This is a genomic window from Nonomuraea sp. NPDC050383 (genome assembly GCF_044459125.1).
Lineage (GTDB): Bacteria > Actinomycetota > Actinomycetes > Streptosporangiales > Streptosporangiaceae > Nonomuraea.
In genome coordinates this window covers 57,672-108,212 of sequence record NZ_JBITIP010000019.1, presented here as the reverse complement: position 1 = coordinate 108,212, position 50,541 = coordinate 57,672, and the positions used below count along the sequence as shown (strand labels likewise).

Here is a 50,541-nt window from a genome sequence, read left to right as displayed (position 1 = left end):
TCCCTCGGCGCCCGCGGGGTGGAGACCCCCCCGGTCACCCGCCGGACCAGCGCGGGGCGCACCGCCGGGGGGGGCGCGGCCGCGTCGCCGCGCGGCCTCGCCCCGGCACCTCCGCCGCGGTCAGCCGGCTTCGGCGGAGTGGTCCCACGCGAGCTTGGCCGCGCCCGCGAGCGCGGCCCGCACACCCAGCGTGGTCGGCTGCACCTCCACGGCCCTGACGAACGCCAGCCCGGCCACCTCGTCGAGAGCCCGCGCCAGTGGCTCGAACAGCACCGGGCCGGCTCCCGACACGCCGCCGCCGATGACCACCCTGGTCACCTCGGTGGCGGCGGCCGTGGAGGCGATCATGCCGGCCAGCGCCCGCGCGCCCCGCTCGAACGCGGCCACCGCGACCGGCTCGCCCTTCGCGGCGTCCGCGGCGAGCGTCCGCGCGTCGGCCGGCTCGCCCTCCGGGACCTTCCAGCCGTTGGCCAGCGCCCAGCGGGCCAGGTTCGGGCCGCTGGCGTACCGCTCGACGCAGCCGCGCCCGCCGCACTCGCACAGCTCGCCGTACGGGTCGATCGTCATGTGACCCACGTGCCCGGCGTTGCCGGTGGGGCCGAGCAGCGGCACGCCGTCGATCACCAGGCCGCCGCCGATGCCGGTGGACACCACGATGCCCAGCAGCGCTGAGCTGCCACGCCCGGAGCCGAGCCAGTGTTCGCCCAGAGCGAAGCACTGGGCGTCGCCCGCGAGCACGGTGGGCGCCCCGGTGAGCCGTCGCACCTCGTCACGCAGCGGGAAGCCGCGCCAGCTCGGCATGTTCACCGGGCTGACGGTGCCGGCCGCCAGGTCGAGCGGGCCGGCGCAGCCGATGCCGACCGCGAGCGGCACTGGTCCGTCGCCGGCGACCTCGCCGATCAGCGCGGTCAGGGCGGCCATGACGTCCGTACGCGGCGTCGGGCGCGTCGCGGAGCGGGCGGCGGAGCCGTCCCGGTCCACGAGGGCGGCCGCGAGCTTGGTGCCGCCGATGTCGATCGCGAGTACGTGGCCCATCAGTGCTTGTGGTGGTTGTCGGGCCGGCGGGGGTCGCCAGGGTGTTCGAGACCGGGCACGAGTCGGATCCTTTCGGCGCGCTGCTGGTCGAGCCACCGGGCGAACGCCCGGCGCCGCGCCGCCTCGGCGGCGTGGAGTTCTGTTCGGTACGGGAATCGACGAGGGGGCGCGAGGCTGGCGACGTCACACTATGCCGTCCGCCCCGGCGATGACAACGATGTCAACGGGGTCGAGGGTGGGGTGCTCGGGCCTCGGCCGGACGTGGAAGGATGGGCTGACATGAGCGCAGTGAAACTCGACGGCAAGGCCACCGCCGCCCGCATCAAGGCCGACCTCACGACGCGGGTGGCCGCGCTCAAGGAGCGAGGTGTCACACCGGGCCTCGGCACCGTCCTCGTCGGCGACGACCCGGGCAGCCAGATCTACGTGGCGGGCAAGCACCGCGACTGCGCCGAGGTGGGCATCGCCTCCATCCGCGTCGACCTGCCCGACACCGCCACGCAGGCCGACGTCGAGGCCGCCATCGACGAGCTCAACGCCTCGCCCGCCTGCACCGGCTACATCGTCCAGCTCCCGCTGCCCAGGCACCTGGACACGATGGCGCTGCTGGAGCGCATGGACCCGGCCAAGGACGCCGACGGCCTCCACCCGGTCAACCTCGGCCGCCTCGTCCACATGGTCGAGGCCCCGCTGCCCTGCACGCCCCACGGCATCGTGCTGCTCCTCCAGGAGTACGGCGTGCCGATCAAGGGCGCCGAGGTGGCCGTGGTCGGGCGCGGCATCACCGTGGGCCGCTCGCTGGGCCTCCTGCTCACCCGCCGCAGCGAGAACGCCACGGTGACCCTCTGCCACACCGGCACCCAGGACCTGGCCGGCCACGTCCGCCGGGCCGACATCGTGGTCGCGGCGGCGGGCGTGCCCGACCTCATCACCGCCGACATGGTCAAGCCGGGCGCGGCGGTCCTCGACGTGGGCGTCTCCCGCGTGGACGGCAAGATCGCGGGAGACGTGGCGGCGGACGTGGAGGAGGTGGCGGGCTTCCTCACCCCCAACCCGGGCGGAGTCGGCCCCATGACCCGCGCCCTGCTCCTGTCCAACGTGGTCGAGGCCGCCGAGAAGGCCCTTGCCGGGATGTGACGTCCCGGCGCGGTCAGGCCCCGGCGGTCACCAGCCGACAGGGCCGAGGCGGTCGATGAAGGTCCCGGTCGGTCCGTCGGGGGCGATCATCGCGAGTCTCACGATCGAGTCGGTGCCCTCGGTGACCGTCAGCTCGCCGGTGTGGCGGTTCATGTCCGTGGCGGCGAACTTGCGGTTGGCGACCTCTCCGGGGGTGGCGACGTTGAACTTGATGTCCGGGAGCGCCTGGGCGTACCGGACGGTGATCATGTTCAGCGCCGCCTTCGACGAGCTGTAGGCGAGCTCGTGCATCTTCGAGACGGGCTGCTCCGGGTCGGTCACGACCGCGAAGGAGCCGCCACCGCTGGACACCATCACCACCCGCGGATGGTCCGCCGCCCGCAACAGGGGGAGGAACGCGTGCGTGACCCTGATCGGTCCGTACACGTTGGTGTCGTAGACGGAATGGATCTCGCCGGCCGTCGCGTCCGCGGGCGCGACGGCGTGTCCCGGCGCGCCGGCGTTGTTGATCAGCACGTCCAGGCGGTCGGTGTGCTTCCGGACCAGTCGTACGGCGTCGGCCACCGACTCGTCCGAGGTCACGTCCAGCGGGACCAGGACCACGTTCGCGCCGCCGGCCGTCAGCTTGTCGGCGGCGGCCCGTCCGCGGCCTTCGTCGCGCGAGCCGAGAAAGATCGTCCAGCCTTCTTCCCCGAGCCGGCGGGCCGCCTCGAAGCCGAGTCCCTTGTTGCCTCCGGTGATCAGCACCGAGGTGTGTTCCGAGTTCGTCATGCCCTCTGAGACGACGTAGCCCGCTCGGTTGTGACATGGGACGGGCGCGGGCTGGTGACCGGCTCGGCCGGGGGCTGCGCTAGCCTTCCTGGCGTCGGTGCTTCGAGGACGGGCTGGGATGACGCGAGAGCAGGAATTCGAGGAGCTGCGGCCGCTGCTGTTCTCGATCTCCTACCGGATCCTGGGCAGCGTGACCGAGGCAGAGGACGCCGTCCAGGAGACCTGGCTGCGCTACGCGAAGACCTCGACGCAACCGCGTTCCGTCAAGGCGTTCCTCTCGACGACAGTCACCAGGATCTCGATCGACGTGCTGGGCTCGGCCCGGGTTCGCCGGGAGGAGTACGTCGGGCCGTGGTTGCCCGAACCGCTGCTCGCCGACCCCTACCAGGACCCGGAACGCTCCGTGGAGCTGGCCGACTCGGTGTCGATGGCGGCACTCCTGCTGCTGGAGCGCCTGAGCCCGCTCGAACGCGCCGTGTTCGTGCTCCGGGAGGTCTTCGGGTTCGAGTTCGCGGAGGTCGCCTCGGCGGTGGATCGCTCGGAGGCGGCATGCCGCCAGCTGGTGTCACGGGCACGCCGCCACATGCAGGACGGCCGGCCCCGGTTCGAGGCCGACCGGAGGAAGCGCGCGGAACTCGCCGGCCGGTTCTTCGACGCGTTCAGGGAAGGGGACGTCGCCGGGCTGCGCGCGCTCCTCGCCGCCGACGCTCAGCTGGTCAATGACGGCGGCGGCAAGGTCGGGGGGAGGATCCCCGTCCACGGCGTCGACAAGATCGCTCGGGCGCTGGCCGCCACCGCGCCGCCGTTCATCCGGATCGGGGCCGCGCTGGAGATGCGCGAGGTGAACGGTCAGCCCGGCGCGATCCTTCGCGACCGCGACGGCAGGGTCATCAACACCTGGGTGCTCGACATCCTCGACGGCCGCATCCAGACCATCCGTTCGGTGATCAACCCGGACAAGCTCGGGCACCTGGGCCCCGTCGCAGACCTCCACGCGATCATCCGCGAGAAGAACGAAACTCGCCGGCGAGCGACCTGACCCGCGCCCTGACCCGCGCCCTGACCCGCGCGATCTGACCCGCGCGACGACCGCCTTCGCCGGTTGACCTCGACCGCGGCTGAGGTTGCAGGCTTGTCGCCATGGACAGTTTCGAGATCGGCGTCATCCTCCCCGGCGTCGCCGTACAGCAGAGCGACGGCGTCACGCTGGCAGAGGCCGCGCGGCATGCCGAGGACGCCGGACTGGACGGCGTGTGGCACGGCGACCATCTGGCCATCGGCGGGCCGACACTGGACGCGCCGATCGCCCTGGCCACCGCCGCCGCGGCCACGTCCCGGGTCAGGATCGGCTTCAGCGTGTTCGTCCCCGCGATCCGGCCGTTGGCGTGGGCCGCCAAGCAGGTGGCGTCCCTGCAGCACGTGTCCGGTGGCCGCCTCGTGCTGGGAGTCGGTTCGGGGGGCGGTTCCGCGCAGTGGGCCGCTGCCGGAGTGCCGTACGACCGGCGTGGCAACCGTACGGACACGGCTCTGGAGCTGCTGCCCCGGCTGCTGGCGGGCGAGCAGACCAGCCTGCCGGACGAGCCCGGGCAGCCCACGGTCAGACTGTCGCCGGCCGCGGCGATGCCCCCGGTGTGGGTCGGCAACGCGTCTCCGGCGGCGATCCGGCGGGCCGCGCGGCTGGGCGACGGCTGGTTCCCCTCACTGATCTCGCCCCGCGACCTCGCCGAGGGCGGGGCGCGGCTGGCGGACCTGGCCGCGGAGCACGGCCGGCCGGCTCCCGTCATCGCGATCGGCGGGGTCGCCGCCCTGGGAGCCGGACCGGGCGTCCCGTCCCGGACGGAGATCGCGACCGGCATCAGCGGCGCCTACGGCCGCCCGCTGGAGGAGGTCATGCCGATCCCGCTCACCGGGCGGCCGGACGAGGCCGCCGAGAAGCTGAACGCCTGGCGCGAGGCCGGGGCGAGGCATGCGGTCATCGGGATATCGGGCGGTGACTGGCGTGCACAGGTCGACCTGCTGGCGGAGGTACGCGGCCTGCTACGCCGCCAGGGAACCGCGTCCAAGGGTGTCGCCATGCCGTCATGACACGGCCAGGTGGATGCGGTGGTGCCGTGGGGTCTCGGCCTCGTCGAGCAGGGCGAGGGCGAAGTCCGCATAGGAGATGTGCGCCGCCGGGTCGACGTGTTCGCGGATCTCGTAACGGCCGGTGCGCTCCCCCTCATGGTCGAAGTCGCCGGCCGGGCTGACATACACCCAGTCCAGCGTGCCTCCTTCGGTACGAAGAGCCGCGAGACCGTCGGCGTGCGCCAGGCAGAAGGGCCGGTACTCGGCGGGGAAACCGGGCTGGTCCAGCAGGCGGGTCCCGTCGGGGCCGGGCAGGAGCGGCGCGAGCCCGGCCGCGACGAGCCGGTCCACCCCGGCCTGTCCCAGGCCCTTGATGAGGGCGTGTGCGGCGTTGGTGAAGAAGTCGTCCGGCCCGACTTCCGCCGCCGTGTTGATCGCGGCGTCGTGCCCGGCCGCGAGGGCGGCGACGTCCGCCACGTCGGTGACGTCCCCGGCGGCGACCCGTACGCCGTCGTCCGCCAAGCCGCCGTAGCGGGACGGGTCGCGGACCACCGCGGTGACCTGGTGTCCACGCCGGCGCGCTTCAGCGACGGTCTGCCGGCCGGCCCGGCCACCGGCTCCGAAAATCACGAACCTGCTCATCGTCGGAATACCTCCTGTTGACTCGATGCTCCCGAAAGGTAGCCGCGAGAGCGGTTACCTCCTGGATACCGAGACCGATCACCGGTCCCAGCCGACAGGCAGGAGAGAGCATGACGCACCGCGAGCCGCTGCCTCGGGACATGTTCGACGAACTGTGTCCGTCCTCGCTGTTGCCGTTCCGCTTCGGCGACAAGTGGGCGCCTCTGGTCATGTGCTGCCTGGAAGACGGCCCCCGCCGGTTCTCCGAGCTGCGGGTGCCGCTGCACCGCGTCACCCCGAAGGTGCTCACAAAGTCGCTACGTGGCCTGGAGCGAGGGGGACTCGTCTCGCGCACGGTGCGCGCCGATCCGAGACCGGCGGTGGAGTACGCGCTGACGCCGCTGGGCCGCAGCATGTTGGAGCCGCTGTATGCCGCGTGCGCGTGGGCGGCGGAGCACTGGGACGAGCTGCTTGACGCACAGGAGCGCTACACGGCCCGCTCGCCGGCCGGCTCACCGCGGGCGGCCATCACCGGATCTTGATGCACAAGTCTTGGCGAATTGGTCGCCGAAAACCGGACAGGGTCCACACACGCGGGGGGAATCACGGAGAGGAACGCGATCACGTTCGCGCAGATCAAGGGGGCATAGTGCTTCAGGTAGAGAACATCGCCTGTGTCAACAACGCCGGTTTCGTCATGTACTTCAATGTGGAGTTCCTCGACCCGAACACCGGCCAGTTCGCCGAGAGCCCACCCGACACCGGCAACTACCCCATCAACCAGACCCGGACGATCCCGCTCGACTCGACCCAGGTCCCGGTGGGCGCATCGGTGAGGCCGCGGGTCCACGCTGACGGGGGCGAGAACGAGTCCGGCGACACGCTCGTCCAGTACGCCCAGAACGGCCAGACCGCGACCTACGAGGTCCAGGGCACCACGCTGGACTACACCGTCAAGCTCATCAGCTGACAGCGCGGCCCGCTCAACGGGGACCTCTGGGAACGGAACGATCGGCCTGATCTCCCGGAGGTCCCCGTCGCTTTCACCTGCCGGGCCGCCGGCCGGAGTCATCCGCCGATCGGGCCGTGTACCGCGCTGAGGTGGCGGGCGACCTGGGCCGGATGGGTGAGCTGCGGGTAGTGACCGGCGCCGCTGATCTCGTGGGCCGGGAAGCCGGCGCCCATGGCCGGCGGGTCGGCCGAGCCCACGATGATCTCGACGGGGACCCGCACCCGGGCCAGCAGGGCCCGCGACCGCTCGCGGCCGGCGAAGTCCTCGCGCAGGGCCGCGACCACCCGTCGCGCCACCCCGGGACGGCGCAGATCCGCCGCCGCGCTCGCCACCTCGGGCCCCTCCGGGACGCCCAGCGCGCGGGCCAGATGCTCGGCGGAGATCCGGCGCATCGTCGGCACGGCCAGGATCGAGCGGGTGAGACGGGGGCCGGGCGCCTGCAGGAACGCCGGGGAGACGAGGACGAGCCTGCCGACGCGGTCGGGGTACTTGTCGGCGAAGCGGAGGGCGGGCCCGCAGGCCATCGAGTGGGCGACCAGCGTGGGGCGGGTCCGTACCGGGCGCAGCAGGTCGGCCAGCCAGGCGTCCAGCGGCCGGTCGGTGGGGGCCGAGCGGCCCATGCCGGGCAGGTCGGGGGCCAGGACGGGGCCGTCGAGGTGGGCGACGAGCGGCGCCCAGAGGTCGGCGTTCATCGGCAGCCCGTGGAGCAGGACATGGGCCGGTTGGTGGAGCTCTCCCGCCACCCAGGTACGGCTGCCCGCCACGTCGCGGTAGCCGTACGGGCGCAGCCAGGGTGACGCGGCGCCGAAGCGGGAGGCGACCAGGTCGTCGGCCCACGCGCGCAGGGCGTCGGCGGCCGGCGGCATCTCCAGGCCGGCGGACGCGGCCAGGGCGCGGGCGGAGGCGGTCGGGTAGCGGTCGGCCGACAGGAACGACAGCGTCTCGGGGTCGGCGCCGGTGAGCTTGGGCGGCAGGCGCCGCAGCAGGCCGACCGGGACGGTACGGCGCGGCGCGGGCACGCCCACGTGGCCGGCGATCGTGCTGATCAGCTCCGGCAGGAGGGGGGTGGCGTCGTCGAGCACCCAGTGGTGCTCACCGGCGGGCGATGCGGGGATCTCCGCCAGGAACCGCGTGAAGTAGTCGATCGTGACGATCGGCACGAAGACGTCACGCCCGCCGGGGAGCGCGGGCAGTCTGCCGTTCCACAGGTCCTTGACCAGGGCGGCGAGCCCGATGTACTGGCCCGGCCCGATGACGGTGCTCGGGTTGGCGATGGTCAGCGGGACGTCCAGCTCGCGGGCGCGGGCGCGCACCGCGAGATCGCCCTCGACCTTGGACGCCTCGTAGGCGCCCAGCCCGGCGTAGTCCGGCCGGCCGCCGGGCGCGCTCACCCGGTACCCGCTGACGTGCACGACCCTGCGCAGCGCGGGCAGCCCGGCGGCCCAGTCGAGCACGTTGACCGCTCCGGTCACGTTGGTCGCCCGCGCCTCCTCCACGCCGAGGCCGAAGGCGTACCGCGCGGCGGTGTTGTAGACGTCGCGCGCCTCGGGCAGGCCGTCGAGCGGCCGGGTGATGTCGGCGGTGACGACGGTGAGGCGGCCGGTGCCGACGCCTCGGGAGGTCAGCCAGGAGGTGAGGGTGTCGGCTCGCACGGCTGCCGCCACCCGCTGCCCCCGGCCGAGCAGCTCGGCGACGAGGTGACGCCCGACGAAGCCGGTGGCGCCGAACACGATCGCGTCCATGAGACTCCAAAAATAGATCGGTCTACATATTTTGTGGGCCGAAAAAGGCCCGCCGGGGCGGCGGGCCGGGTCAGCGGAGCAGGGCGGTGATCTGGCGGGCGACCCGGCTCAGCGGCTCCCTGCTGCGGTGGGTCCTGGCCAGCAGCAGCGCCCCCTCGATCATGGCCAGGACCGTGACGGCGAGGTCGTCGGCGTCCGGGTGACCGGCCAGCCGGGAGCGCAGGGCCGACTCCCAGGAGGCGTAGACGTCCGAGCAGGCCTCCTGGAGCGGGTCGCTGGTGGCCGCCATCTCCAGTGCCACGGTGGCCACCGGACACCCCTTGCGCCAGCCCGACTCCTCCAGCCGGTCGCCCAGCTGCCGCAGCACGTCGCGGACGAACTCGGCCGGTGACGAGCTGGAGCCGGCCAGCTCCTCCAGGGCGGCGCCGATCGTCTCCCCGGCCCGCCGTACGGACTCGCCGACGAGCTGGTCCTTGCCGTCGGGGAAGTGGAAGTAGAGCGAGCCCCGGGGCGCGCCGCTGGCCGCGATCACCTGGTTGAGCCCCGCGCCGAAGTATCCTCCCGTCTCGACCAGCTCCTGCGTCGCGTCCAGCAGTCGGTCCCGCGTCTCGGCGCCCTTCTGTCCCATGCGTCCAAACTAGACCGGTCTACATATTCTCGCAAGGTCACGGCCGGTGCGCGCCCGGGGTGTGGCCGAAGGCACGGCGGAACACGTCGATGAACGCGCTGGCCGAGGACCAGCCGCACTGGTGCGCCACCGCCGTCACCGGCGTGTTCTCGGCCAGCAGGACCAGGGCGTGGTGGAGGCGGAGCTGCGTGCGCCACTGGGGGAAGCTCATCCCCAGGTCCGCCTTGAACAGCCGCGACAGGGTACGGTCGCTCGCGCCCACCTGCCGGCCCAGGACGGCCAGCGTCCGGTTGTCGGCCGGGTCGGCGCGCAGGAGGTCGCACAGGGCGCGCAGCCGTGGGGTGGTGGGGTTCGGCAGGTGTACGGGCTGTTGCGGCGAGGCCCGGAGCTGGTCGAGCAGGACGGCGCGCAGCCGCCCGCGTTCGGGGCTGTCGTCGTGCGGAGCCCGGGTGTAGGCGAGGATCAGCTCGCGCAGCAGAGGGGCGACGCTCAGCACCGTCGGCCCGTCCAGGCCGAGCGGGTTGTCGGTGGCGGGCAGGCCGACGAAGTGAAGTTCGAGCTCGCCGTGGGCCTGATGGGCGTGGACGGTCCCGGCCGGCACCCAGATGGCGCGGGTGGCCGGGGCGACCCACGAGCCCGCGCCGGTGGTGATGGCCAGGACCCCCCGGGCGGCGTAGACGATCTGGTGGTCGTCATGGCGGTGGGCGTCGATGGCCGCTCCGGACGCCAGCCACTGCGCGCGGGTCGGCGCCGTCGGCTGGTGGCGGATTCTCGTCATCGATTGGCAGGTTATCGGAAGCACGACAAGGAGCCCGGCCGGGAGCATGGGCATGTGCCAAGGAACAGAGCGATCATCCTGCTGTCGGTCGGGCATGCCTGCGTGGACGTCTACCAGGGCGCCGTGGCGGCGCTCGTGCCCTTCTTCGTCGCCGAGCGCGCCTACACCTACGCCGCCGCCTCGGGCGTCGTGCTCGCCGCGTCGCTGCTGTCCTCGGTGGCGCAGCCGCTGTTCGGGGCGTTCACCGACCGGTGGGCGATGCCCTGGCTGCTGCCCGTGAGCACGGTGCTCGGCGGCCTGGGGATCGGCCTGAGCGGGCTCAGCGGCTCGTACGCGCTGACGCTGGCGTTCGTGGCCGTGTCGGGGATCGGGGTCGCCGCGTACCATCCCGAGTCGGCCCGCGTCGCCCGGCTCGCCGGCGAGGGCAGCCACAGCGCGATGGGCTGGTTCTCGCTCGGCGGCAACATCGGGTTCGCCGTCGCGCCCGTCATGGTCGCCGCGGTCGTCGCCACCGGCGGCCTGCGGCTCACACCGCTGCTCGTGCTGCCCGCGCTCGCCGGCAGCGCGCTGTGCCTGCCCGTCCTGCGCGCCCTGGAGCGGACGTCACGCGCCCGGTCCGGCGCCGAGGTCCCGGTGGGGGCCGACGACAGGGCGTCGTTCGTGAAGCTGGCGCTGGCCGTGGTGTGCCGGTCCGTGGTGTTCGTCGGGCTCAGCACGTTCATCTCGTTCTACGCCCAGCAGCGCACCGGCGGCGGTACGGCCGCGGGCACGGCGGCGCTGTTCGTCCTCTACCTCGGCGGCGCGGCGGGCACCGTGCTGGGCGGAAGGCTGGCCGAGCGCCGGGACCGGGTGACGGTCGTGCGGGGCGCGTACCTGGTGACCGTCGCGGCGGTGGCGGGCACCGTGTTCGTCCCCGGCCCGGCGATCTACGTGTTCGTGGCGCTGACCTCCGCCGCCCTCTACGTCCCGTTCTCGCTCCAGGTCACCCTCGGCCAGGACTACCTGCCCACGCGCGTCGGCACCGCCAGCGGGATCACCCTCGGGCTGACCGTCAGCGTCGGCGGCCTGGCCGGCCCGGTCATCGGGGCCGTCGCCGACGCCACCTCCCTGCGCACCGCCCTGGCGCCGCTGGTCGTGCTGCCCTTCCTGAGCTGGCTGCTGTTCCGGACGCTCCCCGAGCCGGCCACGCCGAGGCGGGGCGAGGTCAGAGCGTGACCAGGGTCTTGGTCGCGGTCCGCTGGTCCATCGCCCGGTACCCGTCGGGCACGTGGTCGAGGTCGACGGTCAGGTCGAACACGGGTGACGGGTCCACGTCGCCGTACAGCACGTCGGGCAGCAGCTCGGAGATGTACGGCCGGACGGGGCACACGCCGCCGCCCACGGCGAGGTTGCGGGTGAACATGACCTCCATGTCCAGGCCGTTGCCGCTGCCGTGCGGGACGCCGACGTAGCCGATGGCGCCACCGGGACGGGCGACGTGGACGGCGGTGCGCATGGACTGCTCGGTCCCGACCGCCTCGATCACCGCGTGCGCGCCCTCGCCCCCGGTCAGCTCCAGGACGGCCTCCACCGCCGCGTCGCCGCGTTCCGCGACGACGTCCGTCGCGCCGAACACGCGGGCCAGGTCGGTGCGGGAGGTGTGGCGGCCGAGGATGACGATCCGGTCGGCGCCCAGCCGCTTGGCGGCCAGCACGGCGCACAGTCCCACGGCGCCGTCGCCGACCACGGCGGCGGTGACGCCCGGCCGGACCTTCGCCGCGAGCGTCGCGTGGTGGCCGGTGCACAGCACGTCGGCCAGCGTGAGCAGCGCGGTCAGCAGCCGCTGGTCGGACGCCGCCTCGGCGGGCAGCCTGACCAGGGTCGCGTCGGCGAACGGAACCCGCACGGCCTCGCCCTGGCCGCCGTCCGACCCGGGCACGCTCCAGAAGCCGCCGTTCACGCAGGAGCTCGTCAGCCCCTCGGCGCAGAAGTCGCAGACGCCGTCGCACCAGTTGAACGGCGCCACGACCAGGTCACCGGGGTGGATGCCGGACACCTCGGAGCCGGCGTCCTCCACCATCCCCAGGAACTCGTGCCCGATGCGCCCGCCGGGCTGCCGCTCGGCCTCGCCGCGGTACGGCCACAGGTCGCTGCCGCAGATGCAGGCCAGCACGACGCGCACCACGGCGTCACCGGGCTGCTGGATAACAGGGTCGGGGACGTCCTCGATGCGGACGTCGCGGGGCGCGTGCAGAACGGTCGCGCGCATGGCCACTCCTGTCGCCGTTGGCCTTCCCTTCCTGTGTATCAAACGACGACACCCCCGCTGACCTGCGGGGTCGCTGATCGTCCGGAATCCGGGTCAGGGACGGGACAGGCGGGGGCGGGCCGCGTACACGCCGGCCACGGTCTGGACCAGGCAGGCCGCCAGGCCGGCGAGCAGCGGCACCGTCCAGCCGCCCGACTCCTGCCGCAGCAGTCCGATCAGCAGCGGCCCGAGGGCGGCCAGCACGTAGCCGCACGACTGCGCCACCGCCGACAACGCCGTCACCGACGCGGGGTCGGGGGCGCGCAGGGCGATGATGAGCAGCGCGAGCGCGATCGACGCGCCCTGCCCGAGCCCCAGCACGATCATCCACAGCCACGGCACGGTGGTCGGCGCGACCAGCAGGGCGACGTACCCGGCGATCGTGAGCACCGACGCCACCACCACGTGCGGCACCTGCGACGCGCGGCGCCCCGCGTGGACGGGCACCGCGAGGGTGGCGCCGACCTGAGCCAGGTTGGTCAGGCCGAGCAGGTATCCGGCGCGGTCGGCGGGCACGCCGGACTCCTGGAAGATCGTGGGCAGCCACGCCAGCACGATGTAGAACGTCAGCGACTGGAACCCCATGAAGGCCGTCACCCACCACGTCACGCTGCTCCTGAGCACCGCGGCGAACGGCCTGGCCCGCACCGCCGTCCCCGTCCCTGCCCCCGTCCCCGCGCCGGCGCCGCCGGGGGAGTCCGGGCCGGGGGCGTCCGCGGCCCGGTGCCCGGGGAGGGCCTGGGGGAGCCAGAGCAGCGCGGCGGCCAGCGCCGGCACCGCCGCCAGCGCCGACACGCCGCGCCAGCCGTACCCGGTGAGATGCTCCAGCGGCACCATGAGCGCCGACGCGGCGGCGGCGCCGACGACCAGGCCGGAGACGTAGACGGACGTGTACGGCCCGATCTGGTCGGGGAAGTGCTGCTTGACCACGCCGGGCATGGCGACGTTCATGACGGCGATGGCCGTCCCGGCCAGAGCGGCGCCCAGGTAGAGGGCGGGCGCGCCGCCCGACGCGCGGATCAGCACACCGCAGGCCAGCAGCAGCAGCCCCGCGAGCAGCGTCCGGTCGAGTCCCATCCGCCGGGCCAGGAACGGGGTCAACCAGCCGAACAGCCCCAGGCACAGCACCATGACCGTGGTGATGGCGCCGCCTCCCGCGGGGGCGAGGCCGACGTCCGTCATGATCTCGTCGAGGAGTGGGGAAACGCCGGCGAGCGCCGGCCGGAGGTTGAGTGCGGCCAGCACGAAGCCGCTGACCAGCAGTGCGGATCTCGCCGACGACATCTGGCAAGGGTACGACGGGTCCCGGAGAGGGCGTCATGGGCCCTGTCCGGGAACGCTCATGGCTGGAAGTCGAGGTCCACGGCCACGGCCACGTCGAGCAGCAGCGGCTCATCGCGGCCGGCCAGCGTGGGCATGACCTCGTCGAGCGCGGCGGTCAGCTCCGCGTACGTCTCCACCCGCCGGGACGGGCAGCCCAGCGACCTGGCCAGGCCGCCCACGTCCACCTCGTCGAAGGCGGGCCACGGGGCCTTGTCGCCGTGCCGTTCCGCGAGCCGGTCGAGGATGGCGTACCGGGCGTTGGCCAGCACCAGGAACAGCGCGCCGGCCCGGTAGTGCGCGGCGCTCCACAGCGCGTGCAGGCCGTACAGGGCGGAGCCGTCGCCGGTGACCGCCACCACGGGCCGGCCGGGCAGGGCCATGCGCAGCCCCACGGCGGCCGGCAGCGCGAAGCCCAGGCCGCCCATCGCGGCCGACACGAACCCCAGAGGGTTGCGGGCCGGCACGAGCCGGTGCAGGTCCGACCGGGACGACGGGGTCTCCTCGACGAGCACGGCGTCGGCCGGCAGCCGGTCGGCGAGCTCCCGGAGCACGCGAGCGGCCCGCAACGGCCGCCCCTCCGCGGGCACCGGCGGCACCACGGCCGCCGGGGAGGCGACGTCCACGGCCGGCCGCGCGGGCAGGAGGGCCGCCAGGTGGGCACAGGTCTCGGCCGGGTCCGCGAGGCAGGCCAGATCGGCAGGGCTCCGGTGCGCCTCCGACGGGTCGTCGGTGACCAGCGCCACCACCGTGCCAGGCTCGACCAGCGGGCCCGGCGTGTACGGGTACTGCCGGAACACCGGCGCGCCCACGGCGAGCACCACGTCGTGCCCCGACAACGCGGCCCGCAGCCGGGGCCGGTCGGCGGGCAGCACGCCCGCGAACAGCGGATGGTCCTGCGGGAAGCCGGGCCGCGCGCCGAACGGCTCCTGCCACACCGGGCACCCGAGCCGCTCGGCGAGCGCGACCAGCGGCTCCCACGCCCGGCACGCGCCCGCCCCCGCCACGATCACGGGGGCCCGCGCCCCGCCCAGCAGCTCGGCCAGCGGCGCCGGCGCCCCACCCGAGGCCGCGTGCGCGGGGGTGCGCAGCAGGCGGCCCGGCGCGGCGAGGACCTCGCCCTCGTACGGCTCGTCCCAGTCGTCCATCGGCACCACCACCAGCGCCGGCCCCCGGAACGTGACCGCCTCGTGGACCGCCCTGGCCACGGCCCCCGGCACGTCCTGCGCCCGGACCGGCTGGTCCACGCGCACCGGGTAGTCGCCCGCCAGCCCCGCCAGCCGCCCCGCGAGGAACGGCTCCAGCGCCAGGTGCCGCCGGTCCTGCTGGCCGACGAGGACGACCAGCGGGACCCGGTTGACCCGGGCGGTCGCGATGGCCCCCACCGCGTTGCCGAGGCCGGCCGTGGTGTGCAGCACGGCGAGCGCCGGCGCGTCGTGCCCGATCGCCCATCCGGTGGCCATGCCGACCACGGAGCCCTCGTGCAGCGCCAGCACGAACCTCAGGTCGTCGGGCAGCCCGCCCAGGAACGTGACCTCGGTGGACCCCGGGTTGCCGAACACCGTGGTCAGCCCGGTCCGTCTCAGCACGTCGAACGTCGCCTCCCGGACGGTCGCCGCCCCACCCGCTCCCTGCTGCCTCATCGGGCCCCCTCGCTCGCCGGCTTCGCCCGTAGACATGCCCACGCGGCTCACCGAACCGAACCAGCGAACACGTCCGGAGTTGGTCCCGAACGACGGGGAGCAGAGCGCTGGTCACGAGTGGTCGGCCTTCGCGCGGTCGGCGTTGGCGATGATGGCGTCGTGGATGTAGCGGGACAGACCGGGGGCCACGTCGTCGAAGTTGAGGCCGATCCGCTCGTTCGCGAGGTAGGACGCGGCCAGAGCGCGGTGCGTGTCGTAGTCACAGTCATGGAACCGGCGCTCCATGTGCAGCCGGTGCTCCTCGGCCAGGTCCATCGAGGTCGCACTGTCGGCGGGGATGCCGGTACGCATGGCCTCAAGCAGGCGCTGATGGATTCCGGACTGCTCGGCACGGATCTCCCGCCAGTCCTCGGCCGAGTACCGTGAGGTGCGTCGATGTCGCTGCCGCCACAGTGGAGAGTCGCCCCATCGCTGCTCGGCGGGCTCGGCGTTGTCCTCCAGGCGCGTACTGCCGAACACCTCCAGCCGCTCCTCGGGCGTGAGGGTGATGCCCATCCTCCGCGCGGCCAACTCCTTGTCGATCACGGCGACCATGGTCTGATGCCGCTCGATCCGCTCGGTCAGCAACCGGCGTTGCTCGTGCAGCCGGTCGGCGTCGCTGAGCGTCGTGTCGGCGAGGATGGCGCCGATGGTGTCCAGGTCGAAGTCCAGCTCTCGATAGAACAGGATGCGTTGCAGCTTGCGGACATCTCCGGCGGAGTAGAGCCGGTAGCCTGCGCCATTGCGCTCCTGAGGCTCCAGGAGGCCGATCTCGTCGTAGTGATGCAGGGTACGGATCGACACTCCGGCCAGGTCGGCCACGACACCGACGGTGTATTCCTTGTCGTTCATGTCCGCCACTGTGCGCCCTCACGCCGCGTGGGGGTCAAGCCGCGTGTTCTCGCGCCGGATGTGAGCAGCGGTGTCGGGAAGCCGCCCATCGTGAACGCATCGCGGATCTGACAACCAGGGCTCGCAGGATTGGTCTCACAAGAAAGCACCAGCCAGGGAGAGTCCCCATGTCCACCACTGCCACCGTCGTCACCGTCCTGGCCGCCCTCTGGGTGGGTTTCTCTGCCTTCTCCCTCCTTCGCCGCGCCGAGTGGGTGGTGAAGCCGCTGATGGAGTACGGCGTCCCCCAGTCCTGGTGGACCTGGCTCGGCGCAGCCAAGGCCGCAGGCTCCGCGGGCCTGCTGGTCGGCCTGTTCGTCCCGGTCGTCGGCGTCCTGGCCGGGATCGGCCTGGTGCTGTATTTCGCCGGAGCCGTCGTCACCGTGCTCCGGGCGCGCTCGTACTCGACCGTCGCCTACCCCCTGCTGTACATGGCCCCGGTGATCGCCGCCCTGGTGCTGGGATACAACGCCTGACGGCAACGCGGATCTCCCGCGATCCTCACGCTGCCCGCGTTCGGGGAGCTGCCCGCGGCCGATCCCGGCCGCGGGGTGGGCCACATGGTCCGCGGCGAGCGGGTCGGGCTCAACCGGATCACCGTCGTGCTCGACGAGGTCACGGCGGCCGGGGCGCACGCCGACGGGTGGACGGCGAAGGTCGTCACGTACATGTGCCAAGGTGATCTTCATGGTTTGGGCGACGATGTTCCGCTTGGTACTGATCGCGGCCGGGGTGACCGGCATGGTCTACACGTGGATGGCCCTGGCCGGCCCGCTGCACCCGCTCGTGCTCTTCACCGTTCAGAGCAATCTGATGCTCGCGGGCTATTGCGCCTGGCGGGTGGTGAGCAGGCGGCGGCCTTCCCTCGAGGTCAAGGGGGCGGTGACGCTCTACATCGTGATAACCGGGCTGATCTGGCATTTCCTGCGTATGCGCGGGGCCAACCCCTTCGAGCGCCTGTCCCACTCCGGTCTCGGCCTCGGCAACTTCCTCCTCCACTACGTGACACCGATCATGGCCGTGGTCGACTGGCTGCTCTTCGACCGGACCGCCGCCCGGCCGAGATGGGCGGTGGCTCCCGTGTGGCTGGCCTATCCGGTGGCGTACCTGGCCTTCGCCCTGGTCCGGGGCGCCCTGTTGCCTCCGGGCGCATGGAAGAGATACCCCTATCCGTTCCTGAACGTGGACACGTACGGTTACGGCGGAGTCTCGATCATGGCGGTGGGGCTGGCTGTCTGCTTCGTCCTGCTCGGCTACGGGCTCATCGCCCTGCACCGCCTCGCCAACCGTCCCAACCGCACGGCCGCCGGATCAGGCCCGATGAGACCTGGCATGTCGGAGGAGTAGCGCTGTCGCGGTGATGGATGTCGCGTGTCTCATCCGTTGGTGGCTCGCGGCCAAGGGCACATGCGATCGCCCATCGTGTCCAGACGAACGCAAGGCGCGCCAGAAGTTTGTTCATAGCATCAGTGGATCCGCTTGCCGCCTGCGCGAAGGGCGTGGCTGGACCCAGGACCACCTGGCCCGCGAGGCCGGCATGACGCAGTCGGCGGTGGCGCGGCTCGAAGCCGGTGGCACCATTCCCACGTTGCCCGTTCTGGAGCGCCTGGCGCGGGCCCTGGACGCGGATGTCGAGGCTCGTTCGACGCCGCGGGTCCCAGCTGTTCGAAGAACCGAGACGACCTCCGCCCAACGCCGCCGGCTGCCAGGTGACGGCAGACGCCGTCCACCCCGACACCCTGTGACGCCCCTTACTCCTTGGACGCGCGGGGGTCAGGGATTCCTCAGAGAACACTCGGGGGTATTCCTCAATGCGACGCGCCGCCGACGTGCTGCATGATCTTCTCTTATGAAGGCGATTTTGCTGGTGGGTGGCCTGGTGACCACCGCGATGGTGTTGACCGGATGCGGATTGCAGAACATCACCAAGGCGGCCGACCAGGCGACCCTCAGTTACGAGGTGAAGGAGAAGGTGGCCAGGCTCGTTCTGGTCGGCGGCGCGGGTGAGACCGTGATCAGTGAGGGGGACGGCAGCGTCGTCAAGGTGGTCGAGACCCTCCGCTGGACTTCGGCCAAGCCCACCACCGAGCACAAGGTGGAGGGCGACGCCCTGGCGATGAGGTACGACTGCCCCGAGGCGATGGACAACTGCTCGGTCGACTACACAATCGAGGTGCCCAAGGGCATGGCGGTGGACGTGGCGACCGGTTCGGGGGGCATCCGGCTGAAAGCGCTGGGTGGCCCCATCAAGACCAAGGTGGGCTCTGGCGACCTGGAGGGCACCGGGCTGACGGGCACGCAGATCAAGGTCGAGGCCGGTTCGGGCGACGCCATGCTGAAGTACGCCACCCCTCCCGACAGCGTCGATCTGGTGATCGGTTCGGGGAACGCGAAGATCGAGCTTCCCGGTGGGCCGTACAACGTGGACGCAAAGGCGAAGTCGGGCGATGCGACGGTCTCCGTGAAGACCGACCACAACTCGCCGCACAAGGTAGTGGCCCGCGTCGATTCCGGTGACGTCAGCATCCTGCCTGGCTAGCCGTCAGCTTCGGTCTCCGGTCCTGGTAGGTCATCGGCATGGCGCGTGAACTCGCCGACGGCCTTCAGCTGCTCCGACTTACGACATGAAAACGCCTCGGGCCTGGGCCCGGGCTCCCGGTACCGGGGTGCGGGGCGGAGCCCCGCTCGGGGCGTCCGAGCGGAGCGAGGTGGGGCTTCGGTTTCTGGGGCTTCGGGCTCAGGGGTTGAGGTGGGGGTCAGCGGAGGCGGTAGCGGTCCGTGGCCTCGCGGGTGGCGCGGATGGCGGCGTCCGCCGTGTCGTACGTGCGCTGGGCCAGGCCCACGAACACGCAGTCCACGATCAGGAGCTGGCTGATGCGGCTGGCCAGCGCCCCCGGGCGGAAGGCGGTCTCGCGGCCCGCCGACACCATGGTGTGGTGGGCCAGTCCCGCAAGCGTCGAGCGCGGGTTGTTGGTGATGCCGACGACCAGGGCGCCGGCCTCGGCGGCCGTGCGGGCCGGGACGAGCACGTCCGGCGTCTCGCCGCTGCAGCTGATGGCCACCGCCACGTCACCCTCCCTGAGCAGGGCGGCGCTGGTCAGTGCCAGGTGGGCGTCCGCGAACGGGTGGCTCGACAGGCCGATCCGCAGCAGCTTCTGCGACATGTCCGTGGCCACCAGGCCCGACGCGCCGACTCCGTAGACGTCCACGCGGCGGGCGGCGGCGATGGCGGTCACCACCTCGCCGAGCTGGCCGGGGTCGAGCTGCGCGGCCGTGTCCGCCAGGGCCTCCGACTCGGCCCGTGCCACCTTGGCGATCACGTCGGTGAGCGGGTCCTCGGGCCCGAGGTCGCCGGGTACGAGGCGCTCGGGCTCCTTGGCGACCGCCACGGCCGCCGCCAGCGCGAACCTGAGCTGGGAGTAGCCGCTGTAGCCGAGCACCCGGGCGGTGCGGACGATCGTCGCCTCGCTGGTGCCGGACACCACGCTGAACTCGGTGATCGTGCTCCGTACCACCAGCTCGGGGTCGTCGAGGATGATGCGCGCGATGGCCCGCGCCGCCGGGGTGAGGGACGGCAGCACGGCCCGGACGGCGGCGGACGGGTTGGCGGGTTCGGGAGGCGAGGTGGTCGCGGCCTTGCGCGCGGTGGTCATCGGGTCAGCCATTCCGCCGCCGCGCGCGCCGACACACGTGAGATGCCGTGCGTGGCGACGTGTGCCGCCCCCTGGGGCGGGCCGGGGATGCCGGTGTCCACCACGATCGTGTCCGGCCGCACCCGTACGGCCTGCTCGACCCGCTCCCGCACCCAGGCGTGCCGGGCCGCGTCATGGACGGCCAGCACGACGGGCCGATCACTGAGCGCTGGCAGCGTACCGTCGTCCGTCATCCGCACCCGCTCGGTCCCGGGCAGCAGCTCGGCCAGCGCCGCCGTGAGTCCAGTCGGCATGGACGGGTCCACGGCCTGGCTGAGCCGGGTGTTGACCTCCACGACGAGCGGCGGCCGGGTGAGCCGGGCCGTGCCGGTCGTGGTCAGCGCCGCCCGGGCCGCCTCCAGCCCCGCGCCGGGGTCGGCGTCGGCGACGGCCTTGTCGCGGGCCGCCGCCTGGGCGCCGTACCAGCGGGAGACCGCGCGCACCCGGGCCGCCGCCTCCGCCAGGCGTTCCTCGGGCAGGACGCCCTCGCGGACGGCGGCCACGATGGCGTCGCGCAGCTCGGCGAGGCCCCGCTCGGTGACCAGGCCGGCGCAGACGGCGTCGGCCCCGGCCGCGAGCGCGCGCACCGCGATCTCGCCGGGGGAGTGCATCGCGGCGACCGCCCGCATCTCGATGGCGTCCGTGACGAGCATCCCGTCGTAGCCGAGCTCGCCCCTGAGGAGGTCGGTCAGGATGGTACGGCTGAGCGTCGCGGGCCTCTCGGGGTCGAGCGCCGGGACGAGCAGATGACCGCTCATGATCGACTGGACGCCGGCCTCGACGGCGGCGCGGAACGGCGGCAGGTCGCGCTCCGAGAGCACCTCCCGCGAGACGTGCACGGTGGGCAGCGCCAGGTGCGAGTCGGTGGTGGTGTCGCCGTGGCCGGGGAAGTGCTTGGCGCAGGCCGCGACCCCGGCGCCCTGCACGCCCCGCACGTAGGCGGCCGTGTGGCGGGCCACGAGGTCCGGGTCGGGGCCGAACGAGCGGACGCCGATGACGGGGTTGTCGGGGTTGGCGTTGACGTCGGCCGAGGGCGCGTAGTCGAGCGTGATGTCGGCCTCGGCGAGCATCCGGCCGATCTGGCGGGCGACCCGTTCGGTCAGGTGCACGTCGTCCACGACGCCGAGGGCGCGGTTGCCGGGGAACGAGCTGCCGTGCTCGACCTCCAACCGGGTCACCGCGCCGCCCTCCTCGTCGACGGCCACCACCACGTCGGGGCTCTCGGCGCGCAGGCGCCGCACCACCTCGGCGTCCGGGCGGTTGCGGGCGAACAGCACCACCCCGCCGAGACCCTCCCCGAGTGCCCGGCGCATCCAGTCCGGGACCTCGACGCCGTCGTAGCCGGGTTGCAGCACGGCGGACGCGAGCCCGTACAGGTCAGTGCTCATGGGACCTCCTACGCCGGTCCCGGGACCAGGCGGCTGTGGCTGACGATGATCTCCCGTGACGCCGGGGGACGGCGTGCGCGGCATTTTCCTTCACGATTATTGAACTGAAGGTAATTTTCTGTCATCGTCGCCCTCGACACAACCGCTTCCGAGAGGCCACCCCCCATGCCGAGCAGAAGGACACTCCTCAAGGGTCTCGCCCTCGCCGCCGCCGCGTCCGCGGTGCCGCTGCCCGCCTACGCCGATCCCACCACGACCCCCACCGCCACCACGACCGCCTCGGAGGCCGCGTACGTCCCGCCGCTGCACCAGATGCGCGGCATGTGGATCGCGTCGGTGGCCAACATCAACTGGCCCTCGAAGCAGGGGCTGTCCGCCGACGAGCAGAAGGCGGAGCTCAACGCCTGGCTCGACCTGGCCGTGCAGCGCAGGCTCAACTCCGTGTTCGTGCAGATCCGGCCGACCGCCGACGCGTTCTGGCCGTCGTCGTTCGAGCCGTGGTCGCACTGGCTCACCGGCGTCCAGGGGCAGGACCCCGGCTACGACCCGCTCGGCTTCGCCGTGGCCGAGACGCACAAGCGCGGCCTGGGCTTCCACGCCTGGTTCAACCCGTACCGCGTGTCGATGCAGACCGACCCCGCCAAGCTGCACCCCGAGCACCCGGGCCGCAAGCACCCCGAGTGGATCCTGCCGTTCGGCGGCAAGCTGTACTACAACCCCGGCCTGCCGGAGGTCCGCAAGTTCTGCCAGGACGCCATGCTCGACGCGCTCACCCGCTACGACATCGACGGCCTGCACTTCGACGACTACTTCTACCCGACCAACACCACGGCCTTCGACGACAGCGCCGCCTTCGCCCAGTACGGCGCCGGCTTCCCCGACCTGGCCACCTGGCGGCGGCACAACGTCGACCTCATGGTCTCGGAGATGCAGCAGCGCGTACGCGAGGTCAAGCCGGAGGTCGCCTGGGGCATCAGCCCGTCCGGCATCTGGCGGAACAAGGCCAGCGACCCGCTCGGCTCCGACACCAACGGCGGCCAGTCGTACGACGGGCTGCACGCCGACACCCGCGGCTGGGTGAAGAAGGGCTGGCTCGACTACATCGCGCCCCAGCTCTACTGGTACATGGGCCAGCCGCCCGCCGACTACTCCAAGCTCGTGCCGTGGTGGGCGAGCGTGGCCGACGGCACGAACACGCTGCTGTGGATCGGCCAGGCCGCCTACAAGGCCGGCGACCCGGCGCAGGCCGTCGACTGGCAGGACCCGGCGGAGCTGTCCGACCACCTCACGCTCAACCGCGCCCACCCGCAGGTGTCGGGCGACATCTGGTACAACGCCAACGACGTGCGCGTGGACCGCATCGGCTCGATCAGCACGGCGGTCACCAACCACTACACGCGTCCCGCCCTGGCGCCCGTGCTGCCGCGCCTGGCCGGCGGCGAGCCGCCGCGCCGCCCCGTGCTCGCCTACGCGCTGCGCCGCCCCGGCGGGGTCGAGGTGCGCGCGGTCGCGACCGGGCACGACGAGCCGTTCCAGTTCGCCATCTTCCGCTTCTCCGGGCGGCCCGCCGCGGGCGCGTTCGACGACGCGCGCAACCTCGTCGCCGTCGTCCCCGGCGACCGTCAGGTGCGCTGGCTCGACCCGGAGGGCAAGCGCGGAGACCACTACCACGTGGTGGCCGTGGACCGGGTCAACCGGACCAGCAAGCCCAGCAACGGCTTCGTGGTGCTTTAACCGATTCTGAAGGAGCGCGATGCGGGTTCTCGGCCTCATCTCCGGCACGTCGCACGACGGCATCGACAGCGCCGTCGTCGACTGGTCGCTGTCCGGCGGAACACTCACCGGTGTGGTCGAGCACACCGGCGAGGAGCCGTACGAGCCCGGCCTGAGGGCCCGCATCGTGGCCGCCCTGCCGCCGAACCGGGTGGACATGGGCGAGGTGTGCGCGCTCGACACCCTCATCGGCCAGGCGTTCGCCGAGGCCGCCGGGCACGCGCCGCGGGCCGACCTGATCTGCTCACACGGCCAGACGCTCTTCCACTGGGTCGAGGACGGCCGGGTCAGGGGCACGCTCCAGCTCGGCCAGCCCGCCTGGATCGCCGAGCGCACCGGCCTGCCGGTCGTGTCGGACGTGCGGGCGCGCGACGTCGCGGCCGGCGGGCAGGGCGCGCCGCTCGTTTCGTACCTCGACCTGCTGCTCATGGCCGGGCTGCCGGGCCGCTCCGGCGCGCTCAACCTGGGCGGCATCGCCAACCTGACCGTGCGCGAGCCGGCCATCGCCTACGACACCGGCCCCGCGTGCGCGCTCATCGACGCGGCCGCCCCGCCGTACGACGAGGACGGCGCGCTCGGCGCGGCCGGGACCGTGGACGAGAGCCTGCTCGCGGAGCTGCTCGCCGAGCCGTACTACGCCAAGGAGCCGCCGAAATCGACCGGTAAAGAGTTGTTCGCCCCGGGCTACGTCAAGGCGGACCTGCCCCTGCCGGACCTGGTGGCCACGCTGACGGCGCTGACCGCCGAGACCGTGGCGGCGGAGATCCGCCGGCACCGGCTCGACACGGTGGTCGTGTCGGGCGGCGGCGTCCGCAACCCCACGCTCATGGGCATGCTGCGCGCCCGCGTGCCGGGCGCCCGGCTGGTGACCAGCGACGAGCTCGGCGTTCCCGCCGGGGCCAAGGAGGCGATCGCCTTCTCGCTGTTCGGCTGGCTGACCGCGCACGGACTGCCCGCCACGGTGCCGAGCTGCACGGGCGCCACCGGGGCACGGGTGCTGGGCACGCTGACGCCCGGCTCCGATCCGCTGACGCTGCCGGCGCCCCTCGCCGAGGCGCCGATCGCGATCCGCTTCGCCTAGAGCATCTACGAGGCCCGGCGGCCCGCCGCGGACGGCTGGTCGGCCGGGGTGCCCGTGCGCTGCGGCGGCACCACGGGGGTCGGCCGGACCAGGCCCAGCGCGACGACCTCGTTGGCCAGCCGGGTGCGCCGGTTGGTGCCCTCCGGGATGCGGAACTTCTGGTACAGCCGCAGCAGGTGCTGCTTGACCGCGGCCTCCGTCACGACCAGGTCGTCGGCGATCTCCCGCGCCGTCGCCGGGGCCACGAACGCCTCGTCGGACAGCGCCGGCCGGCAGAGCGAGGTCAGCACGTCGACCTCGCGTCTGGTCAGCTCGGGGGCCGCCGCCCTGCGGAGCTCGACCTCGGGAGCGAAGTCCTCGCGGGGAACCCCGCCGATGCGACCGCGCGCCGCTCCGAAGGAGACGACGTCGCCGTCGTCCAGGACCCTCCGGGCGATCGGCCTGCCATTCACCCGCGTGCCGTTGCGGGACAGGCCCAGGTCAACGACGTACAGGTAGGGTCCTCGCCTGACGAACTCGGCATGGAGTCGAGACACGCTGGGATCGGTCAGCCGGATGTCGACACCGCGGCCCCTCCCCACCGTCGTGATCTCGGGGCGCAACGGGACGACCTCACCGGTGTCCTCGACGCGTATGAACGGCCCCTCCACGGCAGTTCCTCCCCAGGTAGCCCGCCGTAACTGTTACTACAGCTCCGGCTTACCCAAACGAGGGGATGGGGAATCGCCTTTGCCATAAGGAGAATGACGCGTGAAATTGGTCTGGACCTTCGCAGACGGTTTTGCCTGCTCACGGGTAGACTTCCACCGAAGATAACCGGAGGAAAGACTCATGGCGGACAAGCCCACGAAAGGCCTGGCCGACGTCGTAGCCGCGTCCACAGCGTTGAGCGACATCGACGGTAAGGCCGGTCGCCTGTTCTACCGGGGATACGACATCCACGACCTGGCAGGCAGAGCGACGTTCGAAGAGACCGCGCATCTGCTCCAGCGGGGCAAGCTGCCCACCCGGGAGGAGCTCGACGCCTTCGGGGCCGAGCTGGTGCGAGGCCGAGAGCTGGGCGCGCTCGCCGCGGCGAACATCGCCGAGATCGCCGAGAAGCAGAAACCCATGGAGGCGCTGCGCAGCCTCGTCTCGCTGACCGCCGCGGACGATCCCGACCGCGACTCGATCGCCCCCGAGGCGAACCTGCGCAAGGCCGCCCGTCTGACCGCCCAGCAGCCGCTGCTCGTGGCCCGCTACCACGCGGCCCGCACCGGCGGCAGCGCGCCGGACCCGGACCCGGGGCTCAGCATCGCGGCGAACTTCCTTCTCCAGGTCACCGGCCGGGAGCCCGGCGCCCGGGAGGTGGAGCTCTTCGACGCCTGCCTGGTGCTGCACGCCGACCACACGATGAACGCCTCGACGTTCGCGGCCCGGGTGTGCGCCGCCACGCTGTCCGACATGCACTCCGCGATCGTCGCCGCCATCGGCACGCTCAAGGGCCCGCTGCACGGCGGCGCGAACGAGCAGGTCATGAAGACCCTGGAGTCGATCTCGCCCGGTGACGTGGCGAGCTCGGTCCGCGAGAAGCTGGCCGCGGGCGAGAAGATCATGGGCTTCGGCCACCGCGTCTACAAGACGGAGGACCCGCGGGCCACGCATCTGCGCCGGATGTCGCAGGAGCTGGCGGAGGCGTCCGGCGACGACACGTACTACCGGATGTCGAAGGAGATGGAGGAGGTCGTCTTCGACACGAAGGGCCTCTACCCGAACGTCGACTTCTACGCCGCGACGGTCTACCACTACCTCGGCATCCCGACGGACCTGTTCACGCCGGTCTTCTCGATCAGCCGCATGGCGGGCTGGACGGCCCACGTGATCGAGCAGCACGCCGACAACCGCCTGATCCGTCCCGACAGCGAGTACATCGGAGAGCGGGACCAGAAGTGGAAGCCGATCGAGGAGAGGTGACTCAGTCGGACGAGAGCTGGGGACCGTACCCGCTGATCCTGGCGGGTGCGGTCGTGGCCGTCGCCGTGACCCTGCTCGTGGACCCGCGGTGGGGCGGGTTCGCGCTGGGCGGCGCGGTGATGGTGGCCGCCGCCCTGCGCTTCGCGGGGTACGGCGGCGTGCTGGCCGTGCGCAGCAGAAGGACGGATGCCGTCACGCTGGGCGTGTTCGGTTTCGTGCTCGTGCTGACCTCCCTGTTGTTGGGGAACAACGAGCTCAAGGCCCTCATCATGTCCCTTTTCGCACGCTGACTTGGCCGTCCGATAGCCTCGACGCATCGATTCATTGAAGGGGAACCATTCGCATGCCCAAGATCAAGGTGGAGGGTCCGGTCGTCGAGCTTGACGGCGACGAGATGACCAGGATCATCTGGCAGTTCATCAAGGAACAGTTGGTCCTTCCCTACCTCGACGTCGACCTGAAGTACTACGACCTCGGCGTCGAGCACCGTGACGCCACGGACGACCAGGTCACGATCGACGCCGCCAACGCCATCAAGCAGTACGGCGTGGGTGTGAAGTGCGCCACGATCACTCCGGACGAGGCGCGGGTGGAGGAGTTCGGCCTGAAGAAGATGTGGCGGTCGCCGAACGGCACCATCCGCAACATCCTCGGCGGCGTCATCTTCCGCGAGCCGATCATCATGTCGAACGTGCCGCGGCTGGTGCCCGGCTGGACCAAGCCGATCGTCGTCGGCCGTCACGCGTTCGGCGACCAGTACCGCGCCACCGACCTCAAGGTCCCCGGCGAGGGCACGCTGACCCTGACGTTCACCCCGAAGGACGGCTCCGAGCCGATCGAGCTGGACGTCTACGACTTCCCCGGCCCGGGTGTCGCGCTGGCGATGTACAACCTGGACGAGTCGATCCGTGACTTCGCGCGGGCGTCCATGCGGTACGGCCTGTCCCGCAACTTCCCGGTCTACCTCTCGACGAAGAACACGATCCTCAAGGCGTACGACGGCCGCTTCAAGGACATCTTCGCCGAGGTGTACGAGAGCGAGTTCAAGGCCGACTTCGAGAAGGCCGGCCTGACGTACGAGCACCGCCTGATCGACGACATGGTCGCCGCGGCCCTGAAGTGGGAGGGCGGCTACGTCTGGGCGTGCAAGAACTACGACGGCGACGTCCAGTCCGACACGGTCGCGCAGGGCTTCGGCTCGCTCGGCCTGATGACCTCGGTCCTGATGACGCCCGACGGGCGCACCGTCGAGGCCGAGGCCGCCCACGGCACGGTGACCCGGCACTACCGCCAGCACCAGCAGGGCAAGCCGACCTCCACGAACCCGATCGCGTCGATCTTCGCGTGGACCCGCGGCCTCGCCCACCGGGGCAAGCTCGACAACACCCCCGCGGTGACCGAGTTCGCCGACACGCTGGAGCGGGTCTGCATCGAGACCGTCGAAGGCGGTCAGATGACCAAGGACCTGGCGCTGCTGGTCGGCGGCGACGCCGAGTGGCTCACCACCCAGGACTTCCTGGCCGCGCTGGACGAGAACCTCAAGAAGAAGATGGCTTGATCGTCCCGTTGGGGAAGGGCCGCCTCCGGGCGGCCCTTTTCGCTGTTCGGGGCCATCTCTTGGGGTTCCGGCGGGCGTGGCGTAGTTGATCACCAGGGTAGGAGCCTCCCAAGGAGTCGTACGCGTCTCGGGGGGTTCGGATGCGACTGCGTGTCTTGAGCGGAGTGGGCCTGGCGGCGGTGGTCGTGATCGCGGGTGGCTGCGGCAGCGAGCCCGCTCCCACGTCCAGCAGCGGCAAGGCCGACACGGCGGCCCAGACCAAACAGACCCGGGCGGCCAAGGTCGCCGCCGCGGCCAAGGTCAAGGCGAACGAGCTCGGCCAGGTGCCGGTGCTGATGTTCCACCGGGTCATCCAGAACCCGACGACGACGGACGACAGGACTCCGGAGCAGTTCCGCTCCGACCTCGAACGGCTCGCCGCCGACGGCTACGTGCCGGTCACCGCGGCCGAGTTCGTCACCGGCAAGATGGACATCCCCGCCGGGACGCACCCGGCCGTGCTGACCTTCGACGACTCCTCGCCGTCGCAGCTCTCCCTGGACGAGGTCGGCAATCCCAAGCCGGACACCGCGGTCGCGATCCTGCGCGAGGTGGCGGCCAAGCACCCCGGGTTCCGGCCGGTGGCCACGTTCTACGTGACGCGCGACATGTTCGGCAAGACCGTGCGCGAGGAGCAGGCGGAGACGCTGCTCTGGCTCAAGCAGAACGGCTTCGACATCGGCAACCACACGCGCGACCACGTCAACCTGCGCGGAAAGTCGAAGAAGGAGGTCGAGGAGCAGATCGGCTCGATCGCCCAGCAGATCGGCGCCCTCGCCTACGTCAAGCCCGTCACGCTGGCCCTGCCGTACGGCAACCAGCCCAGCCGGAAGGAATGGGCGGCCCGGGGCAAGCTGGGCGACGTGTCGTACGAGCACGCCGGCGTCTTCCTGGCCGGCTACACCCCGGCGCCGTCGCCGTTCAGCCGCTCCTTCGACCCGCTCGGCATCCCGCGCATCCGGGCCATGGACAAGAAGGGCGACTGCGCGCAGTTCTGCTCCACGGCGTGGCTCGACTGGCTGAAGAACAACCCGGACATGCGTTACACCTCGGACGGCGACGTGACGACGGTGGCCTTCCCCAAGTTCAAGGACCCGTTCCTGCGCACCACGTACAAGACCCGCGCCCTGCCGTACTAGCTCCCGGCTACCGCAGTGTGCCCACCACGATCGGCGACGGCGCGTCCAGCCGCAGCGGCGTCACGGTCCCGTCGGCCGGGCTCAGCAGGTGGCAGGCGACCTCGCCATGGGGGCCGCGGGTCTCGGTGACGAGCGCGTCCGCGCTCTCCCAGCGCAGGATCGCGCGGACGCGCCACCCGGCGGGCAGCCGTGGCACGACGGTGCGCGCGGGCCGCTCCCCGCGCGCGTCGGTCAGGACGACGCCGCGCGGCACGGGCCCGCCGGGCGTGGACTCGGTGGCGACCGTGGCCAGCGTGTCCCCGGCCGGTGAGGGGACGGCCGTCGTGGCCTGGTGGCCGGGCAGCTCGGCGCGGCTCACCACGTCGCCGTCCGCCGACCGGACGACGTACGAGCCGGAGGTGACGTGCCCGGGGAAGCGGCCGGAGGGCTTGACGCTCACCAGGGCCGGGCCGCGGTCGGTCCATCCGAGGGCCCGCTCGCCCCGCGGCAGGCGACGGACCCCGCCGCCCGCCACGTCCACGATCATGGTGATGCCCGGGGCGACCTCACCCGTGTCATCGACCCGGTCGTCGGCGACCAGGAGGCGCCGACCGTCGGGGGAGAGCATCGGTTCCTGCCCGCCCAGGCCGGGCTCGGGCGGCTCGCCCGTCTTCACCGGCAGGGGCGTGGTGGTGCCCTTGAGCAGGTCCGCGACGACGTACCGGTGCTGCTTCGGGTGCCAGTAGGCGGCGCGCGTGCCGTCCCGGCTGAGGGTGAGCGGGCCGCTGCCGAAGGCGTAGGGCAGCCACCACCGCTCCCCGCGGGTGGAGACGAGCACCCAGTGCTTGCACGTCTCCGCCCCGTCGTCGCAGGCCGGCCGGTACGCGTACCGTACGGGCGCCGGAGCGGGGCCCCTGAGCTCGCGCGGGCCCGGCGTGGGCACGACCGGGCCCTGGTCAGGGCGGACGAACCGGACGGGAGGCTGCGACCACACGGGCGCGGTCACCCAGACTCCCGCCACGACGGCCAGCACGGCAGCGCCGTACGTCCACGGGCCCCTCATCGGAGCCGGCCGAACACCGCGTCGTCCAGGTCGCCGGGCAGGCCATCGGCCGGGCCGCTCCTGCCGGTGGCGGGGTCGGCCAGGTGGTGCCTCGCCTGGCCCGGGTCCCGTGTCTCGACGCTGACGAGCAGCCTGCCGCCGGCCGACCAGCCGGCGGTCTCCGGGGCCCCGTAGTGGGCGGGCAGGCGCATCGGGACGAGCCGGAGCACCTGGCCGGTGCGGGGGTCCATCGTCACGAGGTCGTCGCCGGCGATCACGGCCAGCGCGCTCCCGTCGGGGGTGGCCAGCGCGTCCAGGGTGGGGTCGAAGGGCACGCGGGTGAGCGCGGCGCCCCGGCGGTCGAGGGTCACGAGCTCGGTGTCCGGCGCGCCGGGCAGGGCCCGCCGGCCGGCGGTCGCCACCACACCGTCGGGGCCCAGGCCGAGGACGCGGCTCACACCGGGCAGGCGTGAGCGGGCTCCGGTCCGCGCCTCGACCAGCTCCACGCCGGCGGCCGAGGTCAGCGCCACCAGGCCGCCGTCGGCGGAGAGGGCCGGCTCGGGCACGCTCTCGTCGTCCAGCGGGCCGGTGAGGTGGATCAGGCGCATGGTGGTGAGGTCGAGCAGCACCAGGCGGCGTGAGGCGCCGTCGAGGTAGACGACGTGGTGGCCGTCCCGGCTCAGCGCGAGCGGGGCGGGCCGGCCGCGCGGCCCGCCGCTCGTCAGACGGGCGACGGCCGGGCCGAGGACACGGGGGACGCTGGGCGTGACGGACAGCTCCCACCTCTGCCGCTCCCGGTCCAGCCGGGCGTACCGGAGCGGTTCGCCGACGGGGGACAGGGGCGGCCTCGGCGCGGTCGCGGCGGCGGCCCGCCGCACGCCCCAGCCGTCCGCGCCCGTCACATAGTCCCAGGAGGTCACGGTCCGGCCGGTCAGCCAGGCGTGCTGTCCGCTCTCGTCATACGGACCGTACCGGGACTCTGGCGCGGTCCCCCAGACGGTCCAGCCCGCGAGGAGGCCGATGGTCGTCGCGACGGCGAGGGCCGCGCCCACCAGGCGCTTCAGCGGCCCTCGTGGGCGCTCGGCGGCCCGCTCCGGGGTGACCTGCCACGGCCTGATCGCATGGATCAGGGCGAGGAGGGGCAGCAGGACGTCGCAGACGAGCGAGGCGGAGTCACGCAGCAGGTACGGGAAGTCGGGCAGGCCGCCGCTGGACGCGGTCCACAGGGCGACGGCGGTGCCACCCGCGAGAAGTGCGCGCGCCGACCGCGCCCGCAGCGCCAGCTCGGCGGCGACCAGGTCCACCGGCCCGGCGGGCAGGGCGCGCCGGTGCAGGTCCCTGACCAGCAGGTGGACGGCCGGCACCGAGGCGAGCGCCAGCGTCGCGCCGAGGCGTTCGGCGACACCGACCTCCATGCGGAACGAGCGAGCGACGGTGCTCAGGGCGATCCCGCAGGCGAGGACGGCGGCGACTCGCCAGATGCCGGCGAGTGCGCGCGGGGCCAGGCGCATGCCCGCGGGCCGGACGCGATCCGGCACTGAACGGCTGCGTGCTATTTCGGCTGCTATTACGCCGAAAAACCACCCGATAACCGGATAGTAAGGCGAAGCCGGGAACGATTCCTGGACCATCGCGGCCAGGGCGACCGCGGCTCCGGCGCCTGCTCCCGCATAGCGGAATCGCCGGTCCGCGCGCAGTCTGCGGGCGACGCCGGCCGCGTTGTACGGGGTGAGCGTCAGGCGCTGCCGCCGGGCGAATCTCACCGATTCTGCGGCGAGCACCGGCTCACGGGCGAGGAGAACGACGGCCCCGATCGTCACCGCCAGCACGACGAGGAACGCCGCCGCTAACAAGAATCGGCTTTCGTCACGGCGGAGAAAGTAGCAGAATCCGGAATCTCACGCCTGGGGGATTTTTAGTGCTTTCTAGTGAAATAGCAGACCGACTCGTGGCCGAAGCCGCCACAGCGCGAAGAGCCGGGGCGCGCGGGCTCAGCTGGGCGCCCGTCGCGGTGGCGCTGGTGCCTGCCCTCCTGGCGCTGCTGTGGGCGAGCGGCGCCGTGGTGCCGCGCCTCGGGGACGGAGGACGTGGGGGCGGCCTCACGTTCTTCGTGGACTCGTACGAGGAGAGTGCCACCACTCACGAGACACGGCGGTTCGTCAACGAAGGATGGACGCCGGTCACGCTGACCGGGGTGGGCGTCCGCACGGAGGGGCTCGTCCTGCGCTCGGCGGCGATGACCGGCGGCGGCCGCTTCCCGCACGTCCTCGCGCCCGGTGCGGAGGTGCGGCTGGACCTGATGTGGGAGGTCCAGGACTGCCCGGCCGTGCGGACGGAACCGGTCGAGCTGATCTTCGAGGTGAGCCACTGGTGGGGGACCTCCACCGGGACCGTCGAGCAGGACCCGGACAGCCCGTCCGCGCTGGACGACGTGTGCGGCCCCTGAGCGTGACGCCGCCGCGGTCGCGTGTCACCGTTGCGGACAGGAAGACCCAGGCGTGGATCACGAACGGTTAACGCCACCCTGAGAACTTCCTGCACGTCGTAAAGTTTGCCTCGTCGGGCCGTAAGCACAGTGTGGGGAAGACGAATGCCGCAGATCTCGCCGCTGGTGACCGGCGACCCCGGCGAGCTGGGGTCGTTCCGGCTGACCGGACGGATCGGGGAGGGCGGCCAGGGCATCGTCTACCTGGGCGTCGACGAGCACGGCGAGCGGGCGGCGATCAAGCTGCTGCACGTCAAGTTCAGCGGTGACACGATCGCGCGCTCGCGCTTCGCCAGGGAGCTCAAGGCCGCCAAGCGGGTGGCGTCGTTCTGCACCGCCCGGGTCATCGAGGCCGACCTCGAGGGCGACGCGCCGTACATCGCCAGCGAGTACATCGACGGGCGCGCCCTGCGGGACATCGTCGACACGGACGGGCCGCTGCGGGGCACGGTGCTCGACCGGCTGGCCATCGGCACCGCGACCGCGCTGACCGCCATCCACCACGCCTCGATCATCCACCGCGACTTCAAGCCCGACAACGTGCTCATCGCCGCCGACGGGCCGCGCGTGGTCGACTTCGGGATCGCCCGCATCATCGACTCGACCGGGACCATCACCAGCCGGGCCATCGGCACCCCCGCCTACATGGCGCCGGAGCAGATCGCCGGCGACGACGTGGGCCCCTACACCGACGTGTTCGCGTGGGGCGCGACGATCGCTTTCGCGGCCTCCGGCCAGGCCGCCTTCGAGGGCAACTCGATCGCGGTCGTGCTCAACCGGATCCTCAACCACGAGGTCGACGTGAGCATGATGCCGGAGCCGCTGCGGAGCGTGGTGCGCTCGGCGCTGTCCAAGTCGCCCGAGGAGCGGCCCTCGGCCGACCAGATCCTGCTCCGGCTGCTCGGCCAGCCGGAGACGGCCGGGGCGTCCACGGCGGTCCTCACCCGTGGCGCGCAGGTGGCCACCGACGACACCACGCCGTTCCTGCGCGTCTCGACGACCCTGGCGCCTCAGGGGCATCCCCGCACGACGACGGGCGGCTCCGCGCGTGACGCCGGTGCGGCAGGCGGCGCGCCCGCCGCGTACACCGGAGGGACCTCCGGGGTGCGCGAGGGAGGGATTCCCGGGCACACGGGCGGCGGGGCCGATCGCGGCGCGGACGCCGACGCGGAGACCTCCTTCATCCACGCCTCCGCGCTGCCGGCCGAGGCGCGGGCCACGACCGCCGGTGAGCAGGCGCCCCCCGGCGACCAGCACGCCGCCGACCAGCACACGGGCGACCAGCAGCCCGGCGATCACCAGTCCATCGGGCAGCACACCGGCGACCAGCATCCGGGCGATCAGCACGCGGGTCTGAAGGCGCTCGTCGGCAACACCGGGGTGCCGCCCGCGCCGCCCACCCAGCTCGGCGGCCTGGCGAGGACCCGCCGCCGCAAGGCGTGGTGGATCGCCCTGGCCACCGTGCTCGCCCTCGTCGTGGCCGGGAGCGTCGTCGCCCTGGCCAACGGCTGGCCGCAGCGCGCCCTGGGCCTGGGCCCGTCCGGCGGTGACACGCCCACGCCGTCGCGGACCTTCGCCAGCGTCATCGACAAGGTCGCCGGCACCGGCCGGCTCGTGATCGGCGTCAAGGGCGACCTGCCGGGCATCGGCCTGGCGCGCAACGGCGGGTTCGAGGGGTTCGACGTGGAGCTGGGCAGGCGGATCGCCGCCGAGCTGGGCGCGGCGAACCCGACGTTCGTCCGGGTGTCCGTCGGCAACCGCGACGACATGCTGGCCGACGGCTCCGTCGATCTGGTGCTCGCCACGTACTCCATCGACGACAGCGGCGTCGAGTTCGCCGGCCCGTACTACCTGGCCCACCAGGACGTGCTGGTGCACGACGGCGCCGGCATCGAGAAGGTCGAGGACCTGAAGGGCCGCAAGGTGTGCGCGGTCAACAGCCCCTCGGTCGGAAAGGTGCAGGCCCTGGTGGACGTGGAGCCCGTCACGGCCGGCAACTACGCCGAATGCATGGACCTGTTGCGCAGCGGCCGCGTCGACGCCGTGCCCGGTGACGATCTGATCCTGGCCGGGTTCGCCGGCCGCGAGAGCCTCCGCTTCAAGATTCTCGGCGCGAAGCTGAGCAACGAGCGTTACGCGGTCGGCATCCGGGGCGGCGACGTGCGGGCCTGCAAGACGGTCAGGAGCGTGATCGCCGACTTCTACCGGACGGGCGTCATGAAGCAACTGCTGACCCGGTATTTCGCAAAGGTGGACTTCACCTTGGAGCTGAAGCCGCCCGCGATGGAACCCTGCGGATGACGAACGGGTAGCATCCCAAAGTCAATGATTCGTCCTGTGAGTTAGGGGAAGGCCATGGCCACGCCCGTCAAGGTCACCGTCACCGGAGCCGCCGGTCAGATCGGCTACGCGCTGCTGTTCCGCATCGCGTCGGGCCAGCTGCTGGGCGCGGACGTGCCGGTCAAGCTGAGCCTGCTGGAGGTCCCGCAGGCCGTGAAGGCGGCCGAGGGCACCGCGATGGAGCTCGACGACTGCGCGTTCCCGCTGCTGTCCGGCATCGAGATCACCGACAACCCCGACGTGGCGTTCGACGGCGCCAACGTGGCCCTGCTGGTCGGCGCCATGCCGCGCAAGGCCGGCATGGAGCGGGGTGACCTGCTCGGCGCCAACGGCGGCATCTTCGGGCCGCAGGGCAAGGCGATCAACGACCACGCCGCCGACGACATCCGGGTCCTCGTCGTGGGCAACCCGGCCAACACCAACGCGCTCATCGCCCAGCAGAACGCCCCGGACGTGCCGGCCGAGCGGTTCACCGCGATGACCCGCCTCGACCACAACCGCGCGCTCTCCCAGCTCGCCGCCAAGCTCCAGGTGCCGGTCACCGACATCAGGAACATGACCATCTGGGGCAACCACTCGGCCACCCAGTACCCCGACCTGTTCCACGCCGAGGTGGGCGGCAAGGTCGCGGCCGAGCAGGTCGACGCCGAGTGGCTGCGCGAGACGTTCATCCCGACCGTGGCCAAGCGCGGCGCGGCGATCATCGAGGCGCGGGGCGCGTCGAGCGCCGCCTCGGCCGCCAACGCCGCGATCGACCACGTCTTCGACTGGGTCAACGGCGCCGAGTGGACCTCGGCGGCGGTCGTCTCCGACGGCTCCTACGGGGTGCCTGAGGGGCTCATCTCGTCCTTCCCGGTCCGCTCGGCCGGCGGCCGGTACGAGATCATCCAGGGCCTGGAGATCGACGCGTTCTCGCGCGAGCGCATCGACGCCAGCGTGCAGGAGCTCGTCGAGGAGCGCGACGCGGTCAGGTCCCTCGGCCTCATCTGATCCTGCCCGGCGGCCCCCGGCCCCATCGAGCCGTCCGTATCGGCGCGCGTCCCGTTCGCGGGGCGCGCGCTTCGCTTTGCACGGGGACAGCGGGCGCGGACGCTCATGGGAGGACGGCGGAGGCGGAGGGCGACGGCGTGTTCCGCTCGCCCGTGCCGGGGCAGGAGATCCCCGAGGGGGCATGAGGAGCTGATGAGGCCGTGGCGAACACGACTCCGGCGGCGGCCGAGAGGCTGCCCAGCACGACGGCTGAGCCGAAGAGCAGCTTCATGACCCTGGGCGAAGACGTGACCCTAGGTGAAAAGGTCCTCACATTTCGGTATCACAGCACATATCGCGCCGTCGCATGCGTCATTTGCCGGAAAGCGCCGTCCAGGCGTCGGAGACGATGTCCCGGATCGACGCCCGCTCGGCCTTCCAGCCCAGTTCACGCTGGATCTTCTCCGAGGAGGCCACCAGCACGGCCGGGTCGCCGGCGCGGCGCGGCCCGACGACGGCGGGGATGTCGTGGCCGGTGACCTCGCGGCAGACCGAGACGACCTCCTGCACGGAGAAGCCGGTGCCGCTGCCCAGGTTGTAGATCTGGTGCCGCCCCTCGCGGACCGCGTCGAGCGCCAGCAGGTGGGCACGGGCCAGGTCGCTCACGTGGACGTAGTCGCGCACGCAGGTGCCGTCGGGCGTCGGGTAGTCGGTGCCGAACACGCTGACCGACTCGCGCTCTCCGGTGGCGACCTTGAGCACGTTCGGGATGAGGTGGGTCTCGATCGCGTGCCGCTCGCGGAAGCGGCCGTAGGCGCCGGCCACGTTGAAGTAGCGCAGGCTCACCGCGCCGAGGCCGCGCAGGCCGGCGTAGGCGGTGAGTGCGGTGTCGACGGCCAGCTTCGAGGCGCCGTAGGGGTTGGTCGGCCGCGTGGGGTCGCTCTCCTGGATGGGGGAGCGCTCCGGCTCGCCGTACGTGGCGGCGGTCGAGGAGAACACGATGCGGCGCACGCCCTGCTCGTGCATGGCCTCCAGCAGCGCCAGCGTGCCGCCGAGGTTGTGCGACCAGTACAGGCCGGGCTGCTCCACCGACTCGCCCACCAGCGACCTGGCCGCGAAGTGCAGCACCGCCTCCGCGCCGGCGAGCGCGTCGTGCGCCTCGGTGATCGAGCCCTCGACGAACCGGGCGCCGTCCGGCACCGCGTCCGCGTGGCCGGTCGACAGGTCGTCCAGCACCGTCACCTCGTGCCCAGCCTCGACGAGCTGGGCAGCCACGACACTTCCCACGTATCCGGCGCCGCCGGTGACCAGAAGCCTCATGATGTCTACTCCTGTGCGAATATGTTTGATTATGTACGACTTGCCGTTCAGCATACGCCCGAAAGGCGTTGAGTACGCTGCCAACCACCATGTTTGACGCTGTCGTGGCCAACATCGCCCTCGTCCTGGTCTTCATCCTCGTGGGCGGCTTCTTCGCGGCCGCGGAGATGGCGATGGTCAGCCTGCGCGAGAGCCAGGTGCGCAAGCTCGCCGAGCAGGGCCGTCGCGGCGAGCGGGTGGCCAAGCTGGCCCTCGACCCCAACCGCTTCCTGTCGGCCGTGCAGATCGGCGTGACCGTCGCCACCATGCTCTCGGCCGCGTTCGGCGCCGACCGGCTCGGCCTCCAGCTCGTCCCCGTGCTGGAGGGCTGGGGCGTGCCGGTCGCCGTCGCGCCCGTGCTCGCCCTGGTGCTGGTCACCCTGGCCATCTCGTACGTGTCGCTGGTGCTCGGCGAGCTGGCCCCCAAGCGGCTGGCCCGGCAGCGGGCCGAGGGGTTGTCACTGTTCGTGGCGCCGTTCCTCGACCGGATCGCCGCGCTGTCGCGGCCGGTGATCTGGGCCCTGTCGAAGTCCACCGACGGCGTGGTCAAGCTGCTCGGCGGCAACCCGCATGCCGACAGGGAGGAGGTGACCACCGAGGAGCTGCGCGACATGGTGGTCGGCCACACCGACCTGACCACCGACGAGCGCAACCTCATCGCCGAGGTGTTCGCCGCGGGCAAGCGCCAGGTGCGCGAGGTGATGCTGCCCCGGACCGAGGTGGAGTTCATGGAGGCCGACACGCCCCTGGCCGAGGCCGCGGTGCTCGCCGCCGGGATGCCCCACTCGCGCTTCCCCGTCTACCGCGAGTCGTACGACGAGGTCATCGGCTTCGTCCACGTCCGCGACCTGCTCGACCCCGTGCTGACCGGCCGCATCGAGCCGATCAGCGAGCTGGTGCCGATCAGGCCGGTCAAGTACGTGCCCGCCTCCAAGCGCATCCTCACCACGCTGTCGGAGATGCGCGGCGAGGGCCACCACCTGGCCATCGTGGTCGACGAGTACGGCGGCACCGCCGGCATCGTCACCCTGGAGGACCTGGTCGAAGAGCTCATCGGCGACATCAGAGACGAGTACGACATCGAGGACGACACCGTGATCCTCCCGGCCGGCGAGATCGAGATCGACGGGCTGACCAATCTCAACGACTTCGCCACCGAGACCGGCATCAGGCTGCCCAGCGGGCCGTACGAGACGCTCGGCGGCTTCGTCATGGCGATGCTCGGCCACGTCCCCGAGGTGGGCGAGACCGTGGAGATCCCCGGCTTCGAGCTGACCGTCACGGAGCTGGACGGACGCCGTATCGCCAGGGTGAGGGTGAAGCGCGGCCTGGCGGTTGAGTCGCCGCCCGACCAGGATTCCTGACACAATTGTGTGCCATGGCCAGACCTCGTGTTCTTTCCGGCATCCAGCCCACCGCGGACTCCTTCCACCTGGGCAACTACCTGGGTGCGGTCCGTCAGTGGGTCCCGATGCAGGAGACCCACGACGCCTTCTACTGCGTGGTCGATCTGCACGCGATCACCGTGCCGACCGACCCGGCCGATCTGCGCCGCCGCACCCGCGTGGCCGCCGCCCAGCTCTTCGCGGCCGGGCTCGACCCGGAGCGCTCGACCGTCTTCGTGCAGTCGCACGTACGGCAGCACAGCGAGCTGGCCTGGGTGCTCAACTGCCTGACCGGCATGGGCGAGGCGGCCCGGATGACGCAGTTCAAGGACAAGGCCGCCAAGTTCGGCGAGAGCGCCGCGAGCGTGGGGCTGTTCACGTACCCGATCCTGCAGGCCGCCGACATCCTGCTCTACCACGCCGAGCGGGTCCCGGTCGGCGCGGACCAGAAGCAGCATCTGGAGCTCACCCGCGACCTGGCGCAGCGCTTCAACCACCGCTTCGGCGACACGTTCACCCTGCCCGAGCCGCACATCCTCAAGGAGGTCGAGAAGATCACCGACCTCCAGGAGCCGTCGGCCAAGATGTCCAAGTCGTCCTCCAGCCCGGCGGGCATCCTCGACGTGCTCGACCAGCCCGGCCCGCTGCGCAAGAAGGTCATGCGCGCGGTCACCGACACGGGCTCGGAGGTGCTGTTCGACGAGGAGAACAAGCCGGGCGTGTCCAACCTGCTGCGCATCCAGTCGGCGCTGACCGGCACGCCCATCCCCGAGCTGGTCGCCCGCTACGAGGGCCAGGGCTACGGCACGTTCAAGAAGGACGTGGCGGAGTCCGTGGTCGACACGTTCACGCCGATCCGCGAGCGTACCGAGAAGCTGCTCGCCGACGAGGCGGAGCTCGATCGCCTGCTGGCGATCGGCGCCCGGCGCGCCGGCGAGGTGGCCGAGGAGACGATGGAGCAGGTCCGCGACAGGATCGGCTTCCTGCCCGGAGCCTGACGGACCGGACGCCGGCCCGGCCACGAGCCGCCCGGATCGGGCGCCCGGCCCCCGAGGGGGCCGGGCGCTCTTCGCGTCGTCAGCGGACCCTGCGCCGGCCCACCGCGAGCAGGACCTCGCGCAGGGCGTCCGCGGCCCGCCGCACGGCCTCCTCGGGGACGCCCGCCATCACCTCGGTGTGCGCCTTGCCCGAGGCCGCCAGCGCGGCGTCGGCCACGCGCAGCCCCTCGGGCGTCAGCCGCACCCACCGGCTGCGCGCGTCGCCGGGGTCCGCGGCGCGCTCGACGTAGCCGGCGGCCGTCAGGCGCTGGAGCACGTTGCTCGTGCCGCCGGAGGTCAGGAAGAGGGCCTTGGACAGCTCGCTCGGCTTCATGCGGTGCGGCGGGGGCGTGCGGCACAGCGCGGCCAGGATGTCGAACTCGGCGTAGGTGAGCCCGAGGTCGGCCAGCTCCGCCTTGACGGCCTCCTGGAAGAGCATGTCGAGGCGGGACGTCCGCTTGCTGAGCTCCAGCGCGGAGATCAGGGCCGACGGCATGCCGGCCTCGCGCCAGCGCGGGACGAGCCCGTCCACCTCGTCATGCTTCATGAGACGAGGATACTTGTGGGCTGATTGCTTTTCAGAAAGCTATTCACTAAGCTTTTCGCCATGGAAACAGTGATCAGGAACGGGATCGTCGTCGACACCGAGCCGGAGCCGGTCGTCATCGGGCCGGCCGACGTCCGGATCCGGGACGGAAGGATCGCGGAGGTCGGCCCCGGGCTGGCCGCCGCCGACGGGGCCGAGGTCATCGACGCGACGGGGAAGATCGTGCTGCCCGGCTTCGTCGACACCCACCGGCACACCTGGCAGGCCGCCATCCGGGCGACGATGCCCGACGCCACGTTCGGCGACTACCTCGGGCGTGTCCTCGGCGAGCTGGCCCCGGCCTTCCGGCCGGAGGACGTCCACGCCGGCAACCTCGCGGGCGCCCTGGAGTGCCTCGACGCGGGCGTCACCACGCTGCTGGACTGGTCGCACGTCCAGTTCACGCCCGAGCACACCGACGCCGCCGTGGAGGCGCTGCGGGCCTCGGGCGTCCGCGCCGTCCTCGGCTACTGCCACGGCGGGCCGCGCTCCGGGCTGGCCGCGGAGACCCGTCGCGTGCGCGACGCCCACTTCGCCGCGCCCGGCCTGGTCAGCATGGTCATGGCCGCGCTCGGGCCGGAGATCCTGCCCGAGGACCACGCGCTGGAGGAGCTGGAGACCGCCCGCGAGCTGGGGCTGCCCGTCACCGCCCACCTCGGCGGACACGGGCCGGAGAGCGCCGCCAGGGGGCTCGCCTTCCTGGAGTCCCACGGGCACCTCACGCCCGGCACGACGTTCGTCCACGCCAACCACTACGACGACGAGCAGCTCAAGGTCATCGCCGGCGCCGGAGGCGGCGTGTCGGTCTCGCCGATCGACGAGATGACGCTCGGCATCGGCTACCCGGTGACCGGGCGGGCACAGGCCGCCGGCGCGCCCGTCTCGCTCAGCGCCGACACCGTGACGTGCGCGCCCGGCGACATGTTCAGCCTCATGCGCACCGCGTACACGCTGGAGCGTGGCCGGCCGGGCGGCGCCGGGCTCGGCTTCACCACCAGGGACGTGCTGCGCATGGCCACGATCGACGGCGCCCGGGTGGCCGGGCTCGGCGACGTGACCGGATCGCTGCGGCCGGGCAAGCAGGCCGACCTCGTGCTCCTCAGCACGGCCACGCTCGGCATGGCCGCCTCGTACGACCCGATCGGCGCGATCGTCCTCAACGCCGACACCAGCGCCGTGGACACCGTCCTGGTCGGCGGGCGGGTGGTCAAGCGCGGCGGGCGGCTCGTGGGCCACGACGTCGCCGCGGCGCTCGACGCGCTGGCCGCCGCGGCGCGCCACGTCACCGCCGTGCTCGCCTGACACCCGCGCCGGGCCTCTCGTCCCGCGCGGCACCGCCTTGAGCGGCGAAAACAGTCCCCGATGGCAGACTTGACGGGCAGGTGCCGGGCAGGAGCCACTGACCGGGGCGAAAGGTGGCACGAGAACGATGGGCCTGTCCGAGCGGATCGAGGCGGTGAAGGCGCGCGGGCGCCGCCTGAGGGAGCACTGGCGGGTCCGCAGGCCGTCCGTCGACCACCTGATCCGGACCGTGCAGCGCTACCAGCTCCAGTCGGGCGACCGGCTGGCCGGCGCGGTCACGTACTTCGCGTTCCTGTCGTTCTTCCCGCTGCTGGCGCTGGGCTTCGCCGTGCTCGGCTACGTCCTGGCCAACGACCAGGCCGCTATGGAGGCGATGCGCAAGGCCGCCGAGGAGCAGCTTCCCGGCATCTCGGGCCGGCTCGACGTCTCCAGCATCGCCGCGGCCAAGGGCACGGCCGGGATCATCGGTCTGCTGGGCCTGCTCTACGCGGGGCTGGGCGCGATGGACGCGCTGCGCGGGGCGCTGCGGGAGATGTCGATGACCACGACGCCGCCGCTGGACTACTTCCGCGGCAAGCTGCGCGACCTCGCCTCGCTCGTCCTGCTGGGGGTGACGATGCTCGCCTCCGTCGTGGGGAGCGGCTTCGCCACCCAGGCCACGACCTGGGCGGTGCACCTGTTCGGCCTGGACGACACGCCGGTGAACAAGGCCGGGCTCTTCCTGACGGGCCTGTTCGCCGGCCTGGTCGCCGACTGGGTGCTGTTCGTCGTCGTGCTCGGCTGGGTCGCCCCGCCCACCCAGCCGTTCCGGGTGATCGCCAAGGGGGCGCTGCTCGGGGCGATCGGCTTCGGGCTGCTCAAGCAGCTCGCCGGGCTGCTGCTGAGCCACACGCTCAACAACCCGCTGTACGGGGCGTTCGCGGTCATCGTGGGGCTGCTGCTGTGGATCAACTTCTCGGCCCGGCTCGTCCTGTACGTCGCCGCGTGGACGGCCACGGCCGGGCTCAGCCCGCCGCCCACGCCTTCGCCGGTGCCGTCGAGCGGCTCACCCGCGGGCCTGCCCTCAGAGGCGTGACCGCCTGCGGTACAGGCCGAAGCCGAGCCAGGCCAGCCCGAACAGCAGCGCGCCGCCGACCACGAGCAGGCCGGTGCGGCGGCTGGAGTCGGTCTGCGCGGCGGCGGCCGTGCCGAGCAGCGAGCTCGGCCGGGGGCTCGCGGAGGCGGCCGGGGCGGGCGCGGCCTGCTGCTCGCGCACCGGCACCGCCGCCGGCAGCGGGTCCACCAGCCGCCCGACCGGCGTCACCTTGCCCCGCTCGGCGAAGCCCCAGTCGAGCAGCCCCGCCACCTCTTCCCAGAAGTAGCCGTCGTGGCGCATGATCGCGACGATGATCGTGTGGCCGTTCCGCGTGGCGGCGCCGACGAAGCTGCCGAGTGCCTTGGACGTCCAGCCGTTCTTGACGCCGATCATGCCCGGGTAGCGCCACAGCAGCTTGTTGTGGTTGCTGATCTCGTAGTAGTTCTTCGGCGCCGGGAACTTGGCGACCTTGGTGCTCACGTACCGCCTGAACGCGGGGTTGGCGAGGCCGGCGCGGGCGATCAGCGTGAGGTCGTAGGCGGAGCTGCTCTGCCCCGGCTGGTCGAGGCCGCTCGGGGTCTTGGCCACGGTGTCGTTGGCCTGGAGCTGGTGGGCCTCGGCGTTCATGTCCCGCAGCGTCTTGGCCAGGCCGCCGTTGGCCTCGGCCAGCGCCATGGCGGCGTCGTTGCCGGACGACATCAGCAGCGCCTTGAACAGGTCGTCGACCTTGTAGATCGGCTTGGTGGTCAGGCCGACGGCGCTGCCCTCCTGGTTGACGGCGTTGTCGCTGGGCCTGACCGTCCTGTCCTTGTCGAGCAGCGGGATCAGCGTCACGGCGGTCAGGATCTTGAGCGTGCTGGCCGGCAGGTAGCGGACATGCGGGTTCTTCGCCGCGAGGACCTCGCCGGTGTCGGCGTCGGCGATGACGTACGCGGTGGCCTTGGTCTTGGGCGGCTCCTTGACGCCGTCGGGCGCCACCAGGCCGTGGTGACCCAGCCGATCGCCGCCGACAGGGCTCGTCGGCGGTTCGGCCGGCGTGGCGTGGGCGGTCCCGGTGAGCGTGACCGCGGCGAGGAGTGCCGTGGCAGGCACCAGTTTCGTCCACATGGCGATCTCAGCGTAGCTTCGAGTTCTTGCGCATGTGGCGACACATTCCCCCGAAGGTCCTACCTCGATACTAGAGGGGTGGGTATGTCGCGAAAGATCGCCGGATTCCTCATTCTTCTCGGGATTTTCATGATCTTCGAGTGGGTGAATCTTGGGTTTAACCTGGCCGATGGCCATCCGACCGCGTTCTACGTGGTGCACGGCATTCTGATCGCCGTCAACCTCGTGCTCGGGGCCGTCCTGGGCGTCATCGGCTGGACGTCGCTCCGCAGAGGGCGAGCCGGGTCAGCCGATGCAACTCGTCAGCCTCCTCGCGCGAGTCGCCGATCGAGGTGAACCCCAGCTTCCCGTGCTCGGGGATCGCGCCCAGCAGGTGGAAGACGTTCCCCTTGCGGGCCGCGTGGTCGAAGCCGAGGCCGAGCCGGTCCACCATCCGCATCACCTCGCCGGGGGAGCGTCCCCGCAGGCAGGACGCCGAGCAGTTGTCGGTGGCGGTGTAGTACTTGGGCCGGCCGTCGGCCATGAGCAGTCCGGTCGCCGGGTCGTACGTGGCCCCGGTCGTCAGGATCGCGGCGCCGAACGGGTGCGTCGTGCCGCCGATGCGCAGGTTGATCTCGCACAGCAGCGCGGCGTAGCCGGCGTCGGCCTTGAGCGCGAAGAAGTCCATGCCGAACAGCCCGACCACGCCCCGTTCGGCCAGGATGGCGGCGATCTTCGCCGCCGACGCCCCGACCTCCGCCCGGTACTCCGGGGCGGCGGGGAACGTGCAGCCCTGGTAGACGTCGTTGTTGGCGCCGCCGAGCACCTGGTCGTGGGTGGCGACGACGTCGTGGTGGCCGCCCGGGGTGATCCGGGCCAGCGCGCTCGGGTAGTACAGCGGCCGGTGCTCGATGAACTCCTCGACCACCGCGCCGCGCTCGTAGATCTTCGCCGAGAAGGTGTCCCAGGTCTCGCCGTCCGCCGAGAAGCTGAACCGGGAGGCGTCGGGCACGTCGTCGCCGGGCTTGCGCACGATGGCGTTGCCGAGCCCGGAGTAGCCGTCGTTGAGCTTGACGATGACGCGCTCGCCGGGCAGCGCGTCGATGGCGTCCTGGATCTCCGCCTGGGTGCGCAGGTCGCCGAAGCCGCGCGCCATCGGCACGCCGGCCTCCTGCCCGACCTCGCGCGAGCCGCTCTTGGAGCCGTAGTGGGCCAGCGCGGTGGCCGGTCCGTAGAGGGGCACGCCGAGTGACGAGGCGAGCTCCTCCTCCAGCTCGCTCAGCACGAACGGCACCATCCAGGCGTCCTCGCCGTCGATGGCCGCGCGGACCTGCTCGACCATCTCGGGGCGGGCGAGCAGGCTCCGGGTGAGCGGCTGGGTGCGGGGGTCGTCGAGGCTGATGAGGGTGAGCCGCTTGGCCGCGTCCTCCGGGTCCGGCAGGAAGCCGAAGTAGTAGTCGACGATCTCCTGGTCGATGGGCACGGAGGAGAGGTAGACCACCTTGACCCCGGGCTCGCGGAGGCTGAGGAGGAGGAAGAGCAGCCGCTCCTCGTAGCACCTCGCGGCCGTGATGCGGCGCAGCTCGTCCTGCGGGAGGGAGAGCGAGGGCACGACCACCAGGGTCCCCTCGCTCGGCTCGAAGATGCTCAACCGTGCATACTTCTCCCCGAACGGGATTTTAGTGATCATAATGCGAGTGAAGCACGCATTTTTCGCGAAAGCAGCCGTCGTGGCAGTGTCATGACCATGACGGAAGGTGACAGGATTCGGAATCGCCCAGCACGTTTGGACGGAGTGTCCACGGGTCACCATCTAATGATCCGTTGTGACTATTTCAAGGTCACTTGCCCCCTCACAACCCGTGACAGGACCGGGTTACGGACATGCCGTCGGCTAATTTTTGGGGTAGTTGTCCGCGGGAAGGTGCGCGGGAGCGATAAAGTCGAAGCATCGCCCTCGGGCTCACGGTCACCCACCGTGCTCCCCGGGCTGCCGCGGTTGTCCTCCACATGGAGTCCTCCGGCCGCGCCCGTTTGCCGACGACCCCTGGCACCAGCCCGGTGGGTCGGGCTTTCGATCCGCCGGGTCGCTGCCCTGACCGGACAGCTGCCTTTGTGAGACCAGGACGGGATAGTAACGATATTGGACGATATGCGCCGTGGGCGTGGGGCAGAAGACGTCCCACGGCATGGACGGGACGGTGACTGATGCGGGGACGTGAGCTGCGGGGAGAACTCGACGCGTTCCTGGCCGAGCACGAGCAGGACCTGGTGGGCTTCCGTCGCGACCTCCACCGGCACCCCGAGCTCGCCTTCGCCGAGTACCGCACGACGCAGCGCATCGCCGACCGGCTGAGCGCCGCGGGCCTCGTCCCGTCCGTGCTCCCGCGCGGCACCGGCCTGATCTGCGACGTCGGCAGCGGCGACGGCCCCACCGTCGCGCTCCGCGCCGACATCGACGCGCTCGGGCTCCAGGACGAGAAGGACGTGTCCTACCGCTCGACCGTCCCGGGCGCCTGCCACGCGTGCGGCCACGACGTGCACACCACCATCCTGCTCGGCACCTCACTGTTCCTCGCCCAGCAGGCCGCGGCGGGGCTGCTGCCCGGCCGCGTGCGCCTCATCTTCCAGCCCGCCGAGGAGCTTCCCGGCGGCGCCCTGGAGGTCATGGCCCACGGCGGCATCACCGGCGTCGACCGGATCTTCGGCCTCCACTGCGACCCCCGCCTCGACGTCGGCCACGTCGGGCTCAAGCCCGGCCCCATCACCTCCGCCTGCGACAGGCTCGTCGTGCGCGTCTCCGGGCCCGGCGGCCACACGGCCCGCCCCCACCTGACCGCCGACCTCGTCTTCGCGCTGGCCAAGGTGCTCACCGAGCTGCCCGCCGCCCTGTCGCGCCGCGTCGACCCGCGCAGCTCCCTCAGCCTCGTCTGGGGCCGGGTCGAGGCCGGCTCGGCCGCCAACGCCATCCCCGACGACGGCGTCGCCGAGGGCACCGTGCGCTGCCTCGACGAGAACGCCTGGCACGCCGCCCCCGACCTCATCAAGTCCCTGCTCGACTCGGTCGCCGGCGCGTACGGGATCGAGGCGCAGATGGAGTACGTCCGCGGGGTCCCGCCGGTGGTCAACGACGAGATGAGCGTCGAGATGCTCGCCGAGGCCACCCAGCGGGCCCTCGGCCCGCACTCCGTCGCCCCCACCCAGCAGTCGCTCGGCGGCGAGGACTTCGCCTGGTACCTGGAGTCGGTCCCCGGCGCGTTCGCCCGCCTCGGCACCCGCTCCGTCGGCGGCGAGACGTACGACATCCACCAGGGCACCTTCGACGTGGACGAGTCGGCGATCGGCATGGGCGTCCGGGTCATGGCCGCCACGGCGCTGACGGCCCTGTGGGAGTCCGGCCCGGTCACCGTCACCGACCCCATCACCTCGCTGGCCTGACCCCTGTCCTGCCCCGCGTCACAGCAGGGGCCGGACCGAGGCCGGGAGGGTGAAGGCGGAGCGCGACGGGGCGAGCGTGACCCGGGTCCCCTCCGGGTAGCGGAGCGTGAAGTCGCGGTCCGTCGACAGGATCACCAGCCCCAGCCGGTGCCCCTTCCTGAAGACGTGGTCGGTGGCCTGGAGATCCCACCGGAAGGTGTACTCCCGCCCCGGCCGCAGCGGCTCCGTCACGTCCGGGCGGTGCCGGTTGCGGGTGTCCAGCCAGCCGCGGGTGACGATCGTGTACGGCGTCGTCGCGGTGCCGAGCGTGCGCAGGGCCGTGCAGCCCGTGTCGCCGGGCACCCCCTGCCCGTAGCAGAGCGTCTCCCCGGTCGGCACCAGCGTGCCGGTGGGCCGCACGTCCGTTCCGTAGTCCACGAGCAACGCCGTCAGGTACGGCGACGCCCCGTCCGACAGCGAGGCCGTGACCGTCACGGACGGCGTGCCCGAGACCCGCACGTCCGCGGGCAGGGCCGCGGTGAGGTAGGCCAGGCGGTTCGGGTCGGGCGCGGGCGCCGTCTCGGCGAGCTGCTCGGCGGTACGGGACTTCTGGTCCGTGAACGTCTCGCGGGGCGCCTTCGGGCTCGGGATCACGCCGAGCCTCGCGCCCGCGCCGAGGTGCAGCCGCACCGGCACGGTGCCGGGCACGGGCCAGGTCCGGTGCCTCTGCCAGGTTCCCGGCGCGGTCTCGACGTCGGCCCGGGGCTCCCGCATGATCCCGCTGTCGATGCCGTACAGCCACTGGTCGAACCAGCCGTGGAGCTGCCGCAGCCACTCCGCGGTGCGCAGGCTGAAGGGGTTCATGTGCGTCCCCTGGTGCAGCCAGATCTTGCGTGGTACGTCCCGCTTGGCCAGGGCGCGCCACCACTGGGCGAACTGCCCGGTCTTGACGTTCCAGTCGTTGAGCCCGTGGACCAGGAAGACGCTGGCCCGCACCTTGTCCACGTCGCCGAGGTAGTTCCGGTCGTCCCAGAAGCGGCTGTAGTCACCGGTGATCCGGTCCTGCGCGGCCGTCAGGTGGTCGACGACCGGGCCGCAGACGCGCTGACCGTCGGCCCTGGTCAGCACGTACCTCGCGAGCACGTCCGCGTCCTCGCCCTGGAAGCCGCCCGGCGCGACCACGCCGCCGCCGGAGCGGTAGTAGTCGTACCAGGAGGAGATCGCGGCGATCGGCACGATCGTCTCCAGGCCCTCGACGCCGGTGGAGGCGACCGCGTTGGCCAGCGTGCCGTTGTAGGAGACGCCGATCATGCCCACCTTGCCGGTGGCCCAGGAGGCGGTGACGGGCTCGCCCTCGGGGGTGAAGCCCCTGGCGCGGCCGTTCAGCCAGTCGATCGCGGCCTTCGGCCCGGCGGTCTCGTTGCGGTCGCCGGTGGTCGGGCAGCCGGTGGCGCGCCCGCTGCCGAGGTTCTCCACCAGCGCGACCGCGTAGCCGCGCGGCAGGAAGTAGTTGTCGTAGTAGCCGTCGAACGGCTCGGCGGTCAGCTTGTCCGCGCGGGCGCGGAGGGCGGGCAGGGGGTTGCCGTCCGCGTCGACGTCCACGACGTGGTTGGCCACGTCGTTGCCGCCCGCGTAGTACGGGCTCGCCTCCATGATCACAGGGACCTTGAGCCCGTGGTCGGTCTCCCTGGGGCGCAGGATGTCCACCGCCACGCGGTCGGGCGCGCCGTCGCCGTCGCTGTCGGTGCCCGCCACCTCCACGTACACCGTCTGCGCGATGGCGTCGGCGCGGGAGAAGACCGGCTGCGTGGCGCCGTTCTCGACCACGATCGAGGGGCCGTCGGCCGCGGACGGTGTGGAGCCCCAGGCCGGTCCGCACAGCGGCAGGGTGAGCAGCGCGGTCAGGGGCGCGGCGAGGACCTTGCGAAAGCGCATGAGATCTCCAGAGGACCATTCCACCTTTGATCGAATCTCTGCCATGATCGGAGCGGCGGCAAGGGCCCCTCCTCGGTCAAAGTCCGGCAAAGCTTGCCACGCGCCCTCCGGCGCCCCTGTCTGCCCAGATCAGGTCACGGACGCGAGAGATGTCGATAACGGAGCGGTTGCGACCCTGTGTGCCGGTTTGGACCGCCCAGGTCAAGCAACTATCTTCCGTGCAGGGTTGCCGTACTTTTCTTCGCGCCTGCGATGAAGTCTGACGGCGGGGAATTGGAAGGGAGTCGACTTGCTCGGCAAGCGATTCGGCAGGATGGCGATCGGCACGATGGCCGGCGCCATGCTCATGGCAGCCGCGGCCTGCGGCGGCAACACCAGTGGGGACACCACGTCGAGCGCCCAGCCCAGCGCGGGCGCCAGCAGTGACGCGCCCAAGGCGGGCGCGCTCAAGGTGGGTCTCGCCTTCGACGTCGGCGGGCGCGGTGACAAGTCCTTCAACGACGCCGCCTACGCGGGCCTGGAGAAGGCGAAGTCCGAGCTCGGCGCGGAGATCAAGGACCTGAGCCCGGCCTCCGACGGCTCCAACCGCGGTGAGCTGCTCCGTCAGCTCGCGGACGCCGGCTACAACCCGATCATCGGCGTCGGCTTCGCCTACGGCGAGGACATCAAGAAGACCGCCGAGGAGTACCCCGACATCCAGTTCGCGGTCGTCGACTCGGCCTCCAACGCCCCGAACGTGACCGGCCTGCAGTTCGCCGAGGAGCAGGGCTCCTACCTGGCGGGCGTCGCCGCGGCCCTGAAGGCGAAGAGCGGCCACGTCGGCTTCGTCGGCGGCGTCGAGAACGACCTGATCAAGAAGTTCGAGGCGGGCTTCGTGGCCGGCGTGAAGTCGGTCAAGAAGGACGCCAAGATCGACGTCAAGTACCTGACGCCCGACGGCGACTTCAGCGGCTTCAAGGCCCCCGACAAGGGCAAGGTCGCGGCCGAGAAGATGTACCAGGACGGCGCCGACATCGTCTACCACGCCGCCGGCGACTCCGGCCTCGGCGTGTTCCAGGCGGCCGCCGCGGCCAAGAAGAAGGCCATCGGCGTCGACTCCGACCAGCGCCAGACCATCAAGGAGACCGACCTGCAGTCGGTCATCATGACCTCGATGCTCAAGCGCGTGGACGTCGGCGTGTTCGAGTTCGTCAAGGCGTTCCAGGGCGGCGCCAAGGGTGGCAGCAACACCGTGTACGACCTCAAGGTCGACGGCGTTGGCCTGGCCACCACCGGTGGCGAGATCGACGACATCAAGGACAAGCTGGACGCTGCCAAGAAGGACATCGTCGACGGCAAGATCACGGTTTCGGCCAAGCCGTAACGCGTGACAGGGACGACGACCGAGGGCCCGGAACCCCGTACCCGGGCCTTCGGTCTCTTCCGCCCGCTCCACCCGGCCCGGAGGCGCGGGAGCGAACCAGCCATCCCGGAGCGGAGCGAATGAGGAACGGTGAGCGACCAATGAACGCCGACGCCCGCGACACGGCGCCACCCGCCGTCGAGCTGGAGGGCATCACCAAGCGCTTTCCCGGCGTCGTCGCCAACCACGACATCCGCATCACCGTCGAACCCGGCACGGTGCACGCGATCGTCGGGGAGAACGGCGCGGGCAAGTCGACCCTGATGAAGATCCTCTACGGCATGCAGAAGCCGGACGAGGGCACGATCAAGATCAACGGCACGGAGGTGTCGTTCCGCACGCCCAGCGACGCGATCGACGCGGGCATCGGCATGGTGCACCAGCACTTCATGCTGGCCGACAACTTCACCGTGCTGGAGAACGTCGTCCTCGGCGCCGAGCCGAAGAGGGCCGGCGCCCTCGACACCGCACGGGCGCGCGCCCGCATCGAGGAGCTGTCCTCCACGCACGGCCTGCAGGTGGACCCCGACCGCCTGGTCGAGGACCTCGGC

General features: G+C 72.0%; 47 protein-coding genes (1 of these 47 cut by a window edge). 27 read left to right on the top strand and 20 right to left on the bottom strand.

The annotated features are described in order from the left end of the window. Positions 1-120: 120 nt before the first annotated feature. Positions 121-1,035 (bottom strand): ROK family protein, encoded by a 915-nt coding sequence (locus ACIBG4_RS34800; RefSeq protein ID WP_397205871.1) that lies wholly within the window; start codon positions 1,033-1,035, stop codon positions 121-123. A 279-nt stretch (positions 1,036-1,314) separates the two neighbouring features. On the opposite strand from ACIBG4_RS34800, the gene ACIBG4_RS34795 reads away from it, so the two are divergent. Continuing rightward, entirely contained in the window at positions 1,315-2,172 is an 858-nt protein-coding gene (locus ACIBG4_RS34795) for a bifunctional methylenetetrahydrofolate dehydrogenase/methenyltetrahydrofolate cyclohydrolase (protein ID WP_397205869.1), read from the top strand. A gap of 27 nt (positions 2,173-2,199) precedes the next feature. Here ACIBG4_RS34795 and ACIBG4_RS34790 read toward each other — a convergent pair whose 3' ends face one another. Beyond that, a complete protein-coding gene (locus ACIBG4_RS34790) occupies positions 2,200-2,943 on the bottom strand; it encodes an SDR family oxidoreductase (protein ID WP_397205867.1) in 744 nt (247 codons plus the stop codon). A gap of 118 nt (positions 2,944-3,061) precedes the next feature. Between ACIBG4_RS34790 and ACIBG4_RS34785 the strand changes: the two genes are divergently transcribed. After that, entirely contained in the window at positions 3,062-3,982 is a 921-nt protein-coding gene (locus tag ACIBG4_RS34785) for an RNA polymerase sigma-70 factor (RefSeq protein ID WP_397205865.1), read from the top strand. Between the two features lie 101 nt (positions 3,983-4,083). Further along, entirely contained in the window at positions 4,084-5,028 is a 945-nt protein-coding gene (locus ACIBG4_RS34780; RefSeq protein WP_397205863.1) for an LLM class flavin-dependent oxidoreductase, read from the top strand. On the opposite strand, the gene ACIBG4_RS34775 is transcribed toward ACIBG4_RS34780, so the two are convergent. Continuing rightward, a complete protein-coding gene (locus tag ACIBG4_RS34775; RefSeq protein WP_397205861.1) occupies positions 5,023-5,649 on the bottom strand; it encodes an NAD(P)-dependent oxidoreductase in 627 nt (208 codons plus the stop codon). The two genes, ACIBG4_RS34780 and ACIBG4_RS34775, sit on opposite strands and share 6 nt — an antisense overlap. A 110-nt stretch (positions 5,650-5,759) precedes the next feature. Here ACIBG4_RS34775 and ACIBG4_RS34770 point away from each other — a divergent pair, with 110 nt between their 5' ends. Together ACIBG4_RS34770 and ACIBG4_RS34765 are read left to right on the top strand one after the other, a co-directional pair. Then, complete coding sequence (locus tag ACIBG4_RS34770) at positions 5,760-6,170, top strand: winged helix-turn-helix transcriptional regulator (RefSeq protein WP_397205859.1); 411 nt, start codon at positions 5,760-5,762, stop codon at positions 6,168-6,170. 107 nt (positions 6,171-6,277) lie between these two features. Then, positions 6,278-6,598, top strand: a complete 321-nt coding sequence (locus ACIBG4_RS34765; protein ID WP_397205857.1) for a hypothetical protein — start codon at positions 6,278-6,280, stop codon at positions 6,596-6,598. A gap of 98 nt (positions 6,599-6,696) precedes the next feature. Here the strand turns inward: ACIBG4_RS34765 and ACIBG4_RS34760 are convergent, their stop codons facing one another. The 3 genes from ACIBG4_RS34760 to ACIBG4_RS34750 form a co-directional block, all read right to left on the bottom strand. Beyond that, positions 6,697-8,382: an alpha/beta fold hydrolase gene (locus tag ACIBG4_RS34760; protein ID WP_397205855.1), complete on the bottom strand. Its 1,686-nt coding sequence runs from the start codon at positions 8,380-8,382 to the stop codon at positions 6,697-6,699. 70 nt (positions 8,383-8,452) lie between these two features. Then, a complete protein-coding gene (locus ACIBG4_RS34755; RefSeq protein ID WP_397205853.1) occupies positions 8,453-9,010 on the bottom strand; it encodes a TetR/AcrR family transcriptional regulator in 558 nt (185 codons plus the stop codon). A 37-nt stretch (positions 9,011-9,047) separates the two neighbouring features. Then, positions 9,048-9,788: an AraC family transcriptional regulator gene (locus tag ACIBG4_RS34750; protein ID WP_397205851.1), complete on the bottom strand. Its 741-nt coding sequence runs from the start codon at positions 9,786-9,788 to the stop codon at positions 9,048-9,050. Positions 9,789-9,842: 54 nt separating this feature from the next. Between ACIBG4_RS34750 and ACIBG4_RS34745 the strand changes: the two genes are divergently transcribed. Next, positions 9,843-11,003 carry an MFS transporter gene (locus tag ACIBG4_RS34745; protein ID WP_397205849.1) on the top strand — a complete coding sequence of 387 codons (1,161 nt, stop codon included), beginning with the start codon at positions 9,843-9,845 and terminating at the stop codon, positions 11,001-11,003. On the opposite strand, the gene ACIBG4_RS34740 is transcribed toward ACIBG4_RS34745, so the two are convergent. The 4 genes from ACIBG4_RS34740 to ACIBG4_RS34725 all read right to left on the bottom strand — a co-directional run bounded on the left by ACIBG4_RS34740 (position 10,993) and on the right by ACIBG4_RS34725 (position 15,929). Continuing rightward, on the bottom strand, positions 10,993-12,036 hold the full coding sequence (locus ACIBG4_RS34740) for a zinc-dependent alcohol dehydrogenase family protein (RefSeq protein ID WP_310708369.1): 1,044 nt from the start codon (positions 12,034-12,036) through the stop codon (positions 10,993-10,995). The two genes, ACIBG4_RS34745 and ACIBG4_RS34740, sit on opposite strands and share 11 nt — an antisense overlap. A gap of 93 nt (positions 12,037-12,129) precedes the next feature. Further along, complete coding sequence (locus ACIBG4_RS34735; protein WP_397205846.1) at positions 12,130-13,359, bottom strand: CynX/NimT family MFS transporter; 1,230 nt, start codon at positions 13,357-13,359, stop codon at positions 12,130-12,132. Between the two features lie 56 nt (positions 13,360-13,415). Next, entirely contained in the window at positions 13,416-15,038 is a 1,623-nt protein-coding gene (locus tag ACIBG4_RS34730) for a thiamine pyrophosphate-dependent enzyme (protein WP_397205844.1), read from the bottom strand. 111 nt (positions 15,039-15,149) lie between these two features. Continuing rightward, positions 15,150-15,929, bottom strand: a complete 780-nt coding sequence (locus ACIBG4_RS34725; RefSeq protein ID WP_397205842.1) for a MerR family transcriptional regulator — start codon at positions 15,927-15,929, stop codon at positions 15,150-15,152. A gap of 167 nt (positions 15,930-16,096) precedes the next feature. Between ACIBG4_RS34725 and ACIBG4_RS34720 the strand changes: the two genes are divergently transcribed. The 4 genes from ACIBG4_RS34720 (at position 16,097) to ACIBG4_RS34705 (ending at position 18,507) form a co-directional block, all read left to right on the top strand. Then, positions 16,097-16,444 carry a DoxX family protein gene (locus ACIBG4_RS34720; protein ID WP_397205840.1) on the top strand — a complete coding sequence of 116 codons (348 nt, stop codon included), beginning with the start codon at positions 16,097-16,099 and terminating at the stop codon, positions 16,442-16,444. Positions 16,445-16,655: 211 nt separating this feature from the next. Continuing rightward, positions 16,656-17,315 carry a Pr6Pr family membrane protein gene (locus ACIBG4_RS34715; RefSeq protein WP_397205838.1) on the top strand — a complete coding sequence of 220 codons (660 nt, stop codon included), beginning with the start codon at positions 16,656-16,658 and terminating at the stop codon, positions 17,313-17,315. 13 nt (positions 17,316-17,328) lie between these two features. Next, positions 17,329-17,808, top strand: coding sequence for a helix-turn-helix domain-containing protein (locus ACIBG4_RS34710; RefSeq protein ID WP_397205915.1), 480 nt, complete (start codon positions 17,329-17,331; stop codon positions 17,806-17,808). Between the two features lie 9 nt (positions 17,809-17,817). Beyond that, positions 17,818-18,507 (top strand): DUF4097 family beta strand repeat-containing protein, encoded by a 690-nt coding sequence (locus ACIBG4_RS34705; RefSeq protein WP_397205836.1) that lies wholly within the window; start codon positions 17,818-17,820, stop codon positions 18,505-18,507. A 217-nt stretch (positions 18,508-18,724) separates the two neighbouring features. Here the strand turns inward: ACIBG4_RS34705 and ACIBG4_RS34700 are convergent, their stop codons facing one another. Beyond that, a complete protein-coding gene (locus tag ACIBG4_RS34700) occupies positions 18,725-19,633 on the bottom strand; it encodes a MurR/RpiR family transcriptional regulator (protein WP_397205834.1) in 909 nt (302 codons plus the stop codon). Beyond that, complete coding sequence (locus ACIBG4_RS34695) at positions 19,618-21,048, bottom strand: glycoside hydrolase family 3 protein (protein ID WP_397205832.1); 1,431 nt, start codon at positions 21,046-21,048, stop codon at positions 19,618-19,620. The genes ACIBG4_RS34700 and ACIBG4_RS34695 overlap by 16 nt, the downstream gene beginning before the upstream one ends. Positions 21,049-21,213: 165 nt before the next feature. Here ACIBG4_RS34695 and ACIBG4_RS34690 point away from each other — a divergent pair, with 165 nt between their 5' ends. Then, positions 21,214-22,782: a glycoside hydrolase family 10 protein gene (locus tag ACIBG4_RS34690; RefSeq protein WP_397205830.1), complete on the top strand. Its 1,569-nt coding sequence runs from the start codon at positions 21,214-21,216 to the stop codon at positions 22,780-22,782. Between the two features lie 19 nt (positions 22,783-22,801). Then, positions 22,802-23,902, top strand: coding sequence for an anhydro-N-acetylmuramic acid kinase (locus ACIBG4_RS34685; protein ID WP_397205828.1), 1,101 nt, complete (start codon positions 22,802-22,804; stop codon positions 23,900-23,902). A 5-nt stretch (positions 23,903-23,907) separates the two neighbouring features. On the opposite strand, the gene ACIBG4_RS34680 is transcribed toward ACIBG4_RS34685, so the two are convergent. Beyond that, positions 23,908-24,552: an FHA domain-containing protein gene (locus ACIBG4_RS34680; protein ID WP_310708360.1), complete on the bottom strand. Its 645-nt coding sequence runs from the start codon at positions 24,550-24,552 to the stop codon at positions 23,908-23,910. Positions 24,553-24,733: 181 nt separating this feature from the next. On the opposite strand from ACIBG4_RS34680, the gene ACIBG4_RS34675 reads away from it, so the two are divergent. The 4 genes from ACIBG4_RS34675 (at position 24,734) to ACIBG4_RS34660 (ending at position 28,591) form a co-directional block, all read left to right on the top strand. After that, on the top strand, positions 24,734-25,855 hold the full coding sequence (locus ACIBG4_RS34675; protein WP_310708359.1) for a citrate/2-methylcitrate synthase: 1,122 nt from the start codon (positions 24,734-24,736) through the stop codon (positions 25,853-25,855). Further along, positions 25,852-26,145, top strand: a complete 294-nt coding sequence (locus tag ACIBG4_RS34670) for a DUF3017 domain-containing protein (protein ID WP_310708358.1) — start codon at positions 25,852-25,854, stop codon at positions 26,143-26,145. Before ACIBG4_RS34675 ends, ACIBG4_RS34670 begins: the two co-directional genes overlap by 4 nt. Before the next feature lie 53 nt (positions 26,146-26,198). Further along, on the top strand, positions 26,199-27,413 hold the full coding sequence (locus ACIBG4_RS34665; RefSeq protein WP_357624919.1) for an NADP-dependent isocitrate dehydrogenase: 1,215 nt from the start codon (positions 26,199-26,201) through the stop codon (positions 27,411-27,413). Between the two features lie 140 nt (positions 27,414-27,553). Next, on the top strand, positions 27,554-28,591 hold the full coding sequence (locus ACIBG4_RS34660) for a polysaccharide deacetylase family protein (RefSeq protein ID WP_397205825.1): 1,038 nt from the start codon (positions 27,554-27,556) through the stop codon (positions 28,589-28,591). A 7-nt stretch (positions 28,592-28,598) separates the two neighbouring features. Here ACIBG4_RS34660 and ACIBG4_RS34655 read toward each other — a convergent pair whose 3' ends face one another. Further along, positions 28,599-29,633, bottom strand: a complete 1,035-nt coding sequence (locus tag ACIBG4_RS34655) for a hypothetical protein (protein WP_397205823.1) — start codon at positions 29,631-29,633, stop codon at positions 28,599-28,601. After that, positions 29,630-31,150, bottom strand: a complete 1,521-nt coding sequence (locus ACIBG4_RS34650) for a hypothetical protein (RefSeq protein ID WP_397205821.1) — start codon at positions 31,148-31,150, stop codon at positions 29,630-29,632. Before ACIBG4_RS34650 ends, ACIBG4_RS34655 begins: the two co-directional genes overlap by 4 nt. Before the next feature lie 410 nt (positions 31,151-31,560). On the opposite strand from ACIBG4_RS34650, the gene ACIBG4_RS34645 reads away from it, so the two are divergent. The 3 genes from ACIBG4_RS34645 to ACIBG4_RS34635 all read left to right on the top strand — a co-directional run bounded on the left by ACIBG4_RS34645 (position 31,561) and on the right by ACIBG4_RS34635 (position 35,427). Continuing rightward, complete coding sequence (locus ACIBG4_RS34645; protein ID WP_397205819.1) at positions 31,561-32,058, top strand: hypothetical protein; 498 nt, start codon at positions 31,561-31,563, stop codon at positions 32,056-32,058. 144 nt (positions 32,059-32,202) lie between these two features. Continuing rightward, entirely contained in the window at positions 32,203-34,398 is a 2,196-nt protein-coding gene (locus tag ACIBG4_RS34640; RefSeq protein WP_397205817.1) for a serine/threonine-protein kinase, read from the top strand. Positions 34,399-34,452: 54 nt separating this feature from the next. Next, positions 34,453-35,427: a malate dehydrogenase gene (locus ACIBG4_RS34635; RefSeq protein ID WP_310708351.1), complete on the top strand. Its 975-nt coding sequence runs from the start codon at positions 34,453-34,455 to the stop codon at positions 35,425-35,427. A 351-nt stretch (positions 35,428-35,778) separates the two neighbouring features. Here ACIBG4_RS34635 and galE read toward each other — a convergent pair whose 3' ends face one another. Further along, positions 35,779-36,726: a UDP-glucose 4-epimerase GalE gene (gene galE / locus ACIBG4_RS34630; RefSeq protein ID WP_397205814.1), complete on the bottom strand. Its 948-nt coding sequence runs from the start codon at positions 36,724-36,726 to the stop codon at positions 35,779-35,781. Between the two features lie 89 nt (positions 36,727-36,815). Between galE and ACIBG4_RS34625 the strand changes: the two genes are divergently transcribed. After that, positions 36,816-38,129 carry a hemolysin family protein gene (locus ACIBG4_RS34625; RefSeq protein ID WP_310708348.1) on the top strand — a complete coding sequence of 438 codons (1,314 nt, stop codon included), beginning with the start codon at positions 36,816-36,818 and terminating at the stop codon, positions 38,127-38,129. Positions 38,130-38,143: 14 nt separating this feature from the next. Beyond that, positions 38,144-39,148 carry a tryptophan--tRNA ligase gene (gene trpS, locus ACIBG4_RS34620; RefSeq protein WP_397205812.1) on the top strand — a complete coding sequence of 335 codons (1,005 nt, stop codon included), beginning with the start codon at positions 38,144-38,146 and terminating at the stop codon, positions 39,146-39,148. 79 nt (positions 39,149-39,227) lie between these two features. Here trpS and ACIBG4_RS34615 read toward each other — a convergent pair whose 3' ends face one another. Beyond that, positions 39,228-39,734: a MarR family transcriptional regulator gene (locus ACIBG4_RS34615; RefSeq protein WP_310708346.1), complete on the bottom strand. Its 507-nt coding sequence runs from the start codon at positions 39,732-39,734 to the stop codon at positions 39,228-39,230. Between the two features lie 60 nt (positions 39,735-39,794). On the opposite strand from ACIBG4_RS34615, the gene ACIBG4_RS34610 reads away from it, so the two are divergent. Next, entirely contained in the window at positions 39,795-41,075 is a 1,281-nt protein-coding gene (locus tag ACIBG4_RS34610) for an amidohydrolase family protein (protein ID WP_397205810.1), read from the top strand. A 127-nt stretch (positions 41,076-41,202) separates the two neighbouring features. Next, a complete protein-coding gene (locus tag ACIBG4_RS34605; protein ID WP_397205809.1) occupies positions 41,203-42,150 on the top strand; it encodes a YihY/virulence factor BrkB family protein in 948 nt (315 codons plus the stop codon). On the opposite strand, the gene ACIBG4_RS34600 is transcribed toward ACIBG4_RS34605, so the two are convergent. Continuing rightward, complete coding sequence (locus ACIBG4_RS34600; protein WP_397205808.1) at positions 42,139-43,257, bottom strand: D-alanyl-D-alanine carboxypeptidase family protein; 1,119 nt, start codon at positions 43,255-43,257, stop codon at positions 42,139-42,141. The genes ACIBG4_RS34605 and ACIBG4_RS34600 overlap by 12 nt on opposite strands. 84 nt (positions 43,258-43,341) lie before the next feature. On the opposite strand from ACIBG4_RS34600, the gene ACIBG4_RS34595 reads away from it, so the two are divergent. Further along, positions 43,342-43,593: an SCO4848 family membrane protein gene (locus ACIBG4_RS34595; RefSeq protein ID WP_397205807.1), complete on the top strand. Its 252-nt coding sequence runs from the start codon at positions 43,342-43,344 to the stop codon at positions 43,591-43,593. On the opposite strand, the gene ACIBG4_RS34590 is transcribed toward ACIBG4_RS34595, so the two are convergent. Further along, positions 43,505-44,887: a peptide ligase PGM1-related protein gene (locus ACIBG4_RS34590; protein ID WP_310708342.1), complete on the bottom strand. Its 1,383-nt coding sequence runs from the start codon at positions 44,885-44,887 to the stop codon at positions 43,505-43,507. The genes ACIBG4_RS34595 and ACIBG4_RS34590 overlap by 89 nt on opposite strands. Positions 44,888-45,444: 557 nt before the next feature. Between ACIBG4_RS34590 and ACIBG4_RS34585 the strand changes: the two genes are divergently transcribed. Next, complete coding sequence (locus ACIBG4_RS34585) at positions 45,445-46,674, top strand: M20 family metallopeptidase (protein ID WP_310708341.1); 1,230 nt, start codon at positions 45,445-45,447, stop codon at positions 46,672-46,674. Positions 46,675-46,692: 18 nt separating this feature from the next. Here the strand turns inward: ACIBG4_RS34585 and ACIBG4_RS34580 are convergent, their stop codons facing one another. Continuing rightward, positions 46,693-48,588: a Xaa-Pro dipeptidyl-peptidase gene (locus tag ACIBG4_RS34580; protein ID WP_397205804.1), complete on the bottom strand. Its 1,896-nt coding sequence runs from the start codon at positions 48,586-48,588 to the stop codon at positions 46,693-46,695. A gap of 289 nt (positions 48,589-48,877) precedes the next feature. On the opposite strand from ACIBG4_RS34580, the gene ACIBG4_RS34575 reads away from it, so the two are divergent. Together ACIBG4_RS34575 and ACIBG4_RS34570 are read left to right on the top strand one after the other, a co-directional pair. Continuing rightward, positions 48,878-49,951: a BMP family protein gene (locus tag ACIBG4_RS34575; RefSeq protein ID WP_397205802.1), complete on the top strand. Its 1,074-nt coding sequence runs from the start codon at positions 48,878-48,880 to the stop codon at positions 49,949-49,951. Positions 49,952-50,091: 140 nt separating this feature from the next. Next, positions 50,092-50,541 carry the beginning of an ABC transporter ATP-binding protein gene (locus ACIBG4_RS34570; protein ID WP_397205800.1) on the top strand. It continues 1,236 nt past the right edge of the window, so only the first 450 of its 1,686 coding nucleotides appear in the window; its start codon is at positions 50,092-50,094; its stop codon lies off the right edge, out of view.

Coding starts and splice junctions, on each gene's coding strand:
- ACIBG4_RS34780 (WP_397205863.1), top strand. CDS start 4,084: ATGGACAGTTTCGAGATCGGCGTCATCCTCCCCGGCGTCGCCGTACAG.
- ACIBG4_RS34615 (WP_310708346.1), bottom strand. CDS start 39,734: ATGAAGCATGACGAGGTGGACGGGCTCGTCCCGCGCTGGCGCGAGGCC.
- ACIBG4_RS34730 (WP_397205844.1), bottom strand. CDS start 15,038: ATGAGGCAGCAGGGAGCGGGTGGGGCGGCGACCGTCCGGGAGGCGACG.
- ACIBG4_RS34685 (WP_397205828.1), top strand. CDS start 22,802: ATGCGGGTTCTCGGCCTCATCTCCGGCACGTCGCACGACGGCATCGAC.
- ACIBG4_RS34750 (WP_397205851.1), bottom strand. CDS start 9,788: ATGACGAGAATCCGCCACCAGCCGACGGCGCCGACCCGCGCGCAGTGG.
- ACIBG4_RS34595 (WP_397205807.1), top strand. CDS start 43,342: ATGTCGCGAAAGATCGCCGGATTCCTCATTCTTCTCGGGATTTTCATG.
- ACIBG4_RS34580 (WP_397205804.1), bottom strand. CDS start 48,588: ATGCGCTTTCGCAAGGTCCTCGCCGCGCCCCTGACCGCGCTGCTCACC.
- ACIBG4_RS34775 (WP_397205861.1), bottom strand. CDS start 5,649: ATGAGCAGGTTCGTGATTTTCGGAGCCGGTGGCCGGGCCGGCCGGCAG.
- ACIBG4_RS34725 (WP_397205842.1), bottom strand. CDS start 15,929: ATGAACGACAAGGAATACACCGTCGGTGTCGTGGCCGACCTGGCCGGA.
- galE (WP_397205814.1), bottom strand. CDS start 36,726: ATGAGGCTTCTGGTCACCGGCGGCGCCGGATACGTGGGAAGTGTCGTG.
- ACIBG4_RS34625 (WP_310708348.1), top strand. CDS start 36,816: ATGTTTGACGCTGTCGTGGCCAACATCGCCCTCGTCCTGGTCTTCATC.
- ACIBG4_RS34585 (WP_310708341.1), top strand. CDS start 45,445: ATGCGGGGACGTGAGCTGCGGGGAGAACTCGACGCGTTCCTGGCCGAG.
- ACIBG4_RS34600 (WP_397205808.1), bottom strand. CDS start 43,257: ATGTGGACGAAACTGGTGCCTGCCACGGCACTCCTCGCCGCGGTCACG.
- ACIBG4_RS34740 (WP_310708369.1), bottom strand. CDS start 12,036: ATGCGCGCGACCGTTCTGCACGCGCCCCGCGACGTCCGCATCGAGGAC.
- ACIBG4_RS34695 (WP_397205832.1), bottom strand. CDS start 21,048: ATGAGCACTGACCTGTACGGGCTCGCGTCCGCCGTGCTGCAACCCGGC.
- ACIBG4_RS34755 (WP_397205853.1), bottom strand. CDS start 9,010: ATGGGACAGAAGGGCGCCGAGACGCGGGACCGACTGCTGGACGCGACG.
- trpS (WP_397205812.1), top strand. CDS start 38,144: ATGGCCAGACCTCGTGTTCTTTCCGGCATCCAGCCCACCGCGGACTCC.
- ACIBG4_RS34665 (WP_357624919.1), top strand. CDS start 26,199: ATGCCCAAGATCAAGGTGGAGGGTCCGGTCGTCGAGCTTGACGGCGAC.
- ACIBG4_RS34705 (WP_397205836.1), top strand. CDS start 17,818: ATGAAGGCGATTTTGCTGGTGGGTGGCCTGGTGACCACCGCGATGGTG.
- ACIBG4_RS34720 (WP_397205840.1), top strand. CDS start 16,097: ATGTCCACCACTGCCACCGTCGTCACCGTCCTGGCCGCCCTCTGGGTG.
- ACIBG4_RS34790 (WP_397205867.1), bottom strand. CDS start 2,943: ATGACGAACTCGGAACACACCTCGGTGCTGATCACCGGAGGCAACAAG.
- ACIBG4_RS34700 (WP_397205834.1), bottom strand. CDS start 19,633: ATGGCTGACCCGATGACCACCGCGCGCAAGGCCGCGACCACCTCGCCT.
- ACIBG4_RS34690 (WP_397205830.1), top strand. CDS start 21,214: ATGCCGAGCAGAAGGACACTCCTCAAGGGTCTCGCCCTCGCCGCCGCC.
- ACIBG4_RS34785 (WP_397205865.1), top strand. CDS start 3,062: ATGACGCGAGAGCAGGAATTCGAGGAGCTGCGGCCGCTGCTGTTCTCG.
- ACIBG4_RS34770 (WP_397205859.1), top strand. CDS start 5,760: ATGACGCACCGCGAGCCGCTGCCTCGGGACATGTTCGACGAACTGTGT.
- ACIBG4_RS34795 (WP_397205869.1), top strand. CDS start 1,315: ATGAGCGCAGTGAAACTCGACGGCAAGGCCACCGCCGCCCGCATCAAG.
- ACIBG4_RS34660 (WP_397205825.1), top strand. CDS start 27,554: ATGCGACTGCGTGTCTTGAGCGGAGTGGGCCTGGCGGCGGTGGTCGTG.
- ACIBG4_RS34635 (WP_310708351.1), top strand. CDS start 34,453: ATGGCCACGCCCGTCAAGGTCACCGTCACCGGAGCCGCCGGTCAGATC.
- ACIBG4_RS34610 (WP_397205810.1), top strand. CDS start 39,795: ATGGAAACAGTGATCAGGAACGGGATCGTCGTCGACACCGAGCCGGAG.
- ACIBG4_RS34800 (WP_397205871.1), bottom strand. CDS start 1,035: ATGGGCCACGTACTCGCGATCGACATCGGCGGCACCAAGCTCGCGGCC.
- ACIBG4_RS34655 (WP_397205823.1), bottom strand. CDS start 29,633: ATGAGGGGCCCGTGGACGTACGGCGCTGCCGTGCTGGCCGTCGTGGCG.
- ACIBG4_RS34605 (WP_397205809.1), top strand. CDS start 41,203: ATGGGCCTGTCCGAGCGGATCGAGGCGGTGAAGGCGCGCGGGCGCCGC.
- ACIBG4_RS34715 (WP_397205838.1), top strand. CDS start 16,656: ATGGTTTGGGCGACGATGTTCCGCTTGGTACTGATCGCGGCCGGGGTG.
- ACIBG4_RS34675 (WP_310708359.1), top strand. CDS start 24,734: ATGGCGGACAAGCCCACGAAAGGCCTGGCCGACGTCGTAGCCGCGTCC.
- ACIBG4_RS34640 (WP_397205817.1), top strand. CDS start 32,203: ATGCCGCAGATCTCGCCGCTGGTGACCGGCGACCCCGGCGAGCTGGGG.
- ACIBG4_RS34735 (WP_397205846.1), bottom strand. CDS start 13,359: ATGTCGTCGGCGAGATCCGCACTGCTGGTCAGCGGCTTCGTGCTGGCC.
- ACIBG4_RS34760 (WP_397205855.1), bottom strand. CDS start 8,382: ATGGACGCGATCGTGTTCGGCGCCACCGGCTTCGTCGGGCGTCACCTC.
- ACIBG4_RS34710 (WP_397205915.1), top strand. CDS start 17,329: ATGGATGTCGCGTGTCTCATCCGTTGGTGGCTCGCGGCCAAGGGCACA.